The sequence below is a fragment of the Pseudoxanthomonas sp. genome (assembly GCF_051953815.1).
Lineage (GTDB): Bacteria > Pseudomonadota > Gammaproteobacteria > Xanthomonadales > Xanthomonadaceae > Pseudoxanthomonas_A.
Map to the genome: position 1 here is coordinate 1 of NZ_JBQCIJ010000040.1, position 56,080 is coordinate 56,080.

Consider the following 56,080-nt stretch of genomic DNA (forward strand, 5'->3'; position numbering starts at 1 on the left):
CGAGCAGGGCGGCGACGTCCTCGCAGGTCTTCTGGGTCGGCGTGTCGACCTTGCGCATGGCCTCGGTCGCCGCGGGACGCGGACCGGGCGCGAGCGCCTCGGCCAGTTCGACGTTCGCCGCGTAGTCGGAACCGTCCGAGAACACGATCTGGTCCTCGCCCGATTCGGCCAGCACCTGGAACTCGTGCGACGCGCTGCCGCCGATCGCGCCGGTGTCGGCGGCGACCGCGCGGAACCGCAAACCAAGGCGCGCGAAGATGCGGCCGTAGGTGTCGTACATGTTGCGGTATTCGGCCTGCAGCGACGCCTCGTCGAGGTGGAACGAGTAGGCGTCCTTCATCAGGAACTCGCGCGCGCGCATCGCGCCGAAGCGCGGCCGGATCTCGTCGCGGAACTTGGTCTGGATCTGGTAGAAGTTGACCGGCAGCTGCCTGTAGCTGGCCAGTTCGTTGCGGGCGAAGTCGGTGATCACTTCCTCCGCGGTCGGCGCGTAGCAGTAGCCGGCCTCCTTGCGGTCGCGCATCTTCAGCAACTGCGGGCCGAACTTCTGCCAGCGCCCGGTTTCCTCCCACAGCTCCTGCGGCTGGATGGTCGGCATCAGCAGCTCGATCGCGCCGGCGCGGTCCATCTCCTCGCGCACCACCGCTTCGACCTTGCGCAGCACGCGCAGGCCGAGCGGCGACCAGGTGTAGATGCCGGCGCCCAGCCTGCGCAGCATGCCGGCGCGCAGCATCAGCTGGTGGCTGACGATCTCGGCGTCGGCGGGGGTTTCCTTGGTGGTGCGGAGGTGGAATTGCGACAGGCGCATCGAGAGTCGGTTGTTCGGGGGAATGAGCGCTCTATTCTGCCAGCCTTGCGCCATCGGCGCCCGCGCCTGCGCCAGGGCGGGCGAGACGGACGAAGCGGCTGTCAGGGAAGCGCGGTCCCGTCGCCGGGCGGCGGGAGGATCAATTGGCCGGCGCGGTGCAGTAGGCCTTCTCGGCGGCTTCGGCCAGCGCCAGCTGGTTGGCGCGCTGGGTGTCGTCCATCGCCTTGCCCGGCTTGCCGTCCGCACCGGCCTGCGCGACCGGCGCGCTGCCGCGCAGGATTTCCAGGTTCCTGCGTGCGGTGACGCACTGCGGGTTTTCGACCGACTTGCCCTCGGCGGCGTCCGCCTGCGGGATCGGCTCGCCGCGCGGGGCGATGCGGCGGTCCTGGTACTGCTGGCCCGTGGGCGGCTTGTCCGAATAGTGGGTCACGCCCTTGGCGTCCTTCCACTGGTAGACCGGGGCGGCCAGGCAGGGCAGGCTGGCCGCGGCCAGCACCAGTAGAAGACCGGTAGACAGTCGGGGCGAAACGCGCACGGTCGACTCCAGGCGGAAACGGCAGGAACCGGATTGCAGCATCCCCCCGCCGGACTGGCAAGCCGGAGGCGGGGGGGCTTGGGCTAAACTGGGACGCATGGACGAAATCAAGCCGCCGCCGCGCTCCCGCGGCATCTACCTGTTGCCGAACCTGTTCACCACCGCCGGGCTGTTCGCGGGCTTCTACGCGATCATCGCCGCGGCCGACGGGCAGTTCGTCAACGCCGCCATCGCGGTGTTCGTGGCGGGCCTGATGGACGGCATCGACGGCCGGGTCGCCCGCCTGACCGGCACCAGCAGCGCCTTCGGCGTGCAGTACGACTCGCTGGCCGATCTGGTCAGCTTCGGCCTGGCGCCGGCACTGGTGATGTACCACTGGTCGCTGTCGGCGCTGAAGCTGGACAGCGCCGCGATGGGCCGGGTGGGCTGGGCGGTGGCGTTCCTCTACGCCGCCTGCGCCGCGTTGCGGCTGGCCCGTTTCAACACCCAGGTCGGCACTGTGGACAAGCGCTGGTTCGTGGGCCTGGCCAGTCCGGCGGCGGCGGGGCTGATGATGTCCTTCGTCTGGGCCTTCGCCGACGGCAGCCTGGGCTGGAATGGCGATGAACTGCGCTATGTGGCGCTGGCGGTGACCATCGTTGCGGCGCTGCTGATGGTCAGCCGGATCCGTTTCTGGAGTTTCAAGGGCAGCGGTGAAGGCGGCGCGCGCGCGGATCGGGTGCCGTTCGTGGCGCTGTTCCTGGTCGCGGTGGTGATCGCGATCCTGTTCATCGATCTGCCGCGCGTGCTGTTCGCGGTGGGCGTGATCTACGCGCTGTCCGGCCCGGGCTACTGGCTGTGGCAGCGAATGCGCCGCGGCGGCGAGGCGCGGGCGTGAGCCTGGGGCCGCAGGACGCGCCCTGGTCGCCGGAGCAGCAGGGCTGGCTGGCGGCGATGGGCTACACGCTCTGGGTGACCGGAGCGCCGGCCGAGGCGGAAACGGAGGAAACCGGCGTGCGCGCCACCGCGCCGTCCACACCGGCGGCGGCCATGCCGGCCGCGCAACATCCGGCGCACAAACCCGGGCGTGAACCGCCGTCGCGGGTCGCTCCGACGCTGGAATCGCCGGCCGCCAACGAGCGTCCGCGCGCCGCGCCGGCGCGTTCGCGCCCGGCCTCGCGGCTGCCGGATCGCCTGCACTTCGCCTTGATCCGCGCTTCGGGCTGCAATCCCAATGCGGAGGGCGCGGCGGAAATCTTCGCGCAATGGCCGGCGTCGTCCGAACTGCGCGGCAATCCCGCCGCCAAGCGCGCACTGTGGCCGCGGCTGCGTGCATTGCGCAGGTCGTCCACGCAATGAGCGCGGTCAGCGTCGAGCCGGTCACCGCGCCTTCGGCCTCGTTGCGGCCGATGCGCGATGGCGACCTCGACGCGGTGATGGCGATTGAACAGCGCGCCTATCCGTTCCCCTGGACCCGCGGCATCTTCCGCGACTGCCTCAAGGCCGGCTATCCCGCCTGGGTGCTGGTCGAACACGGCCTGGTGATCGGCTACGGCCTGATCAGCGTGGCCGCCGACGAAGCGCACATCCTCAATGTCTGCGTGGCGCCGGAACGGCAGGGGCGGGGGCTGGGGCGGCATCTGCTGCGCGCGCTGGTGAAGCAGGCGCGCGATCTGCGCGCGGGCCGGGTGTTCCTGGAGGTGCGGCCGTCCAATCTCGGCGCGATCCAGCTGTACCACAGCGAGGGCTTCAACGAGATCGGCCGCCGGCCGCGCTACTATCCGGCGCGCGACGGGCGGGAAGACGCGCTGGTGATGGCGATCGAACTGGTCGCCGACGACATCGAGAAGATGCCGCCCCTGTAGGCGGGCGCGAGACTTCTCCTCCCGTCAGCGGATCCCGAGGCATCCCGGCAAGGAGATGCGTGGCGACCCAACCCGCCTTCTCGACGGGCCGGGCCTGTCGTCGCGTCAGAGCTTGGCGCGTTGCTCGCGCAGCGCGGTCAACTGGTGCGTCCATTCGGCCAGGCGCTGGCGCTCCTGCTCGACCACCGCCGCCGGTGCGTTCTGCACGAAAGTCGCGTTGCCCAGCTTGCCGTTGCATTTGCCGATCTCGCCTTCGACGCGCTTGATTTCCTTGTCCAGGCGGCTGCGTTCGGCATCCAGATCGACCAGACCTTCCAGCGGCACCAGCAGCTTCAGCTCGCCAATCACCGCCGCCGCGGACGCGGGCGCGGTGGCATCGGCGGCCAGCCAGTCGATGGCTTCCAGCTTCAGCAGGAAGGACAGCGACGACGCATGGCGCGCCACGCGCGCCCGGTCCTGTTCACCGCCGCCCTGCAGCAGCAGGCGCACGCTGCGTGACGGCGCCACGTTCAGCTCGCTGCGCACGCGGCGCAGCGCGGACACCATGGTCTTCAGCCATTCCACATCGGCTTCGGCCACGTCGAAGTCCTGGCCGGCGAAGTCGGCGGAGGTCGGGTAGGGGCGCAGCGAGACGGTCGCGCCCTGGATGCCCAGGCGCGGCGCCACCTGCTGCCACAGCTCTTCGGTGACGAACGGAATCAGCGGGTGCAGCAGGCGCAGCAGCGTTTCCAGCACCCGCAGGAGGGTGTGCCGGGTACTGTCGGCCGCCGCCGCGTCGCCGCCGTTCAGGGCCGGCTTGGCGAGTTCGACGAACCAGTCGCAGAACTCGTTCCAGGCGAATTCGTACAGCGCCTGCGCCAGCAGATCGAAGCGGTAATTGGCGAAATGGGTTTCGACTTCGGCGGTGACCTTGGCCAGGCGCGCGAGGATCCACTTTTCGGCGTCGGTGACGGGATAGGGGACTGCGTTGCCGGCATCCGCGGTGTTCATCAGCACGAAGCGGCTGGCGTTCCACAGCTTGTTGCAGAAGTTCTTGTAGCCCTCGGCGCGGCCCAGATCGAACTTGATGTCGCGGCCGTGGGTGGCCAGCGCGGCGATGGTGAAGCGCAGCGCGTCGGCGCCGTGCTGGGCGATGCCGTCGGGGAATTCCTTGCGCGTGGCCTTTTCGATTTTCTCGGCCATCTTCGGCTGCATCAGCCCGCGGGTGCGCTTGGCGACCAGATCCTCCAGCGAGATGCCGTCGATGATGTCGAGCGGATCCAGCACGTTGCCCTTGGTCTTGGACATCTTCTGGCCGTCCTTGTCGCGGATCAGGCCGGTGATGTAGACGTCCCTGAAGGGCACTTGGCCGGTGAAATGATCGGTCGCCATGATCATGCGCGCGACCCAGAAGAAGATGATGTCGAAGCCGGTGATCAGCACCGAGGAGGGCAGGTAGCGGTCGTAGCCGCGCGCCGCCATCGCCTCCGGCTCCGGCCAGCCCAGGGTGCTGAACGGCCACAGCTGCGAGGAGAACCAGGTTTCCAGCACGTCGCTGTCCTGGGTCAGCGCCACGTCGGCGGACAGGCCGTGCTTCGCGCGCGCCTCGGCCTCGTCGCGGCCGACGTAGCAACGGCCTTCGGCGTCGAACCAGGCCGGGATGCGATGACCCCACCAGAGCTGGCGGCTGATGCACCAGTCCTGGATGTTCTCCATCCAGTGGCGGTAGGTGTTGATCCAGTTCGGGGGCACGAACTTCACGTTGCCGTTCTCGACCAGTTCCAGGCCGCGACGGGCCAGCCCGTCCATCTTCACGAACCACTGGTCGGTCAGGTAGGGCTCGATCACCTGGCCGGTGCGATCGCCGCGCGGCACCTGCAGCTTGTGCGGCTTGGTCTCCACCAGCAGGCCGGCTTCCTCCAGATCCGCCAGCACCGCCTTGCGCGCCTCGTAACGGTCCAGCCCACGGTACTTTTCCGGGGCGTTGTCGTTGATGGCGGCGGTCGGGGTGAACAGGTTGATCAGCGGCAGGTCGTGGCGCACGCCGACCTGGTAGTCGTTGAAGTCGTGCGCGGGGGTGACCTTGACCACGCCGGTGCCGAATTCGCGATCCACGTAGTCGTCGGCGATCACCGGAATCTCGCGATCGGTCAGCGGCAGTTTCACCCGCTGGCCGATCAGGTGCGCGTAGCGCTCGTCCTCCGGATGCACCATCACCGCGACGTCGCCGAGCATGGTCTCGGGGCGGGTGGTCGCCACGGTCAGACTGCCGCTGCCGTCGGCCAGTGGATAGGCGATCGACCACAGGAAACCGTCTTCCTCGACGTTCTCCACTTCCAGATCCGAGATCGCGGTCTTCAGCACGGGGTCCCAGTTGACCAGGCGCTGGCCACGGTAGATCTGGCCCTGCTCGTGCCAGCGCACGAACGCCTCGATCACCGCGCGCGAAGGTTCCGGATCCATGGTGAAGGTGCTGCGCGACCAGTCGCCCGAGGTGCCCAGGCGGCGCATCTGCCGCTCGATGATGTCGCCGGATTCGGCCTTCCATTCCCAGACCTTGCCGATGAAACCCTCGCGACCGAGGCCGTCGCGGGTCAGGTTCTCCTGGCTGAGGTTGCGCGCCACCACCATTTCGGTGGCGATGCCGGCATGGTCGGTGCCGACCTGCCACAGCGTGTCGAAGCCGCGCATGCGGTGGTAGCGGATCAGCGCGTCCATCAGGGTCTGCTGGAACGCATGGCCCATGTGCAGCGTGCCGGTGACGTTCGGCGGCGGAAGCAGGATCGTGTACGGCTCGCCCTCGCCGCGCGGCTTGAAGTGGCCGGCGCCTTCCCACTCGGCGTACAGGCGGGATTCGAAGGTCTTGGGATCGTAGCTGGAGGCGAGGTCGGTCATTGGGTGTCGGGTTGCAGGAGTTGACCCCCTTCGCCGTGCGAGGAGGGTTGCGGAGAGACGAACGCTCGCCCCATCCGCCCTTCGGGCAGCTTCCCCCGCAAGCGGGGGAAGGAAACATCGTTACATGTCGTACTTGTTCACGTCGAAGCCGCGCGCCTTGTACTGCTTCCAGCGTTCGCGCAGCGGATCACGCGCGGCCGGATCGGCGGGGACCACTTCCAGCACGCGGTCGCAGGCGCCGGTGTAGGCATCGTCGCGCAGGTTGATGACCAGCGCGCGCGCGGGCGCGTCGACATCGGGCGTGGCGATCAGCACCGGCGTCAGATCGTCTTCCTCGTCGGTGCCGGCGACCTGGTGCGGGATGTAGGCCTCCTCGTCGAACGCCCACAGCAGTTCATCCAGCGCTTCGGCCTGCTCGGCGTCGCGCGCGAGGATCAACGTCCAGTGATTGCCGTCGTAGGCCTTGCGCGCCAGTTCGCACACCAGCCGCAACGGCTCCTCCAGGAACCGTGGCTTGGCAATGAGGTAGAAATCGGCGCGCATGGGATTCGGGCTTGGGAATGGGGAATGGGCGATTCGTAAAGGTTAGGAACCGGGATTCATGCCCGATATGGGGGCACGAATCCCGACACCCGAATCTCAGTTCCCGACCCGGTCCAGCAGCCACTGCGTCAGCAGGCCGACCGGGCGGCCGGTGGCCATGCCGCGCTTGCCTTCGTCGTTGGCGACGCCGGCGATGTCCAGGTGCGCCCAGCGCTGGCCTTCGGTGAAGCGCGCCAGGAAGCAGCCGGCGGTGATCGCGCCGGCCCAGCGGCCGCCGATGTTGTAGACGTCGGCGAAGGTGGAATCCAGCTGGGTCTGGTACTCGTCCCACAGCGGCAGGCGCCAGGCGCGGTCGAACACCTGCTCGCCGGCGGCCAGCAGTTCGTTGGACAGGTCGTCGTGCTTGCTCATCAGGCCGGTGGCGTAGCGGCCCAGGGCGACGATGCAGGCGCCGGTCAGGGTGGCGGCGTCGACCAGCGCCTGCGGCTCGAAGCGCTGCGCGTAGGTCAGCGCGTCGCACAGGATCAGGCGGCCCTCGGCGTCGGTGTTGCCGACCTCGATGGTCTTGCCGGACATGCTGGTGATGACGTCGGACGGGCGGTAGGCGTTGCCGTCGATGGCGTTTTCCACCGCCGGCACGATCACCACCAGGTTCAGCGGCAGCTGCATCTTCACCGCGGCCACGAAGGCGCCGATGACGCTGCCGGCGCCGAGCATGTCGTACTTCATCTCCTCGATGCCGCCCTGGGTCTTCAGGTTGACGCCGCCGGTATCGAAGGTGATGCCCTTGCCGACCAGCACGTAGGGCTTGGCGTCGCCGCCGTTGTTCCACTTCAGCACGATCAGGCGCGGACGGTTGGCCGAGCCGCGGGCCACCGCCAGCAGCGAGCCCATGCCCAGGGTTTCCATCTGCGTTTCGTCCAGCACTTCGCATTCGGCGCCGTGGTCGGTGGCGAACTTCTGCGACTGCTCGGCCAGGTAGGCGGGGTTGCAGATGTTCGGCGGCAGGTTGCCCAGCTCGCGGGTGAACTGCACGCCGGCGGCGATCGCCACGCCCTGCGCCAGCGCCTGCGCGTCGTCGCCGGAAACGGCGAAGCGGGCCAGGCCCGGATCGTCGTTCTTCTTCTTGCCCAGGGTCGCGGTGTAGCGGTAGCAGGCGTGGTCGGCGGCGATCACCGCCTGGCGGATCTTCCAGGCGGCGTCGCGATCCTTGACCTCGACCTCGGACAGGGTGAACAGCGCGCTGGCCGAGGGGCCGGTCTTGAGCGTGCGGGCGGCGTCGCCGACCGCCTTCAGGTACTGCGGAACCCCGAACTTGGCGGTTTCGCCCAGGCCGATCACCAGCACGCGCGGCGCGGTGACGCCCGGCAGGTCGTGCAGGAGCGCGGTCCGGCCGGTCTTGCCGCTGACGTCCCCGCGGGCGATCAGCGCCGCCAGCCGGCCGCCGCTGGCGGCGTCGATGGCCTGCGCGGCCGGGGTCAGGGTCTTGTCGGCGTAGGCGCCAACCACCACGCAATCGACGCCGGCGCTGGCCGGGGCGTCATGGTTCAGGGTGAATTCCAGGGTCATTGAGCAGATTCCATGGCCAGTTCCGTACAATCGCGGGTCCTGTCGAAGGGCGGGCTTCCCGTGCGGAAGCGCGAGACCGCCGTCTGCCGACGCCAGCGAACGAACCCCGGATTGTAAAACAAGCACGATGCCGAAGCTGGACCGCTACCTGTTCCGCGAATTCACCCAGAGCTTTCTGGCCACCCTGATCATCCTGCTGATGGTCAGCGTGGGCGGCGTCATGGCCGACATCCTGGGCAAGGTGGCCGACGGCAAGGTGCCGGCCCGCCTGCTGCTGTCCCAGTTGGGCCTGCAGTTCCTGGGCTATCTGCCCTACATCCTGCCGCTGGCGCTGATGCTCGGCCTGCTGCTGGCCTTTTCCCGCCTGTACCGGGACTCGGAAATGGCGGTCCTCACCGGTACCGGGGTCGGTCCGCGCCGCCTGCTCAGGCCGCTGCTGATGGTGGTCGTGCCGGTGGTGGTCGCGGTCGGCCTGTGCTCGCTCTGGCTGGGGCCGTGGGCCAAGCGCACCGCCGAGAACATGCTCGACCAGGCCAACCGCAGCCTGGTCGTGTCGGGCCTGGAGGCGGGCAAGTTCACCGTGCTGTCGAACGGCACGGTGGTGTACGTCAGCGGGATCTCCGCGGACGGCACCACCCTGGACCGGGTGTTCATGCATCGGCAGAAGGATGATCGCCTGGATGTGGTGACCGCCCAGCACGGGCAGATGTTCTTCGAGGGCCAGAAGAAGCGTTATCTGCGCCTGACCGACGGTTTCCGGGTCGAGGGGCCGGCCGGGGAGGGCCTGGACTATCGCCTGATGCGCTATGCCAGCAATGAATCGGCGCTGCCGGACCGCACCGACACCCTGGACCAGAACGATCCCGAAGTGCTCTCCACGCCCGCGCTGCTGGCCGATGAACGCCCGGGGGCCAATGCCCAGCTACATGCCCGGCTGACCCCGCCGCTGCTGGCGCTGGCGTTCGCCCTGCTGACCCTGCCGCTGTCGCGCAGCTCGCCGCGGCAGGCCCGCTACGGCCGGGTGATGCTGGGCTTCCTGGGCTATCTGGTCGGCGTCAGCCTGATGTTCAACGGCACCCAGATGCTCGCCGACGGCAAGCTGCCGGGCTTGGTCGGCCTGTGGTGGCTGACCCTGCCGCTGCTGGCGGCGGCCGTCTGGTTCTACCTGCGCGACGGCAAGCTCGGCCGGCCGAGGGCGCGCGCATGAGGCTGCGTCCGAACCTGCATGACCTGTACGTCGGCCGGGTGGTGCTGGCGACGGTGCTGCTGACCTGGGCGGTGCTGGTCGGCCTGGACGTGGTGATGGCGCTGTCCAACGAGGTCAGCGACATCGGCAAGGGCAACTACAGTTTCGGCCACGCGGTCGCCTGGGTCGCCTATACGGTGCCACGGCGGGCCTACACGATGTTCCCGACCGCCGCGGTGATCGGCGCGCTGATGGGGCTGGGCCAACTGGCGGCCAGCTCGGAATTGACCGCGCTGCGCGCGCTGGGCCTGTCGCGCCGGCGCCTGAGCATCTCGGTGGCGGCCGCGCTGGGCCTGCTGACCGCGCTGATGGTGTTCAGCGGCGAGACCCTGGGCCCCTGGGGCCAGAGCCAGGCCGACGTGCTGAAGAACAGCGCCCGCAGCGGCGACGTGGCGGTGGATCGCTTCTATGGCCTATGGGCGCGCGAAGGCAACACGTTCATGTACGCGCAGAGCGGCGAGGAACGCGAGGAAAGCGGACGCAACTGGCTGCAGCTGCACGACGTCCGCCTGTACGAACTGGCGCCGGATGGACGCCTGGCCTCGATCGCGCACGCGGCGACCGCCGAACACCTGGACGGGCACTGGTTGCTGAAAAACGTACGCCGCACCACGTTCCACGCGCGTTCGGTGACCCAGCAGCAGGTGCTGGGCGAACGCTGGGAATCCAAGCTCGACGCCGCCGTGCTGTCGTCGGGCCTGACCAAGGCGCGCAACCTGCCGACCCGCGAACTGGGCCAGAACATCGATTACCGCAAGCGCAACGGGCTGGATGCGCGCGAGTACGAGGATCTGTACTGGAGCCGCTGGTTCTATCCGCTCAACGTGCTGGCGCTGTGCCTGGCGGCGATTCCGTTCGCGTTCGGCAGCCTGCGCAGCGGCGGCATGGGCAAACGCCTGTTCCTGGGCATCATCTTCGCGGTCAGCTTCTGGGCGCTGCAGCTGCAGTTCGTGCGCCTGGCCAGCGCGTTCCACCTGGATTTCCGCATCGCCTACGCGATGCCGCCGATCCTGCTGCTGGCGGTGTCGGCCTGGATGTTCCGACGGCGCAGCGCTTAGCGTCGCGTCGCGCCCGATCCACCGGCGCGGAGTATCGAGCGCGCCGCAGCGTGCCGTTGAAAGGGAGGGTCAGCGCTTCTGCTTCGGCAGGCGGATCATCCGCGTTCCAGTCAGGCGGTCGCGCCGCGCCCCGACCCATCCAGCGGTGCGGGGTATCGAACGCGCCGCAGCGCGCCGTTGAAAGGACGGGACAGCGCTTCTGCTTCGGCAGGCGGATCATGCGTGTTCCGCTCAGGCGGTCGTGCCGCGCCCCGACCCATCCAGCGGTGCGGGGGTATCGAACGCGCCGCAGCCCGCCGTTGAAAGGATGGGTCAGCGCTTCTGCTTCGGCAGGCGGATCATCCGTGTTCCACTCAAGCGGTCGTGCCACGTCAACCGCTCCCGGTCCACCCACGCCCACCAGAACCCCAGTCCCACCAACGCCAGCGACAAGGTGGCGACACCGAAGCGCAGCCACAGCGCGCGCGTCGATGGCGCGCCGCCCTGCGCGGCCACCACCTTCAACCGCCACGGGCGCATGCCCAGGGTCTGTCCGCCACGCGCCCAGCTGAGGGTGGCGTACAGACCGGCCACGCCCCAGCAGCACAGCCAGAGCAGGAGCTGCAGCGGGCTGTAAGGCGCGATGTTCTCGCGTGCGGCGTGGTGGCCCAGGAAGGTGTAGCCGAGGGTGAAGGCCAGCGAGATCAGCATCCACAGCGCCAGCACCGGCCACACGTCGTAGAGCAGCGCCAGCAGGCGCCAGCCGATCAGGGCGCGGGGTTTTTCGGCGGATGCGACGGGTGCGGTCATCGCAAAAGGATAGCGCGCCGCGCCCGCACGCGTGGCCGCGAGCGCCGGCGGAGCGGGGCATTTCGCGCGCCGGCATGCGGGCTTTCACCGATCTGCCCTAAGCTTGCGCGATGACTGTCCGTACGCCCGCCGAACGCCGCCAGCAGGCGCAGGCCATGCCGCCCGTTCCCGATGCCGATGCCGGCGTGATCGCGTCATTCCTGGACGCCACCTGGGCCGAGAGCGGACTGGCGCGACCGTCGCTGGACAGCTATCGACGGGATCTGGAAGGGTTCGCGCGCTGGCGCAACGGCGCGCACGGCGGCCTGGCCCGTGCCGACCGCGCGGCCCTGTTCGACTATTTCGCCTGGCGCACCCGCGAGGGTTATTCGCCGCGCAGCAACGCGCGGCTGCTGTCGTCGCTGCGGGCTTTCTTCGCCTACCGGCTGCGCCGCGGGGATCGCACCGATGATCCGACCGCGTTGCTGGATCCGCCCAAGCTGCCGCGTTCATTGCCCAAGGCGCTGGCCGAGTCGGAAATCGATGCGCTGCTGGCGGCGCCGCTGACAGACACCCCCGAGGGCCTGCGCGATCGCGCGATGCTGGAACTGATGTACGCCGCCGGCCTGCGCGTCAGCGAGCTGGTCAACCTGCCGGCGACCGCGGTCAACCTGCGCCAGGGGGTGATCCGGGTGACCGGCAAGGGCAGCAAGGAGCGGCTGGTGCCGCTGGGCGAGGAATCCCAGCACTGGCTGGAGACCTATCTGGCCCAGGCCCGGCCCGCGCTGGCCAACAAGCGCAGCCTGGTGGCGCTGTTCCTGACCCCGCAGGGCGAAGCGCCGTCGCGCCAGCAATTCTGGACCCTGGTCAAACGTTACGCGGCGGCGGCGGGCATCGATCCGGTCCGGATCAGTCCGCACGGCCTGCGCCACAGCTTCGCCACCCATCTGTTGAACCGGGGCGCGGACCTGCGCGCGCTGCAACTGCTGCTCGGCCACAGTTCCCTGTCGACCACCCAGATCTACACGTTGGTCGCACGCGAACATCTCAAGCAGTTGCACGGCAAGCACCATCCGCGGGCTTGACCCGGTTAATCGAACCGAGGCGGCGCTGTGCGAGAATCGACGGAATCCCGACTGGCCGCCTGCGGCGGAATGAACACGAAATGCCGATGACCCGCCTTCTCTTCGCCGCGCTGCTGGGCGCGCTCAGCCTGACCGCCTGCGCGCAGGCCCCGCAGGCGCCCGGCGCCGACGCCAAGGCCGCGCCAGCCGCTTCCGCCACCACCACGGGCGGCAGCGCCACCGATGCCAAGGTGCGCGAGGCGATCAAGCGCCTCAATCCGCAGATCAGCATCGAATACATCGGCGTCGCGCCGCTGCCCGGTTTCCGCGAGGTGATCGCCGGCGGCCAGCTGGTCTACATCAGCGACGACGGCCGTTACCTGGTGCAGGGCGCGGTGGTCGATCTGCAGGGCGGCAACCGCGAACTGATGAAGGGCAGCGCGGCGATGGCGCGCTACCGCTCCGAGCTGATCAAGTCGGTGCCGCATGCCGATCGCATCGTGTTCTCGCCGCCGAACGCCAAGTACACCATCAGCGTGTTCACCGACATCGAATGCGGCTACTGCCGCAAGCTGCACAGCGAAATCGCCGAGATCAACCGGCAGGGCATCGCGGTGGAGTACCTCGCGTTCCCGCGCATGGGACTGGGCAGCCAGGACCATAAGGACATGATCTCGGTCTGGTGCGCCAGCGATCGCAAGAAGGCGCTGACCGAAGCCAAGTCCGGCCGCCCGGTGCAGTCGCGCGACTGCACCAACCCGGTGACCATGGAATACAACATCGGCCAGCGGGTCGGCGTGGACGGTACTCCGGCGATCTTCGCCGCCGACGGCACCCAGCTGGGCGGCTACCTGCCGCCGGCGGCGCTGCGCAAGGCGCTGGACGATCTGGCCGCCGAGCAGGCCAAGCAGGCCGGCGGCGCGCCCTGACAGACCCGCCGGACAGGCCGGTCCCGTCGCCGGGGCCGGCCTTTTTTCATGCCTGCGGCCCGGCCGGCGGGGCGTGAGCCGGGCCTCCAGCCCCGGTACCGGGCCCGGGGACCCGGCCTCCGTTACAATAGCGGGCCCCGTCCTGACGGCACGCTCCCACGGTTCCGGACATGATCGTCCTCGAAGGCCAGCCGGCCTTGTCGCAATTCCGCCGCGCGCGGCTCGAAAGCAAGCTCCAGTCCCTGGTCCCCGAAGTCCGCATCCGCGGCGCCTGGTACGTCTATTTCATCGACGCCGATGCATCGGCCAAGCTCGACCAGGACACCCTGTGCCGCATCCTGCAGGCGCACGGGCAACCCGAACCGCTGGCCGCCGACGGTGTTTCCCGGTTCGTGGTGCCGCGCCTGGGCACGCTGTCGCCGTGGGCCAGCAAGGCCACCGAACTGCTGCGCGGCGCGGGCCTGGATCTGCACCGGGTCGAACGCGGGGTGCGCATCGACCTGGAAGGCTGGAACGACGATCTGCCCGCGCTGGCCAAGGCGCTGCACGACCCGATGACCCAGTCGCTGCTGACCACGCGCGAGCAGGCCGCCGCGCTGTTCACCGCGCCGGCGCGGGGCGAGCTCGAGCGCATCGCGCCGGCGGACCTGGAGCGCGCCAACGCGCGGCTCGGCCTGGCCCTGGCCGACGATGAAATCGCCTACCTGCGCGAGCGTTACCAGGAACTCGGCCGGAATCCGTCCGACGTCGAACTGATGATGTTCGCGCAGGCCAACTCCGAGCACTGCCGGCACAAGATCTTCAACGCCTCCTGGACCATCGACGGCAAGGAGATGCTGGTCAACGGCGGCCCGCAGTCGCTGTTCCGGATGATCAAGCACACCCACGCGCAGACCCCGCAGTACACGCTGTCGGCCTATCGCGACAACGCGGCGGTGGTGGAAGGCTATCCGGCCGCGCGCTTCCGTCCCGACGCGCAGGGCCGCTACCAGGTCGAGGCGACCCTGGATTCGGCCTTTTGCATCAAGGTCGAGACCCATAACCATCCCACCGCGATCGCGCCGTTCCCCGGCGCCAGCACCGGCGCCGGCGGCGAGATCCGCGACGAAGGCGCGACCGGCCGCGGCGGCAAGCCCAAGGCCGGCCTGACCGGTTTCAGCGTTTCCCATCTGCGCATCCCGACCCTGCCGCGGCCCTGGGAAGCCGAGCGCGCGCTCAATCCGCGCATGGCCCCGGCGCTGGAAATCATGCTGGAGGGCCCGCTGGGCGGCGCCGCCTTCAACAACGAGTTCGGCCGGCCCAACCTGCTGGGCTACTTCCGCAGCTTCGAACTGGCGCAGGGCGACGCGCTGGCGCGCGCCTACGACAAGCCGATCATGCTGGCCGGCGGGCTGGGCGCGATCGATCGCGACCAGGTGCAGAAAAAGACCCTCTCGCCCGGCGATGCGGTGATCGTGCTGGGCGGTCCGGCCATGCTGATCGGCCTGGGTGGCGGCGCGGCCAGTTCGGTGGCCTCCGGCGAGAGCGCCGAGGACCTGGATTTCGCCAGCGTGCAGCGCGACAACCCGGAAATGGAAAGGCGCTGCCAGGAAGTCATCGACCGCTGCGTGGCGATGGGCGAGGACAATCCGATCCTGTGGTTCCATGACGTCGGCGCGGGCGGATTGTCCAACGCCATTCCGGAACTGCTGCACGACTCGGGCGTGGGCGGCGTGATCGATCTGGGCAAGGTGCCCACCGACGATCCTTCGCTGTCGCCGATGCAGCTGTGGTGCAATGAATCGCAGGAACGCTACGTGCTGGGCATACCGCAGGCGCGCCTGGCCGAGTTCGCCGCGCTGTGCGAGCGCGAGCGCTGCCCGTTCGCCGCGGTGGGCGTGGCGACCGCGGAAGAGCGTCTGGTGGTGGCGTATGGCGCCACCCCGGGTTCGATTCCGGCGGATGCGCCGATCGATCTGCCGATGGACGTGCTGTTCGGCAAGCCGCCGAAGATGCACCGCGATACCCACCATCCCGCGCCCGCGCCATGGCCGGCGCTGGATACCGCGAAACTCGATCTCCACGAGGCCGGCCTGCGCGTGCTCGCGCATCCGACCGTCGCGGCCAAGCAGTTCCTGATCACCATCGGCGACCGCAGCGTCGGTGGCCTGACCGCGCGCGAACAGCTGGTCGGCCCGTGGCAGATGCCGGTGGCCGATTGCGCCATCACCCTTTCGGATTACAGCCGCTTCAGCGGCGAAGCCATGGCGATCGGCGAGCGCACGCCGTTGGCGCTGCTGGACGCCGCCGCCGCCGCGCGCATGGCGGTGGGCGAGGCGATCACCAATCTCTGCGCCGCGCCGATCGAGTCGCTGGATCGGATCAAACTGTCCGCCAACTGGATGGCCGCCGCGGGCCACGACGGCGAGGACGCGCTGCTGTTCGACGCGGTGCGCGCGATCGGCATGGAGCTGTGCCCCGAGATCGATATCAGCATCCCGGTCGGCAAGGATTCCCTGTCGATGCAGGCGCAGTGGCAGGACGAGGACGGCGCGCGCAAGTCGGTGTCGCCGGTCTCGCTGGTGATCAGCGCGTTCGCGCCGGTGCTCGACGTGCGTGGCCAGCTCACCCCGCTGCTGCGGCGCGAGGAGGCCAGCGAGCTGTGGCTGATCGGCCTGGGCGCGGGCAAGAAGCGCCTGGGCGGTTCGGTGCTGGCGCAGGTCCATCCCGAAGCCGGTGGCCGCGACGGCCTGCCGGCGTTCGCCGGTGACGATGCCGACGACGGCGTGCCGGATCTCGACGATCCGCAGCGCCTGCGCGATTTCTTCGCGCTGGTCCGCGATGCGCGCGAAGCCGGGCTGCTGCTGGCCTATCACGATCGTGGCGACGGCGGCGCCTTCGCCACACTGTGCGAGATGGCGTTCACCTCGCACCTGGGCCTGGACATCAACCTCGACGGCTGGGGCGACGATCCGTTCCGCACCCTGTTCGCCGAGGAACTCGGCGCGGTGGTGCAGGTGGCCGACGAGGACCGCGCCGCGTTCGCGGATCTGATCGAGCGCCATGCCTTGACCGAATGCGCGCAGCGCATCGCCCGTCCGACCACCGCGCCGGTGATCCGCGTCCATCAGGACGGCGAGACCCTGAGCGAGTGGCGCTGGGAAGCGCTGTTCGACGCGTGGTGGTCGGTGACCCACGCGATGCAGAAGTTGCGCGACAACCCGGAAGCCGCCGACCAGGAGCGCGACAACGCGCGCCAGTTCGGCGGCGCCGGTCTGAAGCCGAAGCTGAGCTTCGATCCGGCCGAGGACGTGGCCGCGCCGTTCATCGCCACCGGTGCGCGTCCGAAGGTGGCGATCCTGCGCGAGCAGGGCGTCAACGGACAGATTGAAATGGCCTCGGCGTTCGATCGCGCCGGCTTCGAGGCCTACGACGTGCACATGAGCGACCTGATCGCCGGCCGCGTCTCGCTGGCCGACTTCAAGGGCTTCGCCGCCTGCGGCGGTTTCAGCTACGGCGACGTGCTGGGCGCCGGTCGTGGCTGGGCCACGTCCGTCCTGGAACGCAGCGCGCTGCGCGAGGCCTTCGCCACGTTCTTCGCGCGCGGCGATACCTTCTCGCTGGGCGTGTGCAACGGCTGCCAGATGCTGAGCCAGCTCAAGGACATCATTCCGGGCGCGACCCACTGGCCGCGTTTCCTGCGCAACCGCAGCGAACAGTTCGAGGCCCGCACCTCGCTGCTGGAAGTGCTGGAGTCGCCCTCGGTGTTCTTCCGCGGAATGGCCGGTTCGCGTATTCCGGTCGCGGTGGCGCACGGGGAAGGCCGCGCCGAGTTCGACAGCGGTGTCGACCAGGCCGCCGCGCGGGTCGCGTTGCGCTACATCGACGGCGACGGGCAGGTGGCCACGCAGTACCCGCTCAACCCGAACGGTTCGCCCGACGGCATCACCGGCCTGACCAGCGACGACGGCCGCTCCACCATCCTGATGCCGCACCCGGAGCGCACCCCGCGCAGCGTCAACCTGAGCTGGGCGCCGGCCGACTGGCCGGAAGATTCGCCGTGGCTGCGGATGTTCCGCAACGCGCGGGTCTGGGTGGGCTGAGATCCCGCAATATCCGTCCTGTACATTGCGATGCGGAAAGGCGGCGCTTCGGCGCCGCTTTTTTTTGTCCGGCGCAGTCGGGCGTGCGGAATCCGCCCGCCATACCCGTCGCCGCGCGCGGCCAGGTTCCCGCGGTGATACCGAAACCCCGGACGTTGTACAGTGGGCGTCTGCAACGGGAGTACGACGTGAACGCCCTGATCGAATCCCAGACCACCGGAGCCGGCGCGGAAGAGCGGATGGTCGATGCGCTGCTGGCGCGGGGAAAACTCAAGGATCCGGATCTGGCGCGGGCGCGGCGGGTGCAGGAGGAAACCGGCGGCAGCCTGCTGTCGTTGCTGTCGCGGCTGGGCCTGGTGTCCGAGCGCGATCACGCCGAGACCGCCGCCGAGGTGCTCGGCCTGCCCTTGGTCAGCGTCAAGGAACTGCCCGAACTGCCGCCCGAGGCCACACCGCTGTCGGTGCGGTTCCTCAAGCAGTTCCATGTCTGCCCGGTGGGCGAGGACGAGGCCGGGGTGGACCTGCTGGTGGCCGATCCGCAGGACGGCTATCCGGTCGACGCCGTGCAACTGGCGACCGGCAAGGCGGTGCGCCGGCAGGTGGCGCTGCGCTCGGAGATCGATGATCTGATCGAGCGCTACTTCGGCCAGGGCCGCAGCGCGATGGGCGCCATCGTGGAGAACGCCGACGGCGAAGCCGCGGGCGATCTGGACGACGTGGAGCACCTGCGTGATCTGGCCTCCGAAGCGCCGGTGATCCGCCTGGTCAACCTGATCATCCAGCGCGCGGTGGAACTGCGCGCTTCGGACGTGCACATCGAGCCGTTCGAGAACCGCCTGAAGGTGCGCTACCGCGTGGACGGCGTGCTGGAGGAAGCCGAAAGCCCGCCCGCCAACCTCACCGCCGCCGTGATCAGCCGCATCAAGATCATGGCCAAGCTCAACATCGCCGAACGCCGCCTGCCGCAGGACGGCCGCATCATGCTGCGGGTGCAGGGCAAGGAACTGGATCTGCGCGTGAGCACCGTGCCGACCGCGCACGGCGAAAGCGTGGTGATGCGCCTGCTGGATCGCGAGACGGTGGTGTTCGATTTCAAGCGGCTGGGTTTCACCGATGTGTTCCTGCCGCAGTTCCAGAAGGTGCTGGAACAGCCGCACGGCATCCTGCTGGTGACCGGCCCGACCGGTTCGGGCAAGACCACGACGCTGTACACCGCGCTGAGCAAGCTCAACACCAGCGACGTCAAGATCATCACCGTCGAGGATCCGATCGAGTACCAGATCGAGGGCATCAACCAGATCCAGGCCAAGCCGCAGATCGGATTGGATTTCTCGCATGCGCTGCGCAGCATCGTCCGCCAGGATCCCGACATCATCATGATCGGCGAAATGCGCGATCTGGAGACCGCGCGCATCGCGATCCAGTCGGCGCTGACCGGCCACCTGGTGCTGTCCACGCTGCACACCAACAATGCCGCCGGCGGCATCACCCGCATGCTCGACATGGGGGTGGAGGATTACCTGCTGACGTCCACCGTCAACGGCATCCTGGCCCAGCGGCTGGTGCGCCGGCTGGAGCCCACCCATGCCGAGCCGTATCGCGCGTCGCCGGAGGAAATCGAGAAGTTCGGCCTGCGCCGCTTCCAGCCGGAAGGCGACATTGTCCTGTACCGCCCGCGTCCATCCGCCATCGCGCCGACCGGTTACCTGGGACGGACCACCATCGTCGAGTTCCTGGTGATGAACGACGAGCTTCGCCGCGCGGTGATGCGTCATGCCGGCATGGGCGAGATCGAGCAGATCGCGCGCGCCGGTGGCATGCAGACCATGTACGAGGACGGTATCGCCAAGGCGCTGGCCGGCCAGACCACCATCGAGGAAGTCCTGCGGGTGACCGAGGAATCCTGAGCCTCGCCCTGCCGCGGACTGCGGTTCGGAGGGGAGCAGGGCGGCGTGCCCCGCCGCAGGCGGGGAGAACGCGTGAAGCCTTCGCCGTGTCCCGGTCCCCCCTGATCCGCTAGGCGTCTTTTCCGGGCGTTCGGCTTCGCCGCGGTCTGGAAGAACAGGGACGACGCAACCTGCCGCCTCCATCGATGACTTCGCTGCACTGCGGCTTTCCCCTGCCCGGTGAGCAGGGGATACTCGGTCGCTGAAAACGTTTTCAGTTGCGGATTCCCGGGAGGATCGTGGTGCGCATCAACCCCTGCCGCCTGGCCGGCGCGCTGTCGCTGGTCCTGGCCGCGCCGCTGGCCGCCGCGGATGCGCCGTCGACGGACGCGCCGCGCCGCCGGACCTACGCCAACCCGATCGACATCGACTACCGGTACAACTTCGAGCAGTTGAACCAGGGCATTTCGTACCGCACCGGCGCCGATCCGGTGGTGGTCCGGCACGGCGATGCGTACTACCTGTTCCAGACCCTGGCCGACGGTTACTGGCGCTCGACCGATCTGGTGGACTGGCGATTCATCGAGCCAAGCCGCTGGCCGTTCGACAGCATGGTCGCGCCGGCGGCGATTTCCGATGGCGATCGCCTGCTGCTGATGCGGTCGATGTTCGAACCCGGCGCGGTGCTGGTCAGCCGTGATCCGGAACATGGACGTTTCGATTTCTTCACCCGCCGGACGCCGGAGCTGCCCAACGCGGTGCGCCCGGGCATGGATCAATTCATGCAGCCCTGGCGCGTCGGCGACCCGCAGCCCACCGAGGTTCCGCCGGGACCGTGGGATCCGAGTTTCTTCAAGGACGACGACGGCCGCTGGTACCTGTACTGGGGCTCGTCGGACACGTTCCCGCTCTACGGCATCGAGCTCGACATGGATCGCGGCCTGCGCTACCTCGGCAAGCCGCGCGCGCTGATCCTGCTGGATCCGCAACGGCACGGCTGGGAACGCTTCGGCCACGACCACCGCGAGGAAGGCCGCCCGACCTACATCGAGGGCGCATGGATGAACAAGGTCGGCGGCCGCTACTACCTGCAGTACGGCGCGCCCGGCACCGAGTACAACGCCTACGCCACCGGCGTCTATGTCGGCGACGCTCCGCTGGGGCCGTTCGAGTACGCGCCGTACAACCCGGTGGGCTACAAGCCCGGCGGCTTCGTCCACGGCGCGGGGCACGGCTCCACGTTCCAGGATGCGCACGGCAACTGGTGGAACACCGGCACGCCCTGGATCGGCTACAACTGGAATTTCGAGCGGCGCATCGCGATGTTCCCGGCGGCCTTCGGCGCCGATGGACAGATGTCGGTATCCACCCGTTTCGGCGACTTCCCGCATTACGTGCCCGATGCCGCGAACGCGGATCCCGAAGCGCTGTTCACCGGCTGGATGCTGCTGTCCTACCGCAAGCGCGCGACCGCATCCTCGGTCCATGAAGGTTTCGTCGCTGGCAACGTCACGGACGAGAATCCGCGCACATTCTGGGTTGCCGCGGGCAATGACGCCGGACAGACCCTGAGCCTGGATCTGGGCGGCGAGCGCAGCGTGCGCGCGGTCCAGGTCAACTTCGCCGATTACCGGTCCGGACGCTACGCGGACGCGGACGACATCTATACCGAGTTCCGCCTCGAATCCTCGCTGGACGGTCGCCACTGGCAACCGCTGGCGGCGACCGACGGGCCGCGGCGGGATCGGCCCAACGCCTATCTGGAACTGCCCGCGCCGGTGCGGGCCCGCCATGTGCGTTATGTGCACGGGCACGTCGGCGCGGCGCACCTGGCCATCAGCGATCTGCGCGTGTTCGGCCATGCGGATGGACATGCGCCGCCGATTCCGCGGGGCGTGCAGGCCAGGCGCGACGCCGACCCGCGCCAGATGACGGTGCAGTGGCGGCCGGTGCGCGGCGCGGTGGGTTACAACGTGCGCTGGGGCATCGCGCCGGATCGCCTGTATTCCAGCTACCAGGTGTTCGCCGACCAGCCGGCGCGGCTGGAACTGCGGGCGCTGAACGCGGGTGTGAAATATCACATCGCGGTCGAGGCCTTCGATGAGAACGGGGTCTCGCCGTTGAGCCGAACCGTCGCCGTCCCGTAGCCAGGAAACGCGGCACGCGTATGCTTAGGGGCTCGGAGACCATGGAAGCCCCCGCCGATGCCCCTGTACCGCTACAAGGCCCTGAACCCGCGCGGCGAAATGCTGGAAGGCCAGATGGAGGCCATCAGCGACGCCGAGGTGGCGACGCGCCTGCAGGAACAGGGCCATCTGCCGGTGGAGGCGCGGCTGGCGTCGGAAGTGCGCGGCGGCACCTCCTGGCGCGGATTGCTGCGCGCGCAGCCGCTCGCTGGCGATCGCCTGGTCCAGTTCACCCAGCAGCTGGCGACCCTGCTCGGCGCGGGCCAGCCGCTGGACCGCGCACTGTCGATCCTGCTGGACATGCCGGAGGAAGGGCGCGCGCGCGACATCGTCGCCGACGTGCGTGATGCGGTCCGCGGCGGCGCGCCGCTGTCGGCCGCGCTCGAACGCCAGCACGGCGTGTTCAGCCGCCTCTACATCAACATGGTCCGCGCCGGCGAGGCCGGCGGCAGCCTGCAGGACACCCTGGCCCGGCTGGCCGATTATCTGGAGCGCAGCCGCAACCTGCGCGGCCGCGTCATCAACGCGCTGATCTACCCGGCCATCCTGGTGGTGGTGGTCGGGTTCGCGCTGCTGTTCCTGCTCGGGTACGTGGTGCCGCAGTTCTCGCAGATGTATGAAAGCCTCGACGTGGAACTGTCCTGGTTCACCCGCGGGGTGATGGCGGTGGGCGCGTTCGTGCAGCACGGCTGGTTCGTGCTGGTCGCCGCGCCGGCGGTGCTGCTGCTGTGGGCCGATCGCAAGCGCCGGGATCCCGCGTTCCGCGAGCGGTTCGATCGCTGGATCCTGGAGCGCCGGCTGGTCGGGCCGCTGGTGGCGAGGCTGGAAACCGCGCGCCTGGCCCGCACCCTCGGCACCCTGCTGCGCAACGGCGTGCCGCTGTTGGCGGCGCTGGGGATTTCCCGCAACGTGCTGTTCAACCGCGCGCTGTGGGCGGACGTGGACGCCGCCGCCGAACAGGTCAAGAACGGTCACGGCCTGGCGGCTTCGCTGGGACGGGGCAAACGCTTCCCGCGGCTGGCCCTGCAGATGATCCAGGTCGGCGAGGAATCCGGCGCCCTGGACAGCATGCTGCTCAAGACCGCCGACACCTTCGAACAGGAAACCGGGCAGGCGATGGAACGCCTGCTGGCGCTGCTGGTGCCGGTGATCACCCTGATCCTGGCGCTGATCGTGGGCCTAGTCATCCTGGCGGTGCTGCTGCCGTTGTATGGTCTGACCAACGCGATCGGTTGAGTCCGGTCCGTCCAACAACCGGTTCAGGCACCATCCACCAGACTTTCTTTCTTACCCGTCAACGCATACGACCAGGAATACACCGATGCGCCAGCCCTCCCGAATCCGTTCCGGTTCCCGCCTGCGTTCGCCGGCCTCGCAGTCCGGCTTCAGCCTGCTGGAAATCATCATCGTGCTGATCCTGATCGGCGGCATCATGGCGCTGGTCGGCAGCCGCCTGCTGGGCGGCGCCGATCGCGGCAAGGCCAATCTGGCCAAGAGCCAGATCCAGACCCTGGCCGGCAAGGTGGAGAATTACCAGCTCGATACCGGCAGCCTGCCCTCGCGCCTGGACGATCTGGTGACCGCGCCGACCAACGCCAACGGCTGGCTGGGTCCGTACGCCAAGCCGGCGGAGCTGAAGGATCCGTGGGGCCATCCCATCGAGTTCCGTGCGCCGGGTGAATCCCAGCCCTTCGATCTGATCAGTTACGGCAAGGACGGCAAGCCCGGCGGCGAAAGCTACGACGCCGACATCCAGTACCAGTAAGCCGGACACGGCGCGATGCGCGGCGGCTTTCGCCCTTCCTTCCGCACGCCGCGCGATGCCCGGGGCGTTTCGCTGCTGGAGATGCTGCTGGTGGTGATGCTGATCGCCATCGCCGGCACCCTGGCGGCGATGGTGCTGACCGGAGGCCTGGAAGGCATCCGCCTGCGCTCGGAGGCGCGCGAGATTGCGGCGCAGCTGCGCTACACCCGCGCGCAGGCGATGGCCACCGGCAAGCCCCAGCGCTTCGTCATCGATCCGAACACGCGCCGCTGGCAGGCGCCCAACCAGCATCGCGGCAGCGTGCCGGCGTCGCTGCGCGTCGCTTTCATCGGCGCGCGCCAGGCACAACCGGCACCCGGCGTGGGCGCCATTCTGTTCTTCCATGACGGTGGATCCAGTGGCGGCCAGATCCGCCTCAGTGGCGGCCGGGCGGTGTGGCATGTCGACGTGGCGTGGCTGACCGGTGAAGTCCAGGTGGTCCGCGGGGACGGCGGAACATGAAGCGGCCGCACGGCTTCACGCTGCTGGAGGTCATCGTCGCGTTCGCGCTGCTGGCGCTCGCGCTGACGCTGCTGCTGGGCTCCCTGTCCGGCGCCACCCGCCAGATCCGCGGTGCGGATGACGCCACCCGCGCTTCCCTGCACGCGCAATCGCTGCTGGCGCAGATCGGCGTGGGCGAATTCCTGCAGCCGGGCCATCGCCAGGGTGAGTTCGAACGTGGCCGTTACCGCTGGGAGCTGGAGATCGCCCCGTACGACGATCCCGCGAAGGCGCAGACCCCCATCCGGGATCCGTCCGCGCCCGAGTTGCTGCAGTTGCGGCTGACCACCCGTTGGGGCGACGAACCCCGCCAGCGGATCGTCTGGGACACGCTGCGGCTGGTGCCGCCGGATCCCAACCGCAGCCGGAGCGTGCCGTGAACCGGCGCGCACGCGGCTTTACCCTGCTGGAAATGCTGCTGGCGCTGGTGCTGCTGGCCGCCGGACTCGCGTTGGCATTCGCCACGGTGCGCGCGGCGACCACGATGGTCGAACGCGGCGAGATCCGCGCCCAGCGCAACGAACGCACGCGCGCGGTGGAAGGGTTCCTGCGCCAGCGCATCGGTACCGCTTTGCCGGTGGTGTTCGCCACCGATCCCACCACCTTCCGCCAGTCGCGCTTCCTGGGCGAAGCGCGGCGCATTCGCTTCGTCGCCGATCTGCCGGCCTATCTCGGCCGTGGTGGGCCGCACCTGTACGACCTGAGCTTCGATGACCAGGGCAGGCTGATGGCGCGCTTCTCCATCGTGCAGGCGGGCCAGGCGGTCGATGTGCCGGACGGCATCGCGCCGGAGTTGTTGGCCGACCGCCTGCGCCTGGTGCGTTTCCGCTATCGCGGCCTGGATGAACGGGGCCAGCCCGGTCCGTGGCAGGACGCCTGGCGCACCGCGGAAATCCTGCCCCTGCAGGTCGCGGTGGACGTGGAAACCGAAGCCGGCGCGCGCTGGCCGGAACTGATCGTCACCCTCGTGCACAGCGAGGGTGGCGCGGGCGGTGGAGCGCAGCCACCGGGAGGCGTGTGATGCGCGCGCGCGGCGCGGCCCTGTTGCTGGTGCTGTGGCTGACCGCTCTGCTGGCGGCGCTGATCGGCGCATTCGCGGTGACCGCGCGGATGGAATCGCTGCAGGGCCAGATCGTGCGCGACGGCACGGTGGCGCGCGAACGCGCCCGCGCCGGCATCGAATACGCGCTGGTGCGGATCGCCGATCAGCAGCAACAGACCCGCTGGTTGCCGGACGGGCGTGGCTATGACTGGCGGTTCGCCGGCAGCCGGCTGCGGATCCACGCCATCGACGAAAGCGGCAAGGTCGATCTCAACCAGGCCGACGCCCGCCTGCTGGAGCAGCTGCTGCGGGTGCGGGGCGTTCCCGAGGAAACCGCGCCGGGGCTGGCCGCCGCCATCCTCGACTGGCGCGACCCCGATTCGCTCTCCCAGCCGCAGGGGGGCGCCGAGGATCCCGACTACGCTTCCGCCGGACTGGAGTATGGCGCCAAGGACGCGCCGTTCGAGAGTATCGCGGAACTGCAACAGGTGCTGGGGATGACGCCGGAGATCTACGAGCGCCTGGCCCCCTATCTGACCCTGTACTCCGGCCGCACGCTGCCGGACGCCAACTACGCGCCCGGTCCGGTGCTGGTCGCGATGGGCCTGGACGCCGAACGCATCCTCGCGCAACGCGAGCTGCCGCCGGATCAGGCGGGGGGGCAACTCGTCGGCGGCGGAAGCGGCACGTATAGTATCGAGAGCCGCGCGACGCTTCGCGATGGACGGGAGGCGACGTTGCGCGCGGTGATACGCGCCGGCGGTGGCCCCGTGCCGGGGTCGGCGTACACCGTTTTGCGCTGGGAAGAGGGAACTGCACCGCCATGAGCACGATCCGCGACAGCATGGACAGCCTGCGCGCGCGCCTGTTGCCGGGAGCGGGAGGACTGCTCGGATGGTGGGGCAGGGCGTTGGCCAGCTGGCTGCCGCATCGCTGGCGCTCGCTGCTCGGACTGACCCAGGATCGCCTGCTGCTCAGCCGGCGGGACGAGCGACTGTCGCTGGCCTGGCAGAGCACCGAAGGCGTGCGCGAACTCGCGCAGCTGCCGTTGCCGCTGGAAGCCGCTGATCTGGATGGCCTGCTCGGCCGGCGCATGGCCGGACTGCCGCGCTGGCTGCTGTTGCCGGCCGACAGCGTGCTGCGCCGTCCGCTGGTGCTGCCCGCGGCGGCGGCGGATCGCCTGCGCGACGTCGTTCGTTTCGAGATCGATCGGCAGACGCCGTTCGGCGCCGATGAAGTCTGCTACGACGCCAGCCTGCGCCGGCGGCGCGAGGATGGCCAGCTGGAAGTGGACCTGGTGGTGATTCCGCGCAGCCGTTTCGACGCCGCGATCATGCCCTTGGGGAGCCTGTCCGGTGAACTGGGTGGCGTGGACGTGGCCGGTCCGGATGGATTGCCGCTCGGCGTGAACCTGCTGGCGCCCGCCGAACGCCGGGTCAGGCAGGCGCCGATGCGTGGCTGGCATCTGGCGCTGGCTTCGGTCGCGCTGGTCGCCGTGGTGTTCACCGCCTGGACGATGCTGGACAACCGTCGCGATGCCGCCGACGCATTCGAGGCATCGCTGCGCACCCGCACCGAACAGGCGCGCCGGGTCGCCACCCAGCGACAGCAACTGGTGGATCTGGTGGAAGGCATGAATGCGCTGGAGCGCGCGCGCGCGCAGCGCCCGACCGCGGTCGAGGTGCTGGATGAACTGAGCCGCCGGCTTCCGGACGGCACCTACCTGGAAAAGATGTCCATCGAAGGGGATCGGCTGGTGCTGATCGGCCTCAGCCAGGAAGCCTCCTCGCTGGTGGTCAAACTGCAGGGTTCCCCGCTGTGGCGCTCGCCCGCGTTGAGCGGGGCGTTGCAGCCGGACCAGGCGCGCCGCCGCGATCGCTTCACCCTGACCGCGCAACTGGTCGGAGGCGCGGCCCCCACTTCCCCCGGCACCGGAGATCAGAATGGCAAACGCGCTGACTGATCGCGATCGCTGGCTTGCGCTGGGACTGCTGGCCGCGGTCCTGCTGCTGGGCTATCTGGTGCTGGTGCATCCGTGGTGGACCCAGCCGATGCTGGAAGTGAACGAGCGCATCCAGGCGCTGCGCGAACGCGAACTGCGCGTGCGCACGCAATTGCAGCAGGCGCCGGCGGTGGAAAAGCAACTGGCGGCGGCGCTGGCCCTGCAGGCGCAGCGTCCCGGTTTCCTCGCCGAAGCCAGCACCGAGCTGGCCACCGCCGGACTGGTCCAGCGGCTGGAGGCGGTGGTCAAGGAGGCCAGCCCCGGCAATCGCAGCTGCGGCATCGTCAACCAGTCGCCGCTGCCGCAGGCGGCCGGCGAACGGTTCGCCCGGGTCGCGGTGCAGGTGCGCCTGCGCTGTGGCACGCCGGAAACCGCGGCGGTGCTGCACGCGCTGGAATCCGGCAGTCCGCGCCTGTTCGTGGACAACCTAAACGTTCTTTCCAGCAGCTACGCCTACATTGCGCCCGAAGGCGGCACCGGCGGTCTCGATGTCACCTTCGATCTGTATGGCTATCTCAAGCCCGGCGTGGTGGCGCCCGCAACCCCCGCCGCGCCGGCGGCGATGACGATGCCGGAGGGTGGCGATGCGCGTTGAATCGCTCGGGCCGCGCACGTTGCTGCTGGGCACGGTCGCCGGCTGGGCAGTGTTGTCCGCCATCCTCGCCGTGGCCGGCCTGGGCAGCCGCATCACCCCGCTTGCCGACGATCCGGGCAGCGCGCCGCGCCTGCCGGTGCTGCCCAAGCCCGCGCCGGAACGGCTGGGCACGCTGGCGCAGTATTCGGAGCTGACCGCGCGTCCGCCATTCTATGAAAGCCGGCGGCCGCAGCCGTTCTATCTGACCAATGAAGCCGAAGCGCAGGCGCCGAGTTTCGACTACGTGTTGTCCAGCGTCCTGATCACCCCCGGCTTCCGCATGGCCATCCTGCAGCCCAGCCAGGGCGGCGAGGGCATCCGGATCAAGCAGGGCGAGGCCGCCAGCGCGGCGCCGCAGTGGACGCTGGTGGATCTGCAGCCACGCGCGGCGGTGTTCGAGGGACCGGAAGGACGCCGCACCCTGGAACTGAGGGTGTTCGATGGCGCCGGCGGACAGCCGCCCAGCGTGTCCAGGACCTCGCCGCCGATCGCGGCGCCGGTTCCCGTGCCGCAACCCACCGGCGGCAACGCGCCACCGCAGCCCGTGCCGGGCGCGAGTCCGACCGCGGGCCCGACGCCGGCCAAGCCCGCGCAGGAGCCGCCCGAGCAGCCGGCGATGACCACCGAGCAGCAGATGGAAGCGATCCGCAAACGCATCGAGGCGCGTCGCGCGCAGATGCGCCAGCAGCAGGGGCAGACGGCGCCGCCGCCTGCGCCACCACCCAATCCGAATCAGTAGAGTGCCGGCATGAAGTCACGCCTATTCCTGTTCTCCGTTTGCCTGGGCCTGTTGGCGGGTTGCGCCACCGCGCCCACGCCGGACATCCGGCGCGCCGGCACCACGGGAGAAACCCCGGGCAGGCCGGGTACCGCGCAGACCTCGCCGTTGCCCGAGACGGAGGAGCCCGAGAGCGGTCCCCGTCCGGTGATCCGACGCGGCAGCGGCCAGATGATCAACCGCGGCGCGGCGGCGGCGCCGATGCCCTCGCTGGGCGGCGCGAGTTCCGGCTCGGCCAGCTTCAACTTCGAAGGCGAGTCCGTGCATGCGGTGGTCAAGGCGATCCTGGGCGACATGCTCGGCCAGAACTACGTGATCGCGCCCGGCGTGCAGGGCACGGTCACCCTGGGCACGCCCAAGCCGGTGTCGCCCGCGCAGGCCATGACCCTGCTGGAACAGGTGCTGGCGCAGAACAACGCGCGCATGGTCTACAGCGACGGGCGCTACAACATCATGCCGGCCGACCAGGCCATGGTCGGCACCGTCGCGCCACGCACCGGCGGCGCCGCCAACGCGCGCGGCTACGAGGTGCGGGTGGTGCCGCTGCGCTTCATCGGCGCGACCGAGATGAAGAAGGTGCTGGAGCCGTACGCGCGCCCCAACGCCATCGTCAACATCGACACGACCCGCAACCTGATCACCCTGGCCGGCACCCGCTCGGAACTGGAGAACTACCTGCGCACGGTCGAGGTGTTCGACGTCGATTGGTTGTCGGGCATGTCGGTGGGCGTGTTCCCGCTGGAAACCGGGCAGGCCACCAAGGTCGTCGCGGATCTGGAGAAAGTGTTCGGCGAGGCCAGCAAGACGCCCAGCGCCGGCATGTTCCGTTTCATGCCGCTGGAAGGTGCCAACGCCGTACTGGTGATCACCCCGCAGCCGGCCTATCTGGATCAGATCCAGCAATGGCTGGAACGGATCGACAGCGCGGGCGAAGGCGCACGGCTGTATTCGTACGAACTGAAGTACATCAAGGCGAAGGAACTCGCGCAGCGCCTGTCCGAGGTGTTTGGTTCTGGCGGTGGAAATCGTGGCGAGAACACGGGGGGAGATGGCAACGCATCCCTGATGCCGGGCGCGGATCCGGTATCCATCAGTGATAGCGGCATGATGGGCCAGGGCGCGGCGACCGACTCGGGTCTGGGCAATGTGGGAAATGGGGCCGGCGGCGCGAGTGGTGGTGGCAGCTTCAGCCTGAACCCGCGTCGCGACGGAAACGGGGCCGTGACCCTCCAGGTCGACGGTGATCGGGTTGGAGTCGCAGCGGTGGATGAAACCAACACCCTGCTTGTCCGATCCAACGCCAGCGCGTGGAAATCCATCAAGGATGTGATCGAGCGCCTCGACGTCATGCCGAGCCAGGTTCACATCGAGGCGCAAGTCGCGGAGGTCAATCTGACCGGTCGACTGAAGTATGGCGTCAATTGGTTCTTCGAGAACGCGGTCACCGATGAAGCGGGACTCGCCAGTGCATTGGGACGTCGGATCTGGGGCGATATCAGCGGCAGCATCCGTGGCGATGGGCAGGGACTTGGCTGGACCTTCCTGGGGCGCAATGCCGCCGCCATCGTCGAAGCCCTGGAGGAAATTACCGACGTGCAGTTGTTGCAGACGCCATCTGTGCTGGTACGGAACAACGCGGAGGCCACGCTCAACGTCGGCACGAAGATCCCGATAAATTCGGTTTCGATCACTCCCGACCAGACGGCGAACACCTACAGCCAGGTGCAATACCTGGACACCGGCGTGATCCTCAAAGTACGTCCGCGAATCACCAAGGATGGCACCGTCTTCCTGGATCTGGTGCAGGAAGTCAGTTCGCCCGGCCCACGTCCATCCAACTGCAACAACGATACCGGCGCTGGCTGCAACGTGCCGATCAACACGCGCCGTCTCAAGACCGAAGCGGCCGTCCGCAGTGGTGACACCATCATGTTGGCGGGTCTGATCAGTGATTCGGTGGACAACGGTTCGTCAGGCATTCCTGGCTTGGCCAGGCTTCCCATCGTCGGCGCGCTCTTCGGAAGCAAACGGCAGGATACCGACCGTCAGGAAGTGATCATCCTGCTGACCCCGACCATCGTTCGCGATCCCCAGGATGCGCGCAATCTCACCGACGAGTACGGCCAGCGCTTCCGTTCCATGAAACCGCTGTACGCACCCGAGAAGAAATGACCAGCGCCAGCGTGTCGTCGCTGCCTATCATCCTGCTGCCCATCGGCGCGGATGACGACGCGCTGGATGCCTGCCTGGGGGCGCTGGATGCGGGTACGCCCGCCGGCACGCGCATCTGGCTCGCCGACGATGCCCAGGCCGGCCCGCGCGGCCTGGCCATCGTCGAGCGCTGGCTGCAGCGCACGCGCCTGCAGGCGGATTACACCCGCCGGCCGCGCCCGGTCGGCGAAGTCGCGCACTTGGAGGAAATGCTGCGGGCCTGCGGTGACGCCGACGTGGTCGTGCTCGCGCCCGATGCGCAGCCGCTGCCGGGCTGGTTGCAGCAGCTGGCCGCCTGTCTGGCGCGCGATGCCTCCATCGCCACCGCCACCCCCTGGTGCAATGCGGGCGAAGCGGCCGCCTGGCCGCGGTTGGGCGAGATTTCACCGCCTCCCGCCGATTTCGAGCGCACCGCGCAGGCGTGCGCGGCGATGCCGCCGATGCATCCGGAACTTCCCGCCGGGATTGCCCATGCCGTGGCCATCCGCGGCAGCGCTCGCAGGCGTGCCGGTGGCCTGGACGCCAGCAGTTACGCGTCGTGGTACGCGGCGCTGATCGATCTCTCGCTGCGCCTGTCCGGCCTGGGCTGGCGCAACGCGCTGTGCGAAACCGCCTTCGTCGCCCGCGGTGGCGAGGGACTGCCCGGCGATGGCGACATGGACGCCATCAACGCGCGCTGGCCGGCCTGGCATGCGCGGCTCGCCAACTTCCTGATGGAAGACCCGGTGCGCGCGCTGCGCGAGCGTCTGTCATCGCTGTATCTGGAGGCCGGTGCGCCGGAGCCGCAACGTGAACTCTTCGACTGATCCGCGCGCCATCGCCGCGATCGTCGTCACCCACGAAAGCGCGAGCACCATCGATGATTGCCTGCAGCGTTTGCGGGATGCGCTGGACGTGGCGGAAATACGGGTGGTGGACAACGCCTCGACCGACGACACGGTGAGCGTGGTCCAGCGCCACGCGCTGGCGGATGCGCGGGTCCGTTTCGTCGCCAACCCGGACAACCCGGGTTTCTCGGTCGGTTGCAACCAGGGCGCGGATGATTCCGCTTCCCCCTGGCTGGCCTTCGTGAATCCCGATCTGCAGGTGCAGCCGGATACGCTGGCGCGGTTGCGGGATCTGGCCGTGGGCACCGGCCGGGAGGCGTTGCTGGGCGCGGATCTGGTGGACGAAGCCGGCGTGCGGGATGCCGCCGCGCGTCGCCGGGATCCGGATTTCGCCGCCATGCTGACCGCGCCGGGTGCCGCGTCGCGATTGGGCGTGGACATGGACGACGCGCAGGCGCTGCAACCGCTGGAAGCGCTGTCCGGCGCGCTCATGGTGATGCCGCGTTCGCTGTTCCGCCGGATTGGCGGCTTCGACGAAGGTTACCGCCTGCATGCCGAGGACCTGGATCTGTGCCGGCGCGCGCGCGTGGCCGGCGCGCTGGTGGCCGTGGCCAACGGCGTGCGGGTGGTGCACATCCGCGGCGTGTCCAGCCGCGCGCGGCCATTCTTCGTGGAGTGGCACAAGCACCGCGGCCTGTGGCGCTACTTCGGCAAGTTCGAAGCCGGCCAGCGTGGCGTGGGTGTCCGCGTTGGCGTGTTCGCCGCCATCTGGGCGCATTTCGCGATGGTCGCGCTGAAGCTGTTGCTCCGCCGGCGCTGAGGGCATCGCGGCCGCGTGGAGTATGCTGGCAGCGCCCATGCACGGCCTGCCCCGATGATCATCACCTCGCTGCTGGATACCGATCTCTACAAGTTCACGATGATGCAGGCGGTCCTGCATCACTATCCCGCGGCGCAGGTGCAGTACCGGTTCAAGTGCCGCACGCCGGGTATTCCGCTGGCGGACCACATCGACGAGATTTCCGCGGAAATCGACGCGCTGTGCGCATTGAGTTTCCGGGCTGACGAGCTGGACTACCTGCGCGGCCTGCGCTTCATCAAGTCGGACTTCGTCGATTTCCTTGGCCTGTTCCATCTGGATAGGAAGTACATCCGGTTGCAGGCATCGCAGACGGTGCCCGGCGAAATCGAGCTCGATATCGAAGGACCGTGGCTGCATACCATCCTGTTCGAAGTGCCGCTGCTGGCGATCGTCAACGAAGTCTGGTTCCGCCATGCCCGTGACGCGGATCGCGAAGAGGGAGAGCGCCGGCTGCGGGCCAAGATGGACCGCCTGCGCGAAGGCGGCGAGGACTGCGTCATCGCCGACTATGGCACGCGTCGCCGTTACTCGCGGGACTGGCATGCGCGCGTGCTGCCGATGCTCAAGGCCGGATTGGACGCGCAGTTCGCGGGTACCAGCAACGTCTACTTCGCGCGCGAGTACGGCATGACCCCGCTGGGCACGATGGCGCACGAGTGGCTGCAGGCGTTCCAGGCACTGGGACCGCGCCTGCGCGATTCGCAGGCGGTCGCCTTCGATGTCTGGGCCAAGGAGTATCGCGGCGACCTGGGCATCGCCCTGTCGGACGTGGTCGGTTTGAAGGCGTTCCTGCGCGATTTCGACCTGTACTTCTGCAAGTTGTTCGATGGGATGCGCCACGATTCGGGCGATCCGCTCCAGTGGGGCGAGGAAATCCTCGCGCACCTGGAACGGATGCGCATCGATCCGCGCGGCAAGACGCTGGTGTTCAGCGACGGCCTGGACGTGGACAAGGTGCTGCGGCTGTATGCGCGTTTTCGTGGACGCTGCCGGCTGGCTTTCGGCATCGGCACCAATCTGACCAACGATCTGGGGCCGACCCCATTGCAGATCGTCATCAAGATGATCCGCTGCAACGGCCAGCCGGTGGCCAAGCTGAGCGATTCTCCGGGCAAGAGCATGTGCGAGGACGAAGGCTACGTGCGTTACCTGCGGCAGGTGTTCGAACTGCCCGACGAGGAGGAGACACCATGATCCATCTCATCCTGAAAATGGGCGACCCGCGGCTGTTGAAGATCGCCCGCCCGGTGGAGCGGTTCGATACGCCGGAACTGCACGCGCTGATCGCCGACATGTTCCAGACCATGGCTTCCGCGGGTGGCGTCGGACTGGCGGCACCGCAGATCGGCGTGGACCTGCAACTGGTGATCTTCGGTTTCGACAACAGCGATCGCTATCCGGATGCGCCGCCGGTGCCGCGCACCATCCTGCTCAATCCGGTGATCGATCCGCTGTCCGACGAGATGGAGGATGGCTGGGAAGGCTGCCTGTCGGTGCCGGGGCTGCGCGGCGTGGTGCCGCGCCATCGCGCGATCCGCTATCGCGGCTTCGACCCGCAGGGCCAGCCGATTGATCGGGAGGCCGAAGGCTTCCATGCGCGGGTGGTGCAGCACGAATGCGATCACCTGATCGGCCGGCTGTATCCCTCCCGCATCCGCGACTTCAGCCAGTTCGGCTACACCGAGATCCTGTTTCCCGGTTTGCGGGGCGACGACTGAGGGCGTGTCCGGCGCCGTCGCCGGATTCGGCAATCAAGCCAGCGCGTAGCGCAGGATGAACAGTCCGGCCACCAGCCACACCGCCGGATGCGCTTCGCGCCAGCGGCCGGTGCCGAGCTTGAGCGCGGCGTAGGCGATGAAGCCGAACGCCAGACCGTTGGCGATGGAGTAGGTGAACGGCATCGCCAGCGCGCACAGCGCGGCCGGTACCGATTCGGTCAGATCGCTCCAGTCCACGTCAACCAGTTCGCGCAGCATCAGGCCGGCGACGTAGAGCAGCGCCGGCGCGGTGGCGTAGCCCGGCACCATCGCCGCCAGCGGCGAGAACAGCAGCGCGACCAGGAACAGCAGGGCCACCACCAGCGCGGTCAGTCCGGTGCGCCCGCCCACCTGCACGCCTGAGGCGCTCTCGGCGTAGGCGGTGGTGCTGCTGGTGCCCAGCAGCGAACCGGCGATGATGGCGCCGCTGTCGGCGAGCAGGGCGCGGCCGAAGCGCTTCTGCCCGTCCGCCAGTTTCAACAGGCCGGCGCGTCCGGCCACCCCGTAGAGCGTGCCGGTGGCGTCGAACACTTCCACCAGCACGAACACCAGCACCACCTGCAGCAGCACCGCCACCGGCGTGCCGTCGTCCCGGTGCAGCAGTCCGGGCAGATCCAGTTGCAGCCAGGTCGGGGCCAGGCTGGGCGGCGCGGCGACGATGCCCTGGTAGTCCACGTAGCCGAGCAGGCCGGCGAACGCGGTCACCACCAGGATGCCGATCAGGATCGCGCCGCGCACGCCGCGCGCTTCCAGCACCGCGATCAGCAGGAAGCCGCCGAGCGCCAGCAGCGGTTCGTGCGAATGCAGCGTGCCCAGCGCGACCAGGGTGTCCGGGTTGCCGACGATCACCTGCGATTTCTGCAGCGCGATGATGGCCAGGAACAGGCCGATGCCGGCGACGATGGCCGCGCGCAGCGAGGCCGGGATGCCGGCGACCAGCCAGGCGCGCACGCCGGTCAGGCTGAGCAGCAGGAACACCAGGCCGGAGATGAACACTGCCGCCAGCGCCTGCTGCCAGGGCAGGCCGGCCGTGCCGACCACGGTGAAGGCGAAGAATGCGTTCAGGCCCATGCCCGGCGCCATGCCAACCGGGAAGTTCGCCGCGAACGCCATGATCAGCGATCCCAGCGCCGCCGCCAGGCAGGTGGCGACGAACACCGCGCCCGCGTCCATGCCGGTGGTCGAAAGGATTTCCGGATTGACGAAGACGATGTAGGACATCGTCAGGAACGTGGTGGCGCCGGCCAGCAGCTCGGTGCGGACGGTGGTGCCATGCTCGCTCAGGCGGAACAGGCGATCGATGGACATGGGAGCGGCCTCTTCATCCGGGGCAGGGTACCGCAGGCGCGTGTTCGCGCGGTGGATGCGGCCTGCCTGGCGGATGAAAAAAGAAGAGCCGGATTCGGGTGAATCCGGCCCTTTGGGATTTACTGCCGGCAGGCAATGGATCCCCGCTTCCGCGGGGATGACGATTCGACGGGGCCGTGGTCGTCGCCGGCCACGGCCCGAATCGTCACTTCAGCGCCTTGAAGCGCAGGCGATGCGGCTGCGCGCCCTCGGCGCCCAGGCGACGCTTCTTGTCTTCCTCGTACTCGCGGTAGTTGCCCTGAAAGAACTCCACGTGCGAATCGCCTTCGAAGGCGAGGATGTGGGTGGCGATGCGATCCAGGAACCAGCGATCGTGCGAGATGACGAAGGTGTTGCCGGGGAACTCCAGCAACGCGTCTTCCAGCGCGCGCAGGGTTTCGATGTCCAGGTCGTTGGACGGTTCGTCGAGCAGCAGCACGTTGCCGCCCTGCAGCAGGGTCTTGGCCATGTGCAGGCGGCCGCGTTCACCACCGGACAGCGAGCCGACCAGCTTCTGCTGGTCCTGGCCCTTGAAGTTGAAGCGGCCGATGTACGCGCGCGACTGGATTTCCACGCCGTTGATGTTGAGGATGTCCAGGCCGCCGGAGACTTCCTGGAACACGTTGTGGTTGCCTTCCAGCTTGTCGCGGCTCTGGTCGACGTAGGCCAGCTTGACGGTGGGACCGATGTTGATGGTGCCGGAATCGGGCTTTTCCTGGCCGGTGATCATCTTGAACAGGGTCGACTTGCCGGCGCCGTTGGGGCCGATGATGCCGACGATGGCGCCGGCCGGCACCAGGAAGCTCAGGTCGTCGATCAGCAGGCGGTCGCCGAACTTCTTGGAGACGTTCTTGAACTCGATGACGCTGTTGCCCAGGCGCTCGCCCGGCGGGATGAAGATTTCGTTGGTCTCGTTGCGCTTCTGGTAGTCGACCGACTGCAGTTCCTCCAGGCGGGCCAGGCGCGCCTTGCCCTTGGAACGGCCGCCCTTGGCGTTCTGGCGCGACCATTCCAGTTCCTTGGCGATCGCCTTCTGGCGCGCCTTTTCCTGGTTCTCTTCCTGCTTCAGGCGCTCTTCCTTCTGCACCAGCCAGTCGGTGTAGTTGCCTTTCCACGGAATGCCGCGGCCGCGGTCGAGTTCGAGAATCCACTCGGCGGCGTTGTCGAGGAAGTAGCGATCGTGGGTGACCGCCACCACGGTGCCGGTATAGCGGGCCAGGAACTGTTCCAGCCACTCCACCGATTCGGCGTCGAGGTGGTTGGTCGGTTCGTCGAGCAGCAGCATGTCCGGCTTCTGCAGCAGCAGGCGGCACAGCGCGACGCGGCGCTTCTCGCCGCCGGACAGCTTGCCGACGACGGCGTCCCACGGCGGCAGGCGCAGCGCGTCGGCGGCCACTTCCAGCTGCTGTTCCAGCATGTGCGCGTCACCGGCGGCGAGGATCGCCTCCAGGCGCTGCTGCTCGGCGGCCAGCTTGTCGAAATCGGCGCCTTCCTCGGCGTAGGCGGCATACACCGCGTCCAGCGCGGCCTGGGCCTGCAGCACTTCACCCACGCCTTCCTCGACCGCTTCGCGCACGGTCTTGTTCGGATCCAGCTCCGGCTCCTGCGCCAGATAGCCGACCTTGATGCCCGGCTGCGGGCGCGCTTCGCCCTGGAAGTCGGTGTCCACGCCGGCCATGATCTTGAGCACGGTGGACTTGCCGGCGCCGTTGAGGCCGAGCAGGCCGATCTTGGCGCCCGGGAAGAACGACAGCGAGATGTCCTTGATGATCTGGCGCTTGGGCGGAACGATCTTGCTTACACCGTTCATGGTGTAGATGTATTGCGACATGGGGCTCTCCGGAACCGGGACGCGCCGAGCCCGGCCGGATGGCCTGGGACAGGGCGGGAAGCTGGGGATTATCCCGCAGGGTGGGGGCGTGTTGCCAGCGCGGAAGGGGTGGAACGCCGCCTCCGCGCCTGTCGTTCAGGCGGAATGCGCCCCGAACCGCGGGCGCGCTCCGGCCGGGGCCGCCGCGGGCGACGGCACCGGGAACTCAGATCCAGATGATCAGGGCCACCACCAGCGCCACGCCCAGGTACTTGAGCGTGTAGTACAGCCCCTTGCTGCGCTCGCGCAGGGCCTTGCTCTTCAGGCGCAGGGCGTAGAAGTACTTGAACGCCCGGTTGAAACCGCCGGTCTTGTCGCCTTCCTGGTTCGGCGAGGCGCCGGCGGCGATCAGGTTGCGGGCGACGAAGCGGTTGAGCGCGGCCGCCCAGCGGTATTTCATCGGCCGCTCGATGTCGCAGAACAGGATGATCCGGTTCTGCTGGCTGTCGTTGCGGGCGCTGTGGATGTAGGTCTCGTCGAACATCGTCCACTGCCCGTCGCGCCAGCTGTAGCGCTGGCCGTCCACATCGATGAAGCAGGCGTCGTCGTTGGGGGTCTCCAGGCCCAGGTGCAGGCGCAGCGAGCCGGCATAGGGGTCGCGATGCGGCCGCAGCTCGCTGCCCGGCGGCAGTTCGGTGAACATGGCCGCCTTCACCCCCGGCAGCTCGCGCAGCAGCGCCGTGGTCGTGGGGCAGAGTTCGGCCGCGGAGGGGTGGGCGTCGTCGTACCACTTCAGGTAGAAGCGCTTCCAGCCGCGGCGGAAGAACGAATTGAAACCGACGTCGGTATAGCCGTCGGCGGCCTTGATCTGCTGCATTTCGCGCAGGTGCCGCGCCTCGGCGCGGATGTCCTGCCAGCGGGCCCGCAGCGGCGCCAGTTCGGGAAAATGCCGTTCCGGGTCCAGGAACGGGGTGGTCGGCACCCGCGAGCAGGCGTACATCAGCACGTTGATCGGCGCCATGAAGGTCGAGTGGTCCAGCAACTGTCGGCCAATCCGGTGGCGCACGCGTCCGCGGAAGTGCACGTAGACGGCACTGGCGACGAACAGGAAGACAAAAACCCATTTCACGGTAGGGGCATCCAGGTGGGGAGACCGGCTGGCCGGGGGCTGGCGGGTCGGGCAAGCGGGTCAAACGGGCCCATTGTCGGGCAGAACGGGCCCGGAGGCACCTTTCGAGGTTGGCCGCCATACGCCCGTGGGCTAATATTTCAAGTCTTGTCCCGACCGCCTGAATGCCGGTCCGCCGGCGCCGCCGGGTCTCATCTTTTCTTCAGCTTCCCATCCGAGGCCGCGAATGTTCCCCAGCACCACCCGTATTGCCGGATTCGATGACGAACTCGCCCAGGCCATCGCCGCCGAGGCCCGCCGCCAGGAGGACCACGTCGAGCTGATCGCCAGCGAGAACTACGCCAGCCCGCGGGTGATGGAAGCCCAGGGCAGCGTGCTGACCAACAAGTACGCCGAAGGTTATCCGGGCAAGCGCTACTACGGCGGCTGCGAGTACGTCGACATCGCCGAGCAGCTGGCCATCGATCGGGTCAAGCAGCTGTTCGGCGCCGATTACGCCAACGTGCAGCCGCATTCCGGCTCGCAGGCCAACCAGGCGGTGTATTTCGCCCTGCTGCAGCCGGGCGACACCATCCTGGGCATGTCGCTGGCGCACGGCGGCCACCTGACCCACGGCGCCAAGGTCAACGCCTCGGGCAAGCTGTTCAACGCCGTGCAGTACGGCGTCAACGACCAGGGCCTGATCGACTACGACGAAGTCGAGAAGCTGGCGCTGGAGCACAAGCCGAAGATGGTCGTGGCCGGTTTCTCGGCCTATTCGCAGGTCATCGACTGGGCGCGCTTCCGTGCCATTGCCGACAAGATCGGCGCCTACCTGTTCGTGGACATGGCGCACGTGGCCGGCCTGGTTGCCGCCGGCGTGTACCCGAATCCGCTGCCGCACGCCCACGTGGTCACCTCGACCACCCACAAGACCCTGCGCGGCCCGCGCGGCGGCATCATCCTGGCCAAGGGCGCCGGCGAGGACATCGAGAAGAAGCTGCAGAGCATCGTGTTCCCGGGCATCCAGGGCGGTCCCCTGATGCACGTCATCGCCGCCAAGGCGGTGGCCTTCAAGGAAGCGCTGGAGCCTGAGTTCACCGCCTACCAGCAACAGGTGGTGAAGAACGCGCAGGCGATGGCCGCGACCATCATCCAGCGCGGCTACAAGATCGTGTCCGGCGGCACCCAGAACCACCTGATGCTGGTCGACATGATCGGCAAGGGCATCACCGGCAAGGCGGCCGAGGAGGCGCTGGGCAAGGCGCACATCACGGTCAACAAGAACGCCGTGCCGAACGACCCGCAGAAGCCCTTCGTCACCTCCGGCCTGCGCATCGGCACCCCCGCGGTGACCACCCGCGGCTACAAGGAAGCCGACTGCGTGGCTCTGGCCAACTGGATCTGCGACGTGCTGGACGCGCCCAACGACGACAAGGTCATCGCCGGCGTGCGCGAGAACGTCACCCTGCAGTGCCGCCAGTTCCCGGTCTACGGCTGACCGCCTGACCGGTCCGGAACCGCCGCCGTCGCGACGATGGCGGCGGTCCTCCCGGCGGCGCCGTTTCCCGCGGTCCCGGCGGTTTCCCGTCGTTCCGCCGCGTCCGCCACCCTGATCACGGGCGGATCGTGACCGCGGGCGGCGCCGGCAGTACACTCAGGCGCTCGGACGGGGATTCCCGTCCATGCCCGCCGCGTCCTGCGGCGGAAAGCCCCAGAGCCGATGCACTGCCCCTTCTGCCAGCACACCGATACCCGCGTCATCGATTCACGCGTCTCCGAAGACGGCGCGACGATCCGTCGGCGGCGTGAGTGTGAGGCCTGCGGCGAGCGCTTCAGCACGCTGGAGAACATCGAAATCAAGCTGCCCGCGGTCATCAAGAGCGATGGGCGCCGGGATGCCTTCGACGCGCGCAAGCTGCGCGCCGGTTTCGATCGCGCCCTGCAGAAGCGCCCGGTCTCGGAAGAACAGATCGAGGCGGCGGTGCGCGCGGTGGTGCACAGCATCCGCATGAGCGGCGAGCGCGAAATCCCGTCGCGCCGGATCGGCGAATTCGTGATGAACGAACTGCGCAAGCTCGATCACGTCGGCTACGTGCGCTTCGCCTCGGTCTATCGCAGCTTCGAGGACGTGGCGGATTTCCGCGAGGAAATCGAGAAGCTGGAGCGCGATCTGCCCGCCGGCGCCGGCCAGCTGTCGCTGCTCGGTGGCGAAGTCGTGCCCTTCGACAAGAACCTCGACAAGCACAAGAAGCGCTGAGCCATGCGCATCGACTGGATCGGGCGCCACCCGCAGCACGTGGTCGCGCTGGCGCGCTGGCACCATGCCGAATGGGGTGAGTTGTATGACGACTGGACCCTGCCGGCGGCCACCGCCGAGCTGGAGGACCACACCCGCCGCGACTCCCTGCCCACCACGCTGGTGCTGATGGACGGCGACACCCTGCTGGGTTCGGTCAGCCTGCTGCTGGAAGACGCGCCGGAATTGCAGGAACGCGGCGGCCCATGGCTGGCCAGCCTGTTCGTGTCGCCGGACGCGCGCGGACGCGGCGGCGGCAAGCACCTGGTGGAGGCGGCCGTGGCGCATGCGGCCGCGCACGGCGTGGAGCGACTGCGCCTGTTCACCCTCTGGCACGAAGACTTCTATTCGGGATTGGGCTGGGAGCTGGAGGAACGCGCGCATCTGCACGGCGTGCCGATCAGCATCATGGGCATCGCGCCCGCGCGCCGCATCGCGGCGGAAACGACGCCATCCCTCGCATCCCCCCTCCGACCCACGGGAACCCGGGCATGACCGATACCGCCACCTTCACCGCCACCGATCACGCGCTGATGGCGCAGGCCCTGCGCCTGGCCGAACGTGGCGCCTACACCACGCGCCCCAACCCGATGGTGGGTTGCGTCATCGCCCACGGCGATGAGGTGGTCGGGGAAGGCTGGCACCAGCGCGCCGGGGAGCCGCATGCCGAGGTGTTCGCCCTGCAGGCCGCCGGTGAGCGCGCCAAGGGGGCTACCGCCTACGTCACCCTGGAACCCTGCGCGCATACCGGTCGCACCGGGCCTTGCGCCGATGCGCTGATCGCCGCGGGCGTGAGCCGGGTGGTCGCGGCGATGCGGGACCCGTTCCCGCAGGTCGACGGCGCAGGTTTCGACAGACTGCGCGCCGCCGGCGTCACGGTGCAGTCCGGTCCGCTGGAAGCGCAGGCGCGCCAGCTCAATCGTGGTTTCCTGTCGCGCATCGAGCGGGGCCGGCCGTTCGTGCGGGTCAAGCTGGCGACCAGCCTGGACGGGCGCACCGCGATGGCCAATGGCGATTCCAAGTGGATCAGCGGCGATGCCTCGCGCCTGGACGTGCAGCGCTGGCGCGCGCGGGCGGGGGCGATCCTGACCGGCGCCGGCACGGTGCTGGCCGACGATCCCTCGCTCACCGTGCGGCTGGAGGACGACACGCCGTTCGTGCCGCCGTTGCGGGTGGTGCTGGATCCGGGGCTGGCGACGATCGCGCGCGGCCGGGTCCGCGAAGGCGACGCGCCCACCCTGTACATCCATACCGCCGACGCCAAGCCGCCGCGCGAAATCGCCGCGCAGCGCGCGGTGGCGCCGGCCGACGGCAGCAATTTCGACCTGCGCGCGGTGCTGGAACTGCTGGCCGCGCGCGGCATCAACGAAGTCCAGGTGGAAGCGGGCGCGACCCTGGCGGGGGCGTTCATCGCCGCCGGCCTGGCCGATGAAATCCTGCTCTACGTCGCCCCGGTGCTGCTGGGCGATCAGGCGCGGCCTTTGTTCGCCGGCCTGGGCATCCACAGCATGAGCGAGCGCGCGCGCCTGAAGATTGTCGATGCGCGCGCGATTGGCCAGGATCAGCGCATCCTGCTGCAACCGGCGCCCGCCGCCTGAGCCCGCCCCGACCCATGGCCGCCTTCAAGGATCACTTCTCGGCGCTCGCCGACACCTACGCCAGTTCGCGCCCGACCTATCCGGAGGCGCTGTACGACGCCATCGCGGCGGTGGTTCCGGCCAGCGCGCGGGTGTGGGAGCCCGGATGCGGCAGCGGCCAGGCGACCCGGGGCCTGGGCGGCCGTTTCGCCCACGTCCATGCCACCGATCCGAGCGCCGCGCAGATCGCGCGCCACTGGGCGCAGCGGGAACCCGCCGGCAACGTGACGGTGGCGGTGGAACTGGCCGAGACCCCCTCGCTGGCCGACGCCAGTGTCGAACTGATCGCCGTGGCGCAGGCGCTGCACTGGTTCGATCGCCGCGCCTTCTTCGCCGGCTGCGAGCGCGTGCTGGCGCCCGGCGGCGTGCTGGCGGCGTGGACTTACCAGGACATCGTGTTTTCCGACGATCTGTCCGACGTGGCCGAGGCCGTGCGCGACGACATCGATCCGTACTGGCCGCCGGAGCGCAACGACGTGGATGTCGGCTACACCGGCTACGACTGGCCGTTCGATGCCATGCCCGCGCCGGACGATCTGTGGCTGACCGCCGACTGGACCCTGCCGCAGTTGCTGGGCTATTTCGCCAGCCTGTCGGCGACCGCCTGTTTCCAGGCCGCCACCGGTCGTGACGCCATCGAAATCCATGGCCCCGAACTGGCCGCCGCCTGGGGCGATCCCGCGCGCGTGCGGCGGATGCGCTGGCCGCTGGTGCTGCATCTGCGGCGCAAGCCGGCCTGATCAACAGGCCGATCTGGTCGAGCCGACTTGGTCGAGCCGACTTGATTTGAAGCGGGTGACCGGCCCGCCCTGATCAAGCCGATTTCCCGCGCGAACCGGCCCGGTTCGGGCGCGGCGCGCGACGCAGTGTTCAGCCGGAGCCCGCGGAGCGGGGTGCTACAATGCGCGCGCCGGTTCGCCGGCAAACCAACGACGTCTTCAGGGCGGGGCGAAACTCCCCACCGGCGGTAGGTGCGCAAGCACGAGCCCGCGAGCGCCTCCGGCCACGCCGGAGGGTCAGCAGACCCGGTCCAATGCCGGGGCCGACGGTTACAGTCCGGATGAAAGAAGACGGCAAACGCGGGGCGTCGCGCGAGCGATGGCCTGCGCCTGCCTCATGCCTTGAGGCGTTTTTCGCTTTTCCATTTCCGCGAGAAACGTTTCATGTCCCAGACATCCCCCGTGTCCACGAATGCCGTGCGTCCTTCCGCGCGCCGCGTTCCGGTTTCCGTTTCCATGCCCACCTACGGGCGGGTATCGCCCGCGCGCGGTCCGGAGGTGCGCTGATGTTCACCGGCATCATCGAAGGCCTGGGCGCGCTGGCCGCCACTGAAAACCGCGGTGGCGACGTCCGCCTGACCGTCCGGACCGGCACGCTGCCGTTCGCGCAGGTGCAACTGGGCGAGAGCATCGCGGTCAACGGCGTGTGCCTGACCGTGATCGCGTTCGACGCCGATTCGTTCCAGGCCGACGCCTCCACGGAAACGCTGGCACTGACCACGCTGGGCGGACTGGCGCCGGGTGCGCCGCTCAACCTGGAGCGGGCGATGCGGCCCACCGATCGCCTGGGCGGCCATCTGGTCAGCGGCCATGTCGATGGCCTGGGCCGGGTGCTGGACATCCGCGAGGACGCGCGCGCGCAGCGCTGGCGCTTCTCCGCGCCCGCCGCCCTGCTGCGCTACATCGCCAAGAAGGGCTCGATCTGCGTCGACGGCGTCAGCCTGACCGTCAACGAGGTCGATGACGCCGGCTTCGAGGTCGCGCTGATTCCGCATACGGTTTCGCACACCGCCTTCGCGCAGACGCGCGTGGGTGATGCGGTGAACCTGGAAATCGACCTGGTCGCGCGCTATGTCGAGCGCCTGCTCGGCGCCCGCGACGCGGAGGTGTCGGCATGAGCTTCGCCACCATTCCCGAACTGCTGGAAGAAATCCGCAACGGCCGCATGGTCGTGATCGTCGACGACGAGGATCGCGAGAACGAGGGCGATCTGATCATGGCTGCCGAACTGGTCAAGCCGTCGGACATCAATTTCATGGTCACCCACGCGCGCGGCCTGGTCTGCCTGTCGCTGACCCGCGAACGCTGCCGCCAGCTCGGCCTGCCGCCGATGGTCCAGGACAACACCTCGCCGCACCACACCAATTTCACCGTCAGCATCGAGGCGGCCGAGGGCGTGACCACCGGCATCTCCGCCTACGATCGCGCGCACACCGTGCGCACCGCGGTCCGCCCGGACGCCAAGCCGCGGGATCTGGCGCAGCCGGGCCACATCTTTCCGCTCGCGTCGCAGCCCGGCGGCGTGCTCAATCGCGCCGGCCACACCGAGGCGGCCAGCGATCTCGCGCTGATGGCCGGACTGGAGCCGGCGGGGGTGCTGGTCGAGGTCCTCAACGCGGACGGCAGCATGGCGCGGCGTCCGCAGCTGGAAGCCTTCGCGCGCGAGCATGGCCTGAAGATGGGTTCGATCGAGGATCTGATCCGCTATCGCCTGAGCACCGAGCACACGGTCGAGCGGGTCGACGAGCGCGACATCCAGACCGAGCACGGCCCGTTCCGTCTGTTCACCTACCGCGACCGGCTCAGCCACGGCCTGCACTTCGCCCTGCTGCGCGGAACCGCCGACGCCGGCACGCCCACCCTGGTGCGGGTGCACATGCAGAACCCGCTGGCCGACGCGCTGCACTGGCGTCGCGCCGATTTCGGCCCGGCCATCGGCGATGTGCTCCGCCGCATCGCCGCCGAGGAACGCGGCGCACTGGTGCTGCTGGGCGATGGTGCAAGCCCGGACGCCCTCCTGGATCGCATCCGCGAGTGCCCGGAACCGCCGGCCAGCCGGGCCGGCGCGCTGGCCGAATGGCGCCGCAACGGCGCCGGCAGCCAGATCCTGGCCGATCTGGGCCTGGGCCGCCTGCGCGTGCTGGGCACGCCCCGCCGGCAGGTCGGCCTGGCCGGCTTCGGCCTGGACGTGGTCGAGTACGTCGAGCCCTGACGACCACGGGCCGGCCCCGGCGCCCGGGGCCGGCCCTGTTAAACTTGCCAACCCCCAAGGAACCCTGCCCATGGCCCACTACGAAGGCGATCTGCGCGCCCCCGAAGGCGCCCGTTTCGCGATCATCGCCAGCCGCTGGAATGCCCGCATCACCGACGTGCTGGTGGCCGGCGCCCGCGAGAGCCTGGCCGGCAACGGGGTGGGCGAGGACGCCATCGACGTGATCCGCGTGCCCGGCGCCTGGGAAATCCCGGTCGCCGCCGCGCGCGTGGCCGCCGGCAGCGCGCACGCCGCGATCATCGCGCTGGGCTGCGTCATCCGTGGCGATACGCGCCACTATGAGCATGTCGCCGACCGCTGCGCCGAAGGCCTGATGCGGGTGCAGCTGGATTTTGGCGTGCCGGTGCTCAACGGCGTGCTGGCGGTCGAACGTATCGAGGATGCCGAGGCCCGCGCCGGCGGCAGCCATGGCAACAAGGGCGAAGAGGTCGCGCTGGCGGCCGTCGAGATGGCGCAGCTGCTGGAACAGCTGCCGTAACCACATTCAGGCTGGAGAACCCGTGAGCCGACAGTACCGAAAAGATGGCGTCGATCCCGTGACCCGCGCGCGCGCGCGCCGTCGCGCCCTGCAGGCGCTGTACGCGTGGCAGGTGTCGGGTGGCGAGGTCGGACAGGTGATCGCCCAGTTCGCGCACGAACAGGCGCACGAGATCGCCGATCTCGAATACTTCGAGGATCTGGTGCGCGGGGTGGTGAAGCATCGCGTCCAGCTCGACGAGGCGCTGGCGCCGTACCTGGATCGCACGGTGGAGGAGGTGGATCCCATCGAGCGCGCGGTCCTGCGCATCGCCGCCTACGAACTGCTGCATCGCCTGGATGTGCCGTACCGGGTGGTGCTGAACGAGGCCATCGAAACCGCCAAGCGTTTCGGCGCCGAACATGGCCACACCTATGTCAACGGCGTGCTGGATCATGCCGCGGTGGCATGGCGTCCGGCCGAGACCTCCGCCAAGGCGCGCTGAGTCCGGGCGGCGCGCGGATTGCCGCTTCCGCGGCTGGGAGCGGCCTTGGAAGCGAGCCCGCCGGTCTTGATGGCCCGACGCGAGGTGACATGAACACCGGCGAATTCGATTTGATTGCCCATATCCGCGCGCGGGCCGGCCTGCGCGACGACGTGATACTGGGTATCGGCGACGACGCCGCGCTGCTGCAACCGCCGGCGGGCCGCCAACTGGTCGTCACCGCCGACACGCTCAACGCCGGCGTGCATTTTCCGGAATCCACGACGGCCAGCGACATCGGCTGGAAGTCGCTGGCCGTCAACCTGTCCGACCTGGCGGCGATGGGTGCCGAACCCGCCTGGTGCACGCTGTCCCTGTCGCTGCCCGCCAGCGATCCGGGCTGGCTGGATGGCTTCCTCGACGGCTTCCTCGGGTTGGCGCAGGCGCACGGCATCGCGCTGGTCGGTGGCGACACCACCCGTGGTCCGCTGGCAATCGCGGTCACCGCGATCGGCCTCGTCGCGGCCGGGCGCGCGTTGCGCCGAAAGGGCGCCCGGGTGGGCGATGACGTCTGGGTCAGCGGCACGCTGGGGGATGCGGCGGCGGCGCTGCACGCGTGGCCGGAGCCTGCGCCCGCGTTGCGCGCGCGTCTGGATCGGCCCTCGCCGCGCGTTGAACTTGGCCGCCGCCTCGCGGGCGTCGCGCATGCCGCGCTGGATGTTTCCGATGGCCTGCTCGCCGATCTCGGCCATCTCTGCCGCGTCAGCGGGGTGGGCGCGGAGATCGAACTGGCGCGACTGCCGGTCTCGGATGCGCTGGGCGTTCATCCGCTGTCGGCGCGCATCGCCTGGCAGGCCTGTGGCGGCGATGATTACGAACTGTGCTTCACCGCGTCGCCGGATCATCGGGATGGGCTGGCGATGCTCGCCACCGAACTCGAGCTGCCGCTGACCCGCATCGGCCGCATCGTCGATGGCGACGGCGTGCGCGCGCTGGATGAAACGGGGCAACCTTGGTGTTCCGAGCGGACCGGATACACCCATTTCTAGCACCGCCGCTCCTGCATTTGGGGATGGGATGCAGGCGAAAAAACGGCGATCCTTCCCGCAGTGTGATCAGTGCGCCGGCTGAGCGGCTTCCAGCAGCGGCGGCAGTTCGCCCGCGCCCAAGGTGACCGGCCTGGCCAGTGCGTTGAGCGCCTCATTGCGCTCCAGCGGCAGGTTGTCGCCCATGCGGGCGCCGGGCGGCAACAGCGGAAAATCCAGGCGTAAATTTGCCGCCTTCGCCGGCGCGCCGGTGATTTCCCGATACAGCACCGCCGCCACGATCAGCGACGCGGGCAGGGAAGGATGCAGGCTGTCATCGGTGAACAGCGACTTGGGCTTGCCGCCGGATGCCGCTTCGTAGGCGCGCAGACGGGTGCCGGCCATCACCGGCGTCGCGCCGGTTTCGCGCGCGACCTGGCGCAGGCCGCGATCCAGGTTGTCCTGCCAGGTGGCATCCGGTCCCCAGGTGCCCAGCAGCAGCACGCGCGCGCCGCGCCGCTCGGCAAGCTCGGCGAAGCGGCGATGCGTGCGCAGGCTGTTGCGGCAACCGTCCTGCTCCTTCTGCGCGGGACTGGCGAGGCAGGCGAGCAGGCCGCCGCGTTCCTGCAGGATCACGGCGTCCCAATGTTCCTGTTCCAGCGCTTTCACCGCGGCGCCGCTCTTCCAGTGCTGGGCCAGCTCCGCACCGGGCATCACGTAGGTCCCGGTTTCGATCAACGGGCCCGTGTCCTGCGCGCGCGCCAGGCTGCGCAGCAGGCCAGGCAGGTTGTTGGTGTAGATCAGGCTGTTGCCGATCAGCAGCACCCGCAGAGTGGGGCGCTGGGGCGGCGGGTTGCCGGGAGACTGCGCGGCGGCGTGGGCGATGCCGGCGCCCAACAGCAGGAGCAGCAGCCCCAGGCGCTTCACGGCGGCAGGACCTTGCCCGGATTGAGGATGCCGTCCGGGTCGAGCGCGTGCTTGATCGCGCGCATCGCCGCCAGCGTCGCCGGGGTGAATGCGTGGGGCATGAAATCGCGCTTGGCCACGCCGATGCCGTGTTCGCCCGACAGGGTGCCGCCGAGCGACAGGGTCAGTTCGAACAGGCGCGGCAGCGCGGCGCGTGCCCGCGCGGTCTGGTCGGCGTCCTGCGGGTCGTAGAGGATATTGACGTGCAGGTTGCCGTTGCCGGCGTGGCCGAACACGACGATCGGCAGATCGAACCCGGCGGCCATCTTCTCGACTCCGCCGACCAGATCCGGGATGCGGCTGACCGGCACCACCACGTCCTCGTTGATCTTGCCGGCGGCGATCGTGCGCAGGGCCGGCGACAACGATTTGCGTGCGGACCACAGGCGTTCGCGCGCGGCTTCGTCCGGCGCCTCGTCCAGCGCTATCAGGCCCTCGCCGGCGGCGGCCGCCGCCACCGCTTCCAGCGCATGCGGCAGGGTTTCGTGTTCGCCGTCGACCTCGATCATCAGCAGCGCGCCGGCGTCGGGAATGTCCGCGCCGCCCACCTCGCGCGCCAGCCGGATGCAGGCGCGGTCCATGAATTCCAGCATCGCCGGCGCCACCGGTTGCGCCATCACCCGCGACACCGCGGCGGCGGCCTGGGTGACGTCGCCGTACAGCGCGCGCAGGCTGGCGCGGCGCGGCGGCTTCGGCAGCAGGCGCAGGGTCGCTTCCACGATCAGGCCGAGCGTGCCCTCGCTGCCGATCAGCAGATGGGTGAGGTCGTAGCCGGTCGCGTCCTTGGTGGTGACGCTGCCGCAGGCGATCAGATCGCCGGTGCCGGTGACGGCCTGCAGGCCGAGCACGTTGTCGCGGGTGGCGCCGTACTTCACCGCGTGCGGCCCGCCGGCGTTGCAGGCCAGGTTGCCGCCAATCGTGGCGACGTCGGCGCTGGCGGGATCCGGCGCCCAGAACAGGCCATGCGCCGCGATCGCGGCCTGCAGTTCGCTGTTGAGCACGCCGGCTTCCACCACCGCGTAGCGGTCGCCGGCTTCGATGCGCAGGATCCGGTTCATCCGCTCGAACGAGACCGCCACACCGCCCGCGTAGGGAATCGCCGCGCCGGTGCTGCTGGTGCCGCTGCCGCGGGCGACGATCGGCACCCGGTGTTCCCGGCACAGGCGGACGATGGCCTGGACCTGTTCGCGGGTGCCCGGCAACGCCACCGCATCGGCGAGGGCGTAGCGGCGTGAATTGTCCTCGCCGTAGCGGCGGCGGGCGTCGGCGTCGGTCAGCCAACCGTCGCCGAGCAGTTCGCTCAGCGCGGCATCGAGGGCGGCGGGCAAGGGCGTGGTCACCGCGCCATTCTAAGGGAGGCGGTATCCCCGCGACTCACGCGTCGTCGGCGCGGAACGCGTCCATGATCCAGTTCAACCGGGGCGATTGCGGATCGCCCTGCGCGTCGATGACATCGAAGCGGCAGGGCAGGTCGGCGTAATGCGGATGGGCAGCCAGAAAGCGCAGCGCCGCACCGATCAGGCGGCGGCGCTTGCCGACGTCCACCGAAGCGGCGCCGCCGCCGAAGGCGTCCGAGCGGCGGTGGCGGACCTCGACGAACACCAGCGTGTCCTCGCCGCTCCGCCCGTCCCGCATCACCAGGTCCAGTTCGCCGCCGCGATAGTTCACGTTCGCGGCCACCGGCTGGAGCCCGGCGCGGATCAGGAATCCGCGCGCGGCCTGTTCGACCAACGCCCCCTGGGCGCGGCGATCAACCGCCATCGGCGATGGGAACCACCGCGCCGCTGCGGAAGGTCGACCACGCCGGCGAGCGCAGCACGTTGCCGAAACCGTCCAGGCGCAGCACGCCGGTGGCGCCGCGCAGGCCTTCGTTGGTGTCGTTGGCCAGCTTTTCCAGGTAGGCGGTCAGCAGCCAGGCGTCGTAGCCGAACGCGAACAGGCGCGCGGCGGGTCCGCGCGCGGTCGCTAGGCGTTCGCCGGTCACGCTGGCCGGCGGCAGGCCGGGCACGCCGCGGGTGGTCCAGGCTTCGGTCGGGAACACGATGCCGTCCAGCGCCATGTCGTCCTGCACCTTGCCGGTGCCGGACAGCAGCTGCGACGTCGCCACCCGGCTCTTGCCACCCAGGCCGGCCAGCGCCAGCTGCGGGGCGAGCAGGCGCGCGGTCGCGCCTTTCACCGCCAGGAACACCGCATCCACGTTGGATTGCGCGGCGGACGCCAGCGCGGCGGATAGATCGCCGGGCGTGTCGCCGACGCTGAGGTTGGCCGCGACCTTGCCGCCGCGCTCGCTGAAGCGCTCGGCGAACGCCTGCGCCGCGCGCCGGCCGTTGTCGTCGGCGCCGCCGATCACCAGCACGTTGCGGCGCTCGCGTTCCAGCAGGTATTCGGCGGCCATGATGCCGTCGTCTTCCGGCGTCAGCGAGAAACCGGCCATGCCGTTCGGCGGCGGCACGTTGCCGCGGTTGAGCACCAGCGTGGGCACTTTCAGCGCGGGCTCGTGGAACAGGGCGCTGACCTCGTCGCGGCCCAGCGGACCGATCACGAAGTCGGCGCCGGCGGCGACCGCGCGGCCATAGGCGGCGATCGCGCCACCGGCGGTGCCGCTGGTGTCGAAGAACTGCACTTCCGGGCGGCGCCGGCTTTCGCCGTAGTAGCCCGCCATCAGGCCGTCGCGGACCGGCTGCGCGGCGGTGGCCAGATCGCCGGACAGCGGCAGCAGGACCGCCAGCTTCACCGGCGGACGGTAGCCGTCGCGCTCGGCCGGCGGCCGGTTGCCGAACTGCCACTGGTCGCGATCGAACGGCCGCGGCAGCGCCAGTCCGCGCCGCAGCAGCGCGCGGCCGGCGAACTTGTACAGCGGATCGCCGGCCGGCAGCGCGGCGGCGTCCTTCGAAAGGGTGGCATCGTCCAGCCCGGACAGCAGGCGGTCGATCTCGCGCGCGTTGTCGGCGCGGGCCTGCCCAGTGAGGACGGCATCCTGCCGCGCCAGCTCCGCCGCACGGGCGATGGCGGCGGAGGCCTGGCCCTTCGGCGTGGTCGGACCGCTGACCTGGGTGGTCGCGCAACCGGCGAACAGCACGGCCAGCAGCAGCGGGGCGAGAATCCTTGCGAAGCGCATTTCCATAGGCATCGGCGACGGCGGGGCGGAGGAACCGGCTACGATTCTACCCCTGCCGAAGGATCCCCACTGAATGCCCGCCGGAACCCTGTTCATCGTCGCCACGCCCATCGGCAACCTGGCCGACCTGTCGCCCCGCGCGCTGGAGACCCTGCGCCAGGTCGCCGCCGTCTGCGCCGAGGACACCCGCCGCAGCGGCCAGTTGCTGGCCCATTTCGGCGTCGAGCGGCCCCTGATCGCCCTGCACGAGCACAACGAGGACGCGCTGGCGCAGCGCATCGTCGCGCGCCTGCAGGCGGGAGAGTCGCTGGCGCTGGTCAGTGACGCCGGCACGCCGTTGGTCAGCGATCCCGGCTACCGGGTGGTGCGCGCCGCGCGCGCGGCCGGCATCCCGGTCAGTCCGGTGCCGGGCGCCTGTGCCGCGATCGCCGCGCTAAGCGTGGCGGGTCTGCCCAGCGACCGGTTCGTGTTCGAGGGATTCCTGCCGGCCAAGGCCTCGGCGCGTCGCGATCAGCTCGCCGCGCTGGCGGGCGAATCGCGCACGCTGGTCTTCTACGAGTCGTCTCATCGCATCGCCGAATCCCTGGCCGACATGCGCGCCGCTTTCGGTGATGCGCGCCCGGCGGTGCTCGCGCGCGAACTGACCAAACTGTTCGAGACCGTGCTGGACGGCAACCTGGCCGATCTGCACCGGCGGGTGGAAACCGACGACAACCAGCGCAAGGGAGAGTTCGTGGTGATCGTGCAGGGCGCCGGCGAGGATGCCGATGCCCAGATCGCCGAAGGCCGTCGCGTCTACACGCTGCTCAACGCACACCTGCCGCCCTCGGCGGCCGCCAAGCTGGCGGCGGAGATCACCGGCGCGCCGCGCAAGGCGTTGTACGGGCAGAAGGACTGAAGTTTTCGCGCGCGGCCATCGCCTGGATTCAGCACCGCGCGCGCGCGCCGTGAGACAATGCCCGCGGCGGAGCCGGCCAGACAGTCGCGTCATGCGCAAGCATGCCGAGGAAAGTCCGGGCTCCACAGGGCACGGTGCCAGGTAACGCCTGGGCGGCGCGAGCCGACGGAAAGTGCAACAGAAAGATACCGCCGAACGGCTCTCCGGAGCGCGTGGCAAGGGTGAAATGGTGCGGTAAGAGCGCACCGCGAGTCCGGCAACGGACCGGCACGGCAAACCCCACCGGGAGCAAGACCAAATAGGGAGGCAATGCCGCGGCCCGCGGTGCTTCCGGGTAGGTTGCTTGAGCGTAGCGGTGACGCTGCGCCTAGAGGAATGACTGTCCACGACAGAACCCGGCTTATCGGCCGGCTCCGCCGCTTCTGTTGACGCTTGCGTCAACAGAAGCCCCATGATGCATCCGCATCGCGAGCCTCAGGCTCGTATCTCCTGACTCCCATTCGCGCCGCTGGCGCGAATCCGCCCCCTGACTCAGGGGGGCTTGGGTACAGAATCCGGCGCATCGTCCGGCAATGACTATCCCCGTCCGCCGCCGCGCTGGCGCCTGCGTCAACAGAAGCCCCACGATGCATGTGCATCGCCAGCCTCAGGCTCGTATCTCCGGACCCCCATTCGCGCCGCCGGTGTGAATCCGCCCCTGACTTGGAGCGTTGGCGAAGCGGGGTACCACGCTCCACTTGTCGACTAGATGGGCGCTTCGCCAGGCACATTGATTCGTGGCGGACCCACGCGGTTCGATTCGCCGTTCGTGAATTCCGTAACGAGATGTTTCGCCGTGCGATTCGTCGTTATGGAGCGGGGTGGTTGTCGAGGGTGGTTTCACCGAGCAGGGTGCCGTCGGGGGCGAAGCGGCATTCGCTGATCCAGCCGTGGCCCTGATGGTCGATGGCGATGATCGTGCTGGCGCGGGTGCCGTAGATCGGGTTGCGGATGAAGGCGGCCGATAGCAGGCGCTCGCGTTCCAGGCCCACGCCGGTGTCGGGCAGGTCGCGGTCGGCGGCCAGGTGTTCGTCGGCCAGGCCGCGCCAGAGCATGTCCACGTCATCCCGCCGACTGGACACCCAGTCGGACATCACCTGCATCAACCTGACCGTCTTCGGCCAGGGTTCGTCGAGGTCGCCGTTGGAGAGGCCATGCACGCCGTCAGAGAGCGAAATCCGGCGTGGATGCGGGTAGTTGCTTACGTATTCGCAGACGTTGGCGTCCGCAACCAGGAGATTGAAGGGCGCGTAGGCCGCCGCCCTGGCCTCGACGGTGCCGGCGTATCCCCCCGCCGACGCGTTCCCGCCGAGAAAATCCGCGGCCAGCGCCCCCCGGGATGGCGCCTGCGGCACGACCAGGCGCGGGTCGCGGACATTGGTCACCACGGTCATGCGCCCGGATCTGTCGATACCCGCCCAGGTGCCGCCCGAGCGGAGATCGCGGCCGGCCAGCACTTCCGGCCGGTCGGACCAGGCGGCGAGGGGAGCGGTCGGGCGCTCGTGGGCTTCGTCGCGGTTACCGGCCATGACCAGCCGCCAGCGGGGGTGGGTGTTCCAGGCGACGGCGAGCAGACACATGGCGCCATTCTGGACTGCCGGACTGCATTTCGTCAGTCGTCGCAATCAGCTGTGAGACAGGGATCACGTCGCGCTCACGTCGGTGAATCCTCACCGAATCTCAAAATCTGAGACGAAACAGCAACTTGTGGATAAGGCTTGAACAAGTCTCTGAAGTTCGCTGCAAGCCCTTGATACATCAAGCGATTTTTTGTCGATCTGCCTGTTGACAACCCTGTGCGCGATGCTAATGTGGGCATCCGAGGGAAAACCGGGTTTTTAGTGGGTTTTCGTGGTTCAATTACCGCCTTCGTGCGGACGGGCAAGGGCAGCATTTGTGTTTCAGGGTGAGACCGCCATCACGGTTGACGACAAGGGACGGCTAGCGGTGCCCACCGCTTACCGCGACCTGGTCGCGCGTGAGTGCGGCAACCGGCTGGTCATCACCTACAACCCGTTCGAGGCCGGCAGCCTGTACCTGTACCCCGAACAGGAGTGGCAGCGGGTCCGGGACGAGGTCAGCAAGCTGCCCAGCACCCAGCGTGCGCACCGCAGCCTGCAGCTCAAGCTGATCGGTGCGGCGGCGGTGGTCGAACTGGACGGCAACGGCCGCATCAGCATTCCGGCGAGCCACCGCAGCGCGGTCGGCATCGAGAAGAAAGCGGTGCTGCTGGGCATGGGCGACAAGTTTGAACTGTGGAGCGAGCAGGCACACCACGCGCAGATCCGCCAGACCATCGGCGATGAGGATCTCAGCGCGCACATGCTCGAGTTGCGCTTGTGAGGACTGGTGACGGCACGCGGCAGTCCGCGCAGGCCGGTCACCTTCCAGCGCTGCATTTGCCGGTGTTGTACACGCAGGTCATGGAAGGGCTGCAGGTGAAACGGGATGGGACGTATCTGGACGGCACGTTCGGGCGTGGAGGACACGCGCGCGGTGTGCTGGAACGACTGGGGCCGGGAGGTCGGCTGCTGCTGATGGACAAGGATCCCGAAGCGATCGCGCATGCCGAACGGACGTTCGCGGGCGATGCGCGCGTCGCGATTCGCCGTGGCAGTTTTGCCGGATTGGCGGAATGGGAAGCGACCCTCGACGGACTCGACGGCGTGCTGCTGGATCTGGGCGTCTCCTCGCCGCAGCTGGACGTGGCCGAGCGTGGTTTCAGCTTCGGCAAGGACGGTCCGCTGGACATGCGCATGGATCCCGACTCCGGCGAGAGCGCCGCGCAGTGGCTGGCGCGCGCCGACGAGCGCGAGATCGCCGACGTGCTGTGGACCTATGGCGAGGAACGCATGAGCCGCCGGATCGCGCGCGCGATCGTCGCGCGCCGCGCCGCGCAGCCGTTCGTCCGCACCGCGGATCTGGCCGAGGTCATCGCTTCGGCGATGCCGCGCGGAAAGCAGGACATCCATCCGGCCACCCGCAGCTTCCAGGCCATCCGCATCCACATCAACCGCGAACTGGCCGATCTGGAAGCCGGGCTGGATGCCGCGCTGACGCGCCTTAAGGTGGGGGGGCGGCTGGCCGTCATCAGCTTCCATTCGCTGGAAGACCGCATCGTCAAGCGGTTCATCGCCGCTCACGCCAAGGCGCCGCCGGCCAACCGCCGCCTGCCGGTGCAGGAACATTTCGTGCCGACCCTGCGCGCCATCGGCGACGCCCGCAAGGGCACGGCCGAGGAGATCGCCGGCAATCCGCGCGCCCGCAGCGCGGTGCTGCGCGTGGCCGAGAAACTGGAGGCGGCGGCATGATGCGCTTCCTGGTCGCGGTCCTGCTGCTGGCGAACGTGGCTTCGGCCATCGGCGTCATCTATGCGCGCCACCGCCACCGCCAACTGTTCGTCGAACTGTCGCGGCTGGAACGCTCGCGCGACGAGCTGAACATCGAATTCGGCCGGCTCCAGCTGGAGCAGGCCACCGTGGCCGAGAGCAACCGCATCGACCAGATCGCGCGGGTGCGGCTGGGCATGAAGTTCCCGGAGACCAATGACGTGGTGGTGGTGCGCCCATGAATTCGCGCAGCACGCCGCCGCTGAAGAACCGCAACCGCGCCCGTTTCAACCTGCGCGGGCGGCTGGCGCTGGTCATCGGCGCATTGGGCCTGTGCTCGGTGAGCCTGATCGGCCGTGCCGCCTACGTGCAGCTGATCAACCACGACTTCTACCAGCGCCAGGGCGATTCGCGCTTCCTGCGCGAAATTCCGATCCCGACCTCGCGCGGCATGATCACCGATCGCAACGGCGAGCCGGTGGCGGTGTCCTCGCCGGTGGAATCGGTGTGGGCCAATCCGCGCGAGCTGCTGAAGGCGCCCGATCGCCTGCCGGAACTCGCGCAGGCGCTGGGCGTGCCGGTGGATCACCTGACCAACCGGTTGTCGCAGCGCGCCGACAAGGAATTCGTGTATCTCAAGCGCCGGATCAATCCGGACGAGGCGCACCGGATCCTGGCGCACAAGGTGCCGGGCGTGTTCTC

General features: G+C 69.0%; 52 protein-coding genes, 1 other RNA gene, 1 pseudogene and 1 riboswitch (1 of these 55 cut by a window edge). Of the genes and pseudogenes, 40 read left to right on the top strand and 14 right to left on the bottom strand.

The features are described from left to right. Both proS and ACTHN1_RS12365 read right to left on the bottom strand, forming a co-directional pair. The coding region (gene proS, locus ACTHN1_RS12360) for a proline--tRNA ligase (protein ID WP_440471243.1) at positions 1 to 808 on the bottom strand (808 nt) is incomplete at its 3' end. Between the two features lie 139 nt (positions 809 to 947). Next, the gene (locus tag ACTHN1_RS12365; protein WP_440471244.1) at positions 948 to 1,385 is read right to left on the bottom strand and encodes a DUF4124 domain-containing protein; all 438 of its coding nucleotides are present in this window, start codon (positions 1,383 to 1,385) and stop codon (positions 948 to 950) included. A gap of 55 nt (positions 1,386 to 1,440) precedes the next feature. On the opposite strand from ACTHN1_RS12365, the gene pssA reads away from it, so the two are divergent. Genes pssA through rimI form a run of 3 tightly spaced genes read left to right on the top strand, consistent with a single transcriptional unit; the run spans position 1,441 to position 3,187 of the window. Beyond that, on the top strand, positions 1,441 to 2,220 hold the full coding sequence (gene pssA, locus ACTHN1_RS12370) for a CDP-diacylglycerol--serine O-phosphatidyltransferase (RefSeq protein ID WP_440471245.1): 780 nt from the start codon (positions 1,441 to 1,443) through the stop codon (positions 2,218 to 2,220). After that, complete coding sequence (locus ACTHN1_RS12375) at positions 2,217 to 2,681, top strand: hypothetical protein (protein ID WP_440471246.1); 465 nt, start codon at positions 2,217 to 2,219, stop codon at positions 2,679 to 2,681. The genes pssA and ACTHN1_RS12375 overlap by 4 nt, the downstream gene beginning before the upstream one ends. Next, positions 2,678 to 3,187, top strand: coding sequence for a ribosomal protein S18-alanine N-acetyltransferase (gene rimI, locus ACTHN1_RS12380; RefSeq protein WP_440471247.1), 510 nt, complete (start codon positions 2,678 to 2,680; stop codon positions 3,185 to 3,187). The genes ACTHN1_RS12375 and rimI overlap by 4 nt, the downstream gene beginning before the upstream one ends. Positions 3,188 to 3,292: 105 nt before the next feature. On the opposite strand, the gene ACTHN1_RS12385 is transcribed toward rimI, so the two are convergent. The 3 genes from ACTHN1_RS12385 to ACTHN1_RS12395 form a co-directional block, all read right to left on the bottom strand. After that, positions 3,293 to 6,061 (bottom strand): valine--tRNA ligase, encoded by a 2,769-nt coding sequence (locus ACTHN1_RS12385; RefSeq protein WP_440471248.1) that lies wholly within the window; start codon positions 6,059 to 6,061, stop codon positions 3,293 to 3,295. 120 nt (positions 6,062 to 6,181) lie between these two features. After that, complete coding sequence (locus ACTHN1_RS12390) at positions 6,182 to 6,604, bottom strand: DNA polymerase III subunit chi (protein ID WP_440471249.1); 423 nt, start codon at positions 6,602 to 6,604, stop codon at positions 6,182 to 6,184. A 96-nt stretch (positions 6,605 to 6,700) separates the two neighbouring features. Beyond that, positions 6,701 to 8,173: a leucyl aminopeptidase gene (locus ACTHN1_RS12395; protein WP_440471250.1), complete on the bottom strand. Its 1,473-nt coding sequence runs from the start codon at positions 8,171 to 8,173 to the stop codon at positions 6,701 to 6,703. Positions 8,174 to 8,300: 127 nt separating this feature from the next. On the opposite strand from ACTHN1_RS12395, the gene lptF reads away from it, so the two are divergent. Both lptF and lptG read left to right on the top strand, forming a co-directional pair. After that, entirely contained in the window at positions 8,301 to 9,380 is a 1,080-nt protein-coding gene (lptF, locus tag ACTHN1_RS12400; RefSeq protein ID WP_440471251.1) for an LPS export ABC transporter permease LptF, read from the top strand. After that, entirely contained in the window at positions 9,377 to 10,477 is a 1,101-nt protein-coding gene (lptG, locus tag ACTHN1_RS12405) for an LPS export ABC transporter permease LptG (RefSeq protein ID WP_440471252.1), read from the top strand. The genes lptF and lptG overlap by 4 nt, the downstream gene beginning before the upstream one ends. Before the next feature lie 312 nt (positions 10,478 to 10,789). Here the strand turns inward: lptG and ACTHN1_RS12410 are convergent, their stop codons facing one another. Beyond that, complete coding sequence (locus ACTHN1_RS12410; protein WP_440471253.1) at positions 10,790 to 11,266, bottom strand: RDD family protein; 477 nt, start codon at positions 11,264 to 11,266, stop codon at positions 10,790 to 10,792. Positions 11,267 to 11,376: 110 nt separating this feature from the next. Between ACTHN1_RS12410 and xerD the strand changes: the two genes are divergently transcribed. The 19 genes from xerD (at position 11,377) to def (ending at position 33,771) form a co-directional block, all read left to right on the top strand. Continuing rightward, positions 11,377 to 12,330: a site-specific tyrosine recombinase XerD gene (gene xerD / locus ACTHN1_RS12415; protein ID WP_440471254.1), complete on the top strand. Its 954-nt coding sequence runs from the start codon at positions 11,377 to 11,379 to the stop codon at positions 12,328 to 12,330. An 86-nt stretch (positions 12,331 to 12,416) separates the two neighbouring features. Then, a complete protein-coding gene (locus tag ACTHN1_RS12420) occupies positions 12,417 to 13,238 on the top strand; it encodes a thioredoxin fold domain-containing protein (RefSeq protein WP_440471255.1) in 822 nt (273 codons plus the stop codon). Positions 13,239 to 13,408: 170 nt separating this feature from the next. After that, entirely contained in the window at positions 13,409 to 17,320 is a 3,912-nt protein-coding gene (purL, locus tag ACTHN1_RS12425) for a phosphoribosylformylglycinamidine synthase (protein ID WP_440471256.1), read from the top strand. A 239-nt stretch (positions 17,321 to 17,559) separates the two neighbouring features. Next, positions 17,560 to 19,227: a type II secretion system ATPase GspE gene (gspE, locus tag ACTHN1_RS12430; protein ID WP_440471352.1), complete on the top strand. Its 1,668-nt coding sequence runs from the start codon at positions 17,560 to 17,562 to the stop codon at positions 19,225 to 19,227. Positions 19,228 to 19,508: 281 nt separating this feature from the next. Continuing rightward, entirely contained in the window at positions 19,509 to 21,353 is a 1,845-nt protein-coding gene (locus ACTHN1_RS12435; RefSeq protein WP_440471257.1) for a family 43 glycosylhydrolase, read from the top strand. 57 nt (positions 21,354 to 21,410) lie between these two features. Beyond that, positions 21,411 to 22,628 (top strand): type II secretion system protein XpsF, encoded by a 1,218-nt coding sequence (gene xpsF, locus ACTHN1_RS12440; RefSeq protein ID WP_440471258.1) that lies wholly within the window; start codon positions 21,411 to 21,413, stop codon positions 22,626 to 22,628. An 85-nt stretch (positions 22,629 to 22,713) separates the two neighbouring features. Further along, positions 22,714 to 23,157, top strand: coding sequence for a type II secretion system major pseudopilin GspG (gene gspG / locus ACTHN1_RS12445; protein ID WP_440471259.1), 444 nt, complete (start codon positions 22,714 to 22,716; stop codon positions 23,155 to 23,157). A 15-nt stretch (positions 23,158 to 23,172) separates the two neighbouring features. Continuing rightward, positions 23,173 to 23,658, top strand: coding sequence for a type II secretion system protein XpsH (gene xpsH, locus ACTHN1_RS12450; RefSeq protein ID WP_440471260.1), 486 nt, complete (start codon positions 23,173 to 23,175; stop codon positions 23,656 to 23,658). Further along, complete coding sequence (gene xpsI, locus ACTHN1_RS12455; RefSeq protein ID WP_440471261.1) at positions 23,655 to 24,077, top strand: type II secretion system protein XpsI; 423 nt, start codon at positions 23,655 to 23,657, stop codon at positions 24,075 to 24,077. The genes xpsH and xpsI overlap by 4 nt, the downstream gene beginning before the upstream one ends. Further along, entirely contained in the window at positions 24,074 to 24,718 is a 645-nt protein-coding gene (locus tag ACTHN1_RS12460; protein ID WP_440471262.1) for a prepilin-type N-terminal cleavage/methylation domain-containing protein, read from the top strand. The genes xpsI and ACTHN1_RS12460 overlap by 4 nt, the downstream gene beginning before the upstream one ends. Next, positions 24,715 to 25,566 carry a general secretion pathway protein GspK gene (locus ACTHN1_RS12465; RefSeq protein WP_440471263.1) on the top strand — a complete coding sequence of 284 codons (852 nt, stop codon included), beginning with the start codon at positions 24,715 to 24,717 and terminating at the stop codon, positions 25,564 to 25,566. Before ACTHN1_RS12460 ends, ACTHN1_RS12465 begins: the two co-directional genes overlap by 4 nt. Then, positions 25,563 to 26,702, top strand: a complete 1,140-nt coding sequence (locus ACTHN1_RS12470) for a PilN domain-containing protein (protein ID WP_440471264.1) — start codon at positions 25,563 to 25,565, stop codon at positions 26,700 to 26,702. The genes ACTHN1_RS12465 and ACTHN1_RS12470 overlap by 4 nt, the downstream gene beginning before the upstream one ends. Then, positions 26,683 to 27,336: a type II secretion system protein GspM gene (gspM, locus tag ACTHN1_RS12475; RefSeq protein ID WP_440471265.1), complete on the top strand. Its 654-nt coding sequence runs from the start codon at positions 26,683 to 26,685 to the stop codon at positions 27,334 to 27,336. Before ACTHN1_RS12470 ends, gspM begins: the two co-directional genes overlap by 20 nt. After that, a complete protein-coding gene (locus tag ACTHN1_RS12480) occupies positions 27,326 to 28,114 on the top strand; it encodes a type II secretion system protein XpsN (protein WP_440471266.1) in 789 nt (262 codons plus the stop codon). Before gspM ends, ACTHN1_RS12480 begins: the two co-directional genes overlap by 11 nt. A 9-nt stretch (positions 28,115 to 28,123) precedes the next feature. Beyond that, positions 28,124 to 30,325, top strand: a complete 2,202-nt coding sequence (gene gspD / locus ACTHN1_RS12485; RefSeq protein WP_440471267.1) for a type II secretion system secretin GspD — start codon at positions 28,124 to 28,126, stop codon at positions 30,323 to 30,325. Further along, positions 30,322 to 31,170 (top strand): glycosyltransferase family 2 protein, encoded by an 849-nt coding sequence (locus tag ACTHN1_RS12490; protein ID WP_440471268.1) that lies wholly within the window; start codon positions 30,322 to 30,324, stop codon positions 31,168 to 31,170. Before gspD ends, ACTHN1_RS12490 begins: the two co-directional genes overlap by 4 nt. Then, positions 31,154 to 32,011, top strand: a complete 858-nt coding sequence (locus ACTHN1_RS12495; protein WP_440471269.1) for a glycosyltransferase family 2 protein — start codon at positions 31,154 to 31,156, stop codon at positions 32,009 to 32,011. Before ACTHN1_RS12490 ends, ACTHN1_RS12495 begins: the two co-directional genes overlap by 17 nt. Positions 32,012 to 32,065: 54 nt before the next feature. Continuing rightward, a complete protein-coding gene (gene pncB, locus ACTHN1_RS12500; RefSeq protein WP_440471270.1) occupies positions 32,066 to 33,247 on the top strand; it encodes a nicotinate phosphoribosyltransferase in 1,182 nt (393 codons plus the stop codon). Then, positions 33,244 to 33,771, top strand: a complete 528-nt coding sequence (def, locus tag ACTHN1_RS12505; protein ID WP_440471271.1) for a peptide deformylase — start codon at positions 33,244 to 33,246, stop codon at positions 33,769 to 33,771. Before pncB ends, def begins: the two co-directional genes overlap by 4 nt. A 33-nt stretch (positions 33,772 to 33,804) precedes the next feature. Here def and ACTHN1_RS12510 read toward each other — a convergent pair whose 3' ends face one another. From ACTHN1_RS12510 to lpxO, 3 genes are all read right to left on the bottom strand, one after another. Continuing rightward, positions 33,805 to 35,118 carry an NCS2 family permease gene (locus tag ACTHN1_RS12510; RefSeq protein ID WP_440471272.1) on the bottom strand — a complete coding sequence of 438 codons (1,314 nt, stop codon included), beginning with the start codon at positions 35,116 to 35,118 and terminating at the stop codon, positions 33,805 to 33,807. Between the two features lie 205 nt (positions 35,119 to 35,323). Beyond that, positions 35,324 to 36,988, bottom strand: coding sequence for an energy-dependent translational throttle protein EttA (ettA, locus tag ACTHN1_RS12515; protein WP_440471273.1), 1,665 nt, complete (start codon positions 36,986 to 36,988; stop codon positions 35,324 to 35,326). A 205-nt stretch (positions 36,989 to 37,193) separates the two neighbouring features. Continuing rightward, the gene (lpxO, locus tag ACTHN1_RS12520; protein WP_440471274.1) at positions 37,194 to 38,096 is read right to left on the bottom strand and encodes a lipid A hydroxylase LpxO; all 903 of its coding nucleotides are present in this window, start codon (positions 38,094 to 38,096) and stop codon (positions 37,194 to 37,196) included. Positions 38,097 to 38,322: 226 nt separating this feature from the next. Here lpxO and glyA point away from each other — a divergent pair, with 226 nt between their 5' ends. From glyA to thiL, 10 genes are all read left to right on the top strand, one after another. Then, positions 38,323 to 39,576 (top strand): serine hydroxymethyltransferase, encoded by a 1,254-nt coding sequence (gene glyA, locus ACTHN1_RS12525; RefSeq protein ID WP_440471275.1) that lies wholly within the window; start codon positions 38,323 to 38,325, stop codon positions 39,574 to 39,576. Between the two features lie 222 nt (positions 39,577 to 39,798). Further along, positions 39,799 to 40,335 (top strand): transcriptional regulator NrdR, encoded by a 537-nt coding sequence (gene nrdR, locus ACTHN1_RS12530; RefSeq protein ID WP_183639066.1) that lies wholly within the window; start codon positions 39,799 to 39,801, stop codon positions 40,333 to 40,335. 3 nt (positions 40,336 to 40,338) lie between these two features. Next, on the top strand, positions 40,339 to 40,869 hold the full coding sequence (locus tag ACTHN1_RS12535; RefSeq protein WP_440471276.1) for a GNAT family N-acetyltransferase: 531 nt from the start codon (positions 40,339 to 40,341) through the stop codon (positions 40,867 to 40,869). Continuing rightward, entirely contained in the window at positions 40,866 to 41,972 is a 1,107-nt protein-coding gene (gene ribD / locus ACTHN1_RS12540; protein WP_440471277.1) for a bifunctional diaminohydroxyphosphoribosylaminopyrimidine deaminase/5-amino-6-(5-phosphoribosylamino)uracil reductase RibD, read from the top strand. The genes ACTHN1_RS12535 and ribD overlap by 4 nt, the downstream gene beginning before the upstream one ends. A gap of 14 nt (positions 41,973 to 41,986) precedes the next feature. Continuing rightward, positions 41,987 to 42,751 carry a class I SAM-dependent methyltransferase gene (locus ACTHN1_RS12545; protein WP_440471278.1) on the top strand — a complete coding sequence of 255 codons (765 nt, stop codon included), beginning with the start codon at positions 41,987 to 41,989 and terminating at the stop codon, positions 42,749 to 42,751. 190 nt (positions 42,752 to 42,941) lie between these two features. After that, positions 42,942 to 43,087, top strand: a riboswitch (FMN riboswitch). Positions 43,088 to 43,296: 209 nt separating this feature from the next. Further along, positions 43,297 to 43,908 carry a riboflavin synthase gene (locus tag ACTHN1_RS12550; protein WP_440471279.1) on the top strand — a complete coding sequence of 204 codons (612 nt, stop codon included), beginning with the start codon at positions 43,297 to 43,299 and terminating at the stop codon, positions 43,906 to 43,908. Next, positions 43,905 to 45,002 (top strand): 3,4-dihydroxy-2-butanone-4-phosphate synthase, encoded by a 1,098-nt coding sequence (gene ribB, locus ACTHN1_RS12555; protein ID WP_440471280.1) that lies wholly within the window; start codon positions 43,905 to 43,907, stop codon positions 45,000 to 45,002. Before ACTHN1_RS12550 ends, ribB begins: the two co-directional genes overlap by 4 nt. A 70-nt stretch (positions 45,003 to 45,072) precedes the next feature. Then, positions 45,073 to 45,540 carry a 6,7-dimethyl-8-ribityllumazine synthase gene (gene ribH, locus ACTHN1_RS12560; RefSeq protein ID WP_440471281.1) on the top strand — a complete coding sequence of 156 codons (468 nt, stop codon included), beginning with the start codon at positions 45,073 to 45,075 and terminating at the stop codon, positions 45,538 to 45,540. A 22-nt stretch (positions 45,541 to 45,562) separates the two neighbouring features. Further along, positions 45,563 to 46,024 carry a transcription antitermination factor NusB gene (gene nusB, locus ACTHN1_RS12565; protein WP_440471282.1) on the top strand — a complete coding sequence of 154 codons (462 nt, stop codon included), beginning with the start codon at positions 45,563 to 45,565 and terminating at the stop codon, positions 46,022 to 46,024. Between the two features lie 89 nt (positions 46,025 to 46,113). Next, entirely contained in the window at positions 46,114 to 47,052 is a 939-nt protein-coding gene (gene thiL, locus ACTHN1_RS12570; RefSeq protein ID WP_440471283.1) for a thiamine-phosphate kinase, read from the top strand. 66 nt (positions 47,053 to 47,118) lie between these two features. Here thiL and ACTHN1_RS12575 read toward each other — a convergent pair whose 3' ends face one another. The 4 genes and pseudogenes from ACTHN1_RS12575 to ACTHN1_RS12590 form a co-directional block, all read right to left on the bottom strand. Then, on the bottom strand, positions 47,119 to 47,955 hold the full coding sequence (locus ACTHN1_RS12575; protein WP_440471284.1) for a hypothetical protein: 837 nt from the start codon (positions 47,953 to 47,955) through the stop codon (positions 47,119 to 47,121). Then, positions 47,952 to 49,334 carry an FAD-binding oxidoreductase gene (locus ACTHN1_RS12580; protein ID WP_440471285.1) on the bottom strand — a complete coding sequence of 461 codons (1,383 nt, stop codon included), beginning with the start codon at positions 49,332 to 49,334 and terminating at the stop codon, positions 47,952 to 47,954. The genes ACTHN1_RS12575 and ACTHN1_RS12580 overlap by 4 nt, the downstream gene beginning before the upstream one ends. 34 nt (positions 49,335 to 49,368) lie before the next feature. Then, on the bottom strand, positions 49,369 to 49,755 hold the full coding sequence (locus tag ACTHN1_RS12585) for a YraN family protein (RefSeq protein WP_440471286.1): 387 nt from the start codon (positions 49,753 to 49,755) through the stop codon (positions 49,369 to 49,371). Next, positions 49,745 to 50,992, bottom strand: a pseudogene (locus ACTHN1_RS12590) (penicillin-binding protein activator); the annotation flags it as partial. The pseudogene ACTHN1_RS12590 and the gene ACTHN1_RS12585, both read right to left, overlap by 11 nt. Before the next feature lie 193 nt (positions 50,993 to 51,185). Here ACTHN1_RS12590 and rsmI point away from each other — a divergent pair. Beyond that, positions 51,186 to 52,010: a 16S rRNA (cytidine(1402)-2'-O)-methyltransferase gene (gene rsmI, locus ACTHN1_RS12595; protein WP_440471287.1), complete on the top strand. Its 825-nt coding sequence runs from the start codon at positions 51,186 to 51,188 to the stop codon at positions 52,008 to 52,010. Positions 52,011 to 52,078: 68 nt separating this feature from the next. Then, positions 52,079 to 52,429, top strand: an RNA gene (gene rnpB / locus ACTHN1_RS12600) — RNase P RNA component class A. Positions 52,430 to 52,858: 429 nt separating this feature from the next. Here the strand turns inward: rnpB and ACTHN1_RS12605 are convergent. After that, on the bottom strand, positions 52,859 to 53,629 hold the full coding sequence (locus tag ACTHN1_RS12605) for an NRDE family protein (protein WP_440471288.1): 771 nt from the start codon (positions 53,627 to 53,629) through the stop codon (positions 52,859 to 52,861). Positions 53,630 to 53,945: 316 nt separating this feature from the next. Here ACTHN1_RS12605 and mraZ point away from each other — a divergent pair, with 316 nt between their 5' ends. The 4 genes in view from mraZ to ACTHN1_RS12625 are tightly spaced (each overlapping or abutting the next) and all read left to right on the top strand, a layout consistent with a single transcriptional unit that may run on beyond the window. Continuing rightward, on the top strand, positions 53,946 to 54,392 hold the full coding sequence (gene mraZ / locus ACTHN1_RS12610) for a division/cell wall cluster transcriptional repressor MraZ (protein ID WP_440471289.1): 447 nt from the start codon (positions 53,946 to 53,948) through the stop codon (positions 54,390 to 54,392). Beyond that, on the top strand, positions 54,389 to 55,360 hold the full coding sequence (gene rsmH / locus ACTHN1_RS12615) for a 16S rRNA (cytosine(1402)-N(4))-methyltransferase RsmH (protein WP_440471290.1): 972 nt from the start codon (positions 54,389 to 54,391) through the stop codon (positions 55,358 to 55,360). Before mraZ ends, rsmH begins: the two co-directional genes overlap by 4 nt. Next, complete coding sequence (gene ftsL / locus ACTHN1_RS12620) at positions 55,357 to 55,620, top strand: cell division protein FtsL (protein WP_295379901.1); 264 nt, start codon at positions 55,357 to 55,359, stop codon at positions 55,618 to 55,620. The genes rsmH and ftsL overlap by 4 nt, the downstream gene beginning before the upstream one ends. Further along, positions 55,617 to 56,080, top strand: partial view of a peptidoglycan D,D-transpeptidase FtsI family protein gene (locus ACTHN1_RS12625; protein ID WP_440471291.1) — the start only. 1,405 nt of this gene lie beyond the right edge of the window; only the first 464 of its 1,869 coding nucleotides appear in the window; it begins with the start codon at positions 55,617 to 55,619; its stop codon lies off the right edge, out of view. Before ftsL ends, ACTHN1_RS12625 begins: the two co-directional genes overlap by 4 nt.

What these genes read in the sequence shown, in the direction of transcription:
- xerD (WP_440471254.1), top strand. Translation starts at nt 11,377, where the DNA reads ATGACTGTCCGTACGCCCGCCGAACGCCGCCAGCAGGCGCAGGCCATG.
- glyA (WP_440471275.1), top strand. Translation starts at nt 38,323, where the DNA reads ATGTTCCCCAGCACCACCCGTATTGCCGGATTCGATGACGAACTCGCC.
- lptG (WP_440471252.1), top strand. Translation starts at nt 9,377, where the DNA reads ATGAGGCTGCGTCCGAACCTGCATGACCTGTACGTCGGCCGGGTGGTG.
- ribD (WP_440471277.1), top strand. Translation starts at nt 40,866, where the DNA reads ATGACCGATACCGCCACCTTCACCGCCACCGATCACGCGCTGATGGCG.
- ribB (WP_440471280.1), top strand. Translation starts at nt 43,905, where the DNA reads ATGAGCTTCGCCACCATTCCCGAACTGCTGGAAGAAATCCGCAACGGC.
- xpsI (WP_440471261.1), top strand. Translation starts at nt 23,655, where the DNA reads ATGAAGCGGCCGCACGGCTTCACGCTGCTGGAGGTCATCGTCGCGTTC.
- nrdR (WP_183639066.1), top strand. Translation starts at nt 39,799, where the DNA reads ATGCACTGCCCCTTCTGCCAGCACACCGATACCCGCGTCATCGATTCA.
- ACTHN1_RS12395 (WP_440471250.1), bottom strand. Translation starts at nt 8,173, where the DNA reads ATGACCCTGGAATTCACCCTGAACCATGACGCCCCGGCCAGCGCCGGC.
- pncB (WP_440471270.1), top strand. Translation starts at nt 32,066, where the DNA reads ATGATCATCACCTCGCTGCTGGATACCGATCTCTACAAGTTCACGATG.
- ACTHN1_RS12605 (WP_440471288.1), bottom strand. Translation starts at nt 53,629, where the DNA reads ATGTGTCTGCTCGCCGTCGCCTGGAACACCCACCCCCGCTGGCGGCTG.
- pssA (WP_440471245.1), top strand. Translation starts at nt 1,441, where the DNA reads ATGGACGAAATCAAGCCGCCGCCGCGCTCCCGCGGCATCTACCTGTTG.
- purL (WP_440471256.1), top strand. Translation starts at nt 13,409, where the DNA reads ATGATCGTCCTCGAAGGCCAGCCGGCCTTGTCGCAATTCCGCCGCGCG.
- ribH (WP_440471281.1), top strand. Translation starts at nt 45,073, where the DNA reads ATGGCCCACTACGAAGGCGATCTGCGCGCCCCCGAAGGCGCCCGTTTC.
- lptF (WP_440471251.1), top strand. Translation starts at nt 8,301, where the DNA reads ATGCCGAAGCTGGACCGCTACCTGTTCCGCGAATTCACCCAGAGCTTT.
- rimI (WP_440471247.1), top strand. Translation starts at nt 2,678, where the DNA reads ATGAGCGCGGTCAGCGTCGAGCCGGTCACCGCGCCTTCGGCCTCGTTG.
- ACTHN1_RS12550 (WP_440471279.1), top strand. Translation starts at nt 43,297, where the DNA reads ATGTTCACCGGCATCATCGAAGGCCTGGGCGCGCTGGCCGCCACTGAA.
- ACTHN1_RS12470 (WP_440471264.1), top strand. Translation starts at nt 25,563, where the DNA reads ATGAGCACGATCCGCGACAGCATGGACAGCCTGCGCGCGCGCCTGTTG.
- ACTHN1_RS12480 (WP_440471266.1), top strand. Translation starts at nt 27,326, where the DNA reads ATGCGCGTTGAATCGCTCGGGCCGCGCACGTTGCTGCTGGGCACGGTC.
- ACTHN1_RS12365 (WP_440471244.1), bottom strand. Translation starts at nt 1,385, where the DNA reads ATGCTGCAATCCGGTTCCTGCCGTTTCCGCCTGGAGTCGACCGTGCGC.
- rsmI (WP_440471287.1), top strand. Translation starts at nt 51,186, where the DNA reads ATGCCCGCCGGAACCCTGTTCATCGTCGCCACGCCCATCGGCAACCTG.
- ACTHN1_RS12390 (WP_440471249.1), bottom strand. Translation starts at nt 6,604, where the DNA reads ATGCGCGCCGATTTCTACCTCATTGCCAAGCCACGGTTCCTGGAGGAG.
- gspD (WP_440471267.1), top strand. Translation starts at nt 28,124, where the DNA reads ATGAAGTCACGCCTATTCCTGTTCTCCGTTTGCCTGGGCCTGTTGGCG.
- xpsH (WP_440471260.1), top strand. Translation starts at nt 23,173, where the DNA reads ATGCGCGGCGGCTTTCGCCCTTCCTTCCGCACGCCGCGCGATGCCCGG.
- gspE (WP_440471352.1), top strand. Translation starts at nt 17,560, where the DNA reads ATGGTCGATGCGCTGCTGGCGCGGGGAAAACTCAAGGATCCGGATCTG.
- ACTHN1_RS12545 (WP_440471278.1), top strand. Translation starts at nt 41,987, where the DNA reads ATGGCCGCCTTCAAGGATCACTTCTCGGCGCTCGCCGACACCTACGCC.
- def (WP_440471271.1), top strand. Translation starts at nt 33,244, where the DNA reads ATGATCCATCTCATCCTGAAAATGGGCGACCCGCGGCTGTTGAAGATC.
- ACTHN1_RS12490 (WP_440471268.1), top strand. Translation starts at nt 30,322, where the DNA reads ATGACCAGCGCCAGCGTGTCGTCGCTGCCTATCATCCTGCTGCCCATC.
- ACTHN1_RS12510 (WP_440471272.1), bottom strand. Translation starts at nt 35,118, where the DNA reads ATGTCCATCGATCGCCTGTTCCGCCTGAGCGAGCATGGCACCACCGTC.
- gspG (WP_440471259.1), top strand. Translation starts at nt 22,714, where the DNA reads ATGCGCCAGCCCTCCCGAATCCGTTCCGGTTCCCGCCTGCGTTCGCCG.
- gspM (WP_440471265.1), top strand. Translation starts at nt 26,683, where the DNA reads ATGGCAAACGCGCTGACTGATCGCGATCGCTGGCTTGCGCTGGGACTG.
- xpsF (WP_440471258.1), top strand. Translation starts at nt 21,411, where the DNA reads ATGCCCCTGTACCGCTACAAGGCCCTGAACCCGCGCGGCGAAATGCTG.
- ettA (WP_440471273.1), bottom strand. Translation starts at nt 36,988, where the DNA reads ATGTCGCAATACATCTACACCATGAACGGTGTAAGCAAGATCGTTCCG.
- ftsL (WP_295379901.1), top strand. Translation starts at nt 55,357, where the DNA reads ATGATGCGCTTCCTGGTCGCGGTCCTGCTGCTGGCGAACGTGGCTTCG.
- ACTHN1_RS12410 (WP_440471253.1), bottom strand. Translation starts at nt 11,266, where the DNA reads ATGACCGCACCCGTCGCATCCGCCGAAAAACCCCGCGCCCTGATCGGC.
- thiL (WP_440471283.1), top strand. Translation starts at nt 46,114, where the DNA reads ATGAACACCGGCGAATTCGATTTGATTGCCCATATCCGCGCGCGGGCC.
- ACTHN1_RS12420 (WP_440471255.1), top strand. Translation starts at nt 12,417, where the DNA reads ATGACCCGCCTTCTCTTCGCCGCGCTGCTGGGCGCGCTCAGCCTGACC.
- ACTHN1_RS12535 (WP_440471276.1), top strand. Translation starts at nt 40,339, where the DNA reads ATGCGCATCGACTGGATCGGGCGCCACCCGCAGCACGTGGTCGCGCTG.
- ACTHN1_RS12385 (WP_440471248.1), bottom strand. Translation starts at nt 6,061, where the DNA reads ATGACCGACCTCGCCTCCAGCTACGATCCCAAGACCTTCGAATCCCGC.
- ACTHN1_RS12585 (WP_440471286.1), bottom strand. Translation starts at nt 49,755, where the DNA reads ATGGCGGTTGATCGCCGCGCCCAGGGGGCGTTGGTCGAACAGGCCGCG.